This is a genomic window from Halomonas sp. ISL-56 (genome assembly GCF_018612805.1).
Lineage (GTDB): Bacteria > Pseudomonadota > Gammaproteobacteria > Pseudomonadales > Halomonadaceae > Vreelandella.
Window position 1 is genome coordinate 1 of sequence record NZ_JAGGRO010000007.1, and the last position, 57,671, is coordinate 57,671.

Annotated in this window: 55 protein-coding genes, 1 pseudogene and 1 riboswitch (1 of these 57 running past the window's edge); of the genes and pseudogenes, 21 read left to right on the plus strand and 35 right to left on the minus strand. The window is 56.0% G+C overall.

The genetic code is table 11. From position 1 onward, the window contains the following. Positions 1–479: 479 nt before the first annotated feature. From J7J49_RS05640 to J7J49_RS05660, 7 genes and pseudogenes are all read right to left on the minus strand, one after another. The gene (locus tag J7J49_RS05640; RefSeq protein ID WP_215090919.1) at positions 480–1,502 is read right to left on the minus strand and encodes a restriction endonuclease; all 1,023 of its coding nucleotides are present in this window, start codon (positions 1,500–1,502) and stop codon (positions 480–482) included. A 211-nt stretch (positions 1,503–1,713) separates the two neighbouring features. After that, a pseudogene (locus J7J49_RS22450) lies at positions 1,714–2,354 on the minus strand (transposase). Further along, positions 2,347–2,925, minus strand: a complete 579-nt coding sequence (locus J7J49_RS22455; protein WP_251048166.1) for a hypothetical protein — start codon at positions 2,923–2,925, stop codon at positions 2,347–2,349. Before J7J49_RS22455 ends, J7J49_RS22450 begins: the two are co-directional and overlap by 8 nt. Then, positions 2,856–3,359, minus strand: coding sequence for a transposase (locus J7J49_RS22460; RefSeq protein WP_251048167.1), 504 nt, complete (start codon positions 3,357–3,359; stop codon positions 2,856–2,858). Before J7J49_RS22460 ends, J7J49_RS22455 begins: the two co-directional genes overlap by 70 nt. A 524-nt stretch (positions 3,360–3,883) precedes the next feature. Beyond that, positions 3,884–4,669 carry a hypothetical protein gene (locus J7J49_RS05650; protein ID WP_215090921.1) on the minus strand — a complete coding sequence of 262 codons (786 nt, stop codon included), beginning with the start codon at positions 4,667–4,669 and terminating at the stop codon, positions 3,884–3,886. 124 nt (positions 4,670–4,793) lie between these two features. Then, the gene (locus J7J49_RS05655; protein WP_215090923.1) at positions 4,794–5,438 is read right to left on the minus strand and encodes a hypothetical protein; all 645 of its coding nucleotides are present in this window, start codon (positions 5,436–5,438) and stop codon (positions 4,794–4,796) included. An 84-nt stretch (positions 5,439–5,522) separates the two neighbouring features. Beyond that, positions 5,523–6,440, minus strand: a complete 918-nt coding sequence (locus tag J7J49_RS05660) for a hypothetical protein (RefSeq protein WP_215090925.1) — start codon at positions 6,438–6,440, stop codon at positions 5,523–5,525. Between the two features lie 203 nt (positions 6,441–6,643). Here J7J49_RS05660 and J7J49_RS05665 point away from each other — a divergent pair, with 203 nt between their 5' ends. Beyond that, positions 6,644–7,054, plus strand: a complete 411-nt coding sequence (locus J7J49_RS05665) for a helix-turn-helix domain-containing protein (protein WP_215090927.1) — start codon at positions 6,644–6,646, stop codon at positions 7,052–7,054. Between the two features lie 85 nt (positions 7,055–7,139). Here the strand turns inward: J7J49_RS05665 and J7J49_RS22765 are convergent, their stop codons facing one another. The 3 genes from J7J49_RS22765 to J7J49_RS05680 form a co-directional block, all read right to left on the minus strand. Continuing rightward, complete coding sequence (locus J7J49_RS22765; RefSeq protein ID WP_215090929.1) at positions 7,140–7,427, minus strand: type II toxin-antitoxin system RelE/ParE family toxin; 288 nt, start codon at positions 7,425–7,427, stop codon at positions 7,140–7,142. Positions 7,428–7,430: 3 nt separating this feature from the next. Continuing rightward, positions 7,431–7,712 carry a type II toxin-antitoxin system Phd/YefM family antitoxin gene (locus J7J49_RS05675; protein WP_215090931.1) on the minus strand — a complete coding sequence of 94 codons (282 nt, stop codon included), beginning with the start codon at positions 7,710–7,712 and terminating at the stop codon, positions 7,431–7,433. Positions 7,713–7,914: 202 nt separating this feature from the next. Further along, entirely contained in the window at positions 7,915–8,130 is a 216-nt protein-coding gene (locus J7J49_RS05680) for a hypothetical protein (RefSeq protein WP_215090933.1), read from the minus strand. Between the two features lie 274 nt (positions 8,131–8,404). On the opposite strand from J7J49_RS05680, the gene J7J49_RS05685 reads away from it, so the two are divergent. Together J7J49_RS05685 and J7J49_RS22770 are read left to right on the plus strand one after the other, a co-directional pair. Beyond that, positions 8,405–8,788 (plus strand): phage integrase N-terminal SAM-like domain-containing protein, encoded by a 384-nt coding sequence (locus J7J49_RS05685; RefSeq protein ID WP_215090935.1) that lies wholly within the window; start codon positions 8,405–8,407, stop codon positions 8,786–8,788. Positions 8,789–8,915: 127 nt separating this feature from the next. Beyond that, a complete protein-coding gene (locus J7J49_RS22770) occupies positions 8,916–9,179 on the plus strand; it encodes a tyrosine-type recombinase/integrase (protein ID WP_353048345.1) in 264 nt (87 codons plus the stop codon). Here J7J49_RS22770 and J7J49_RS05695 read toward each other — a convergent pair. The 8 genes from J7J49_RS05695 to J7J49_RS05730 form a co-directional block, all read right to left on the minus strand. Further along, positions 9,142–9,741 (minus strand): flavin reductase family protein, encoded by a 600-nt coding sequence (locus J7J49_RS05695; protein WP_215090939.1) that lies wholly within the window; start codon positions 9,739–9,741, stop codon positions 9,142–9,144. The genes J7J49_RS22770 and J7J49_RS05695 overlap by 38 nt on opposite strands. A 59-nt stretch (positions 9,742–9,800) precedes the next feature. Then, the gene (locus J7J49_RS05700; protein ID WP_215090941.1) at positions 9,801–11,414 is read right to left on the minus strand and encodes a gamma-glutamyltransferase family protein; all 1,614 of its coding nucleotides are present in this window, start codon (positions 11,412–11,414) and stop codon (positions 9,801–9,803) included. A 12-nt stretch (positions 11,415–11,426) separates the two neighbouring features. Beyond that, positions 11,427–13,451: an alpha/beta hydrolase domain-containing protein gene (locus tag J7J49_RS05705; protein WP_215090943.1), complete on the minus strand. Its 2,025-nt coding sequence runs from the start codon at positions 13,449–13,451 to the stop codon at positions 11,427–11,429. Between the two features lie 35 nt (positions 13,452–13,486). Then, positions 13,487–14,464, minus strand: coding sequence for an ABC transporter ATP-binding protein (locus tag J7J49_RS05710; protein WP_215090946.1), 978 nt, complete (start codon positions 14,462–14,464; stop codon positions 13,487–13,489). Next, a complete protein-coding gene (locus J7J49_RS05715; RefSeq protein WP_215090948.1) occupies positions 14,461–15,498 on the minus strand; it encodes an ABC transporter ATP-binding protein in 1,038 nt (345 codons plus the stop codon). Before J7J49_RS05715 ends, J7J49_RS05710 begins: the two co-directional genes overlap by 4 nt. Further along, complete coding sequence (locus J7J49_RS05720; RefSeq protein ID WP_251048168.1) at positions 15,495–16,385, minus strand: ABC transporter permease; 891 nt, start codon at positions 16,383–16,385, stop codon at positions 15,495–15,497. The genes J7J49_RS05715 and J7J49_RS05720 overlap by 4 nt, the downstream gene beginning before the upstream one ends. A 37-nt stretch (positions 16,386–16,422) precedes the next feature. Further along, the gene (locus tag J7J49_RS05725) at positions 16,423–17,340 is read right to left on the minus strand and encodes an ABC transporter permease (RefSeq protein ID WP_215090952.1); all 918 of its coding nucleotides are present in this window, start codon (positions 17,338–17,340) and stop codon (positions 16,423–16,425) included. Positions 17,341–17,518: 178 nt separating this feature from the next. Then, a complete protein-coding gene (locus tag J7J49_RS05730; RefSeq protein ID WP_215090954.1) occupies positions 17,519–19,063 on the minus strand; it encodes an ABC transporter substrate-binding protein in 1,545 nt (514 codons plus the stop codon). Between the two features lie 237 nt (positions 19,064–19,300). Here J7J49_RS05730 and J7J49_RS05735 point away from each other — a divergent pair, with 237 nt between their 5' ends. The 5 genes from J7J49_RS05735 (at position 19,301) to J7J49_RS05755 (ending at position 25,448) form a co-directional block, all read left to right on the plus strand. Beyond that, a complete protein-coding gene (locus J7J49_RS05735; RefSeq protein ID WP_215090956.1) occupies positions 19,301–20,218 on the plus strand; it encodes a LysR family transcriptional regulator in 918 nt (305 codons plus the stop codon). Between the two features lie 231 nt (positions 20,219–20,449). Continuing rightward, positions 20,450–20,644, plus strand: coding sequence for a hypothetical protein (locus tag J7J49_RS05740; RefSeq protein ID WP_215090958.1), 195 nt, complete (start codon positions 20,450–20,452; stop codon positions 20,642–20,644). Further along, positions 20,610–20,770, plus strand: a riboswitch (TPP riboswitch). (Overlaps the previous gene by 35 nt.) A 90-nt stretch (positions 20,771–20,860) precedes the next feature. Next, the gene (tenA, locus tag J7J49_RS05745) at positions 20,861–21,544 is read left to right on the plus strand and encodes a thiaminase II (RefSeq protein WP_215090960.1); all 684 of its coding nucleotides are present in this window, start codon (positions 20,861–20,863) and stop codon (positions 21,542–21,544) included. 32 nt (positions 21,545–21,576) lie between these two features. Next, positions 21,577–23,466, plus strand: a complete 1,890-nt coding sequence (gene thiC / locus J7J49_RS05750) for a phosphomethylpyrimidine synthase ThiC (RefSeq protein WP_215090962.1) — start codon at positions 21,577–21,579, stop codon at positions 23,464–23,466. A gap of 272 nt (positions 23,467–23,738) precedes the next feature. Then, entirely contained in the window at positions 23,739–25,448 is a 1,710-nt protein-coding gene (locus tag J7J49_RS05755) for a hypothetical protein (RefSeq protein WP_215090964.1), read from the plus strand. Positions 25,449–25,576: 128 nt separating this feature from the next. On the opposite strand, the gene J7J49_RS05760 is transcribed toward J7J49_RS05755, so the two are convergent. From J7J49_RS05760 to J7J49_RS05780, 5 genes are all read right to left on the minus strand, one after another. Further along, positions 25,577–25,762 (minus strand): CsbD family protein, encoded by a 186-nt coding sequence (locus J7J49_RS05760; protein WP_064234543.1) that lies wholly within the window; start codon positions 25,760–25,762, stop codon positions 25,577–25,579. Between the two features lie 183 nt (positions 25,763–25,945). Further along, positions 25,946–26,989, minus strand: coding sequence for a DUF2955 domain-containing protein (locus J7J49_RS05765; protein WP_215090966.1), 1,044 nt, complete (start codon positions 26,987–26,989; stop codon positions 25,946–25,948). Between the two features lie 106 nt (positions 26,990–27,095). Then, positions 27,096–28,157: an HlyD family secretion protein gene (locus J7J49_RS05770; RefSeq protein ID WP_215090968.1), complete on the minus strand. Its 1,062-nt coding sequence runs from the start codon at positions 28,155–28,157 to the stop codon at positions 27,096–27,098. A 193-nt stretch (positions 28,158–28,350) separates the two neighbouring features. Then, on the minus strand, positions 28,351–28,863 hold the full coding sequence (locus tag J7J49_RS05775; RefSeq protein ID WP_215090971.1) for a porin family protein: 513 nt from the start codon (positions 28,861–28,863) through the stop codon (positions 28,351–28,353). Between the two features lie 123 nt (positions 28,864–28,986). After that, a complete protein-coding gene (locus tag J7J49_RS05780; protein ID WP_064234540.1) occupies positions 28,987–29,907 on the minus strand; it encodes an EamA family transporter in 921 nt (306 codons plus the stop codon). A 188-nt stretch (positions 29,908–30,095) separates the two neighbouring features. On the opposite strand from J7J49_RS05780, the gene J7J49_RS05785 reads away from it, so the two are divergent. After that, on the plus strand, positions 30,096–31,283 hold the full coding sequence (locus tag J7J49_RS05785; protein ID WP_215090973.1) for an acetate/propionate family kinase: 1,188 nt from the start codon (positions 30,096–30,098) through the stop codon (positions 31,281–31,283). After that, positions 31,280–33,463 (plus strand): phosphate acetyltransferase, encoded by a 2,184-nt coding sequence (pta, locus tag J7J49_RS05790; RefSeq protein ID WP_064234538.1) that lies wholly within the window; start codon positions 31,280–31,282, stop codon positions 33,461–33,463. Before J7J49_RS05785 ends, pta begins: the two co-directional genes overlap by 4 nt. Positions 33,464–33,548: 85 nt before the next feature. Here the strand turns inward: pta and cyoE are convergent, their stop codons facing one another. The 6 genes from cyoE to J7J49_RS05820 all read right to left on the minus strand — a co-directional run bounded on the left by cyoE (position 33,549) and on the right by J7J49_RS05820 (position 39,443). After that, positions 33,549–34,472: a heme o synthase gene (gene cyoE / locus J7J49_RS05795; RefSeq protein WP_064234537.1), complete on the minus strand. Its 924-nt coding sequence runs from the start codon at positions 34,470–34,472 to the stop codon at positions 33,549–33,551. After that, positions 34,430–34,750: a cytochrome o ubiquinol oxidase subunit IV gene (gene cyoD, locus J7J49_RS05800; protein ID WP_064234536.1), complete on the minus strand. Its 321-nt coding sequence runs from the start codon at positions 34,748–34,750 to the stop codon at positions 34,430–34,432. The genes cyoE and cyoD overlap by 43 nt, the downstream gene beginning before the upstream one ends. A gap of 1 nt (position 34,751) precedes the next feature. Next, positions 34,752–35,363 carry a cytochrome o ubiquinol oxidase subunit III gene (gene cyoC / locus J7J49_RS05805; RefSeq protein ID WP_064234535.1) on the minus strand — a complete coding sequence of 204 codons (612 nt, stop codon included), beginning with the start codon at positions 35,361–35,363 and terminating at the stop codon, positions 34,752–34,754. Then, the gene (cyoB, locus tag J7J49_RS05810; protein ID WP_064234534.1) at positions 35,363–37,375 is read right to left on the minus strand and encodes a cytochrome o ubiquinol oxidase subunit I; all 2,013 of its coding nucleotides are present in this window, start codon (positions 37,373–37,375) and stop codon (positions 35,363–35,365) included. The genes cyoC and cyoB overlap by 1 nt, the downstream gene beginning before the upstream one ends. Before the next feature lie 3 nt (positions 37,376–37,378). Further along, complete coding sequence (gene cyoA, locus J7J49_RS05815) at positions 37,379–38,404, minus strand: ubiquinol oxidase subunit II (protein WP_215090975.1); 1,026 nt, start codon at positions 38,402–38,404, stop codon at positions 37,379–37,381. Between the two features lie 277 nt (positions 38,405–38,681). Further along, entirely contained in the window at positions 38,682–39,443 is a 762-nt protein-coding gene (locus tag J7J49_RS05820; RefSeq protein WP_064234532.1) for a DeoR/GlpR family DNA-binding transcription regulator, read from the minus strand. Between the two features lie 305 nt (positions 39,444–39,748). Between J7J49_RS05820 and J7J49_RS05825 the strand changes: the two genes are divergently transcribed. From J7J49_RS05825 to cdd, 7 genes are all read left to right on the plus strand, one after another. Beyond that, the gene (locus tag J7J49_RS05825) at positions 39,749–40,612 is read left to right on the plus strand and encodes an outer membrane protein OmpK (RefSeq protein WP_215090977.1); all 864 of its coding nucleotides are present in this window, start codon (positions 39,749–39,751) and stop codon (positions 40,610–40,612) included. A gap of 53 nt (positions 40,613–40,665) precedes the next feature. Beyond that, a complete protein-coding gene (locus tag J7J49_RS05830; protein WP_064234530.1) occupies positions 40,666–41,949 on the plus strand; it encodes a NupC/NupG family nucleoside CNT transporter in 1,284 nt (427 codons plus the stop codon). Between the two features lie 85 nt (positions 41,950–42,034). Next, positions 42,035–42,829: a deoxyribose-phosphate aldolase gene (gene deoC, locus J7J49_RS05835; protein WP_215090979.1), complete on the plus strand. Its 795-nt coding sequence runs from the start codon at positions 42,035–42,037 to the stop codon at positions 42,827–42,829. Further along, on the plus strand, positions 42,829–44,184 hold the full coding sequence (gene deoA, locus J7J49_RS05840; RefSeq protein ID WP_215090981.1) for a thymidine phosphorylase: 1,356 nt from the start codon (positions 42,829–42,831) through the stop codon (positions 44,182–44,184). Before deoC ends, deoA begins: the two co-directional genes overlap by 1 nt. Then, complete coding sequence (locus tag J7J49_RS05845) at positions 44,181–45,425, plus strand: phosphopentomutase (RefSeq protein ID WP_215090983.1); 1,245 nt, start codon at positions 44,181–44,183, stop codon at positions 45,423–45,425. The genes deoA and J7J49_RS05845 overlap by 4 nt, the downstream gene beginning before the upstream one ends. A 158-nt stretch (positions 45,426–45,583) precedes the next feature. Then, positions 45,584–46,309, plus strand: a complete 726-nt coding sequence (deoD, locus tag J7J49_RS05850; RefSeq protein WP_064234526.1) for a purine-nucleoside phosphorylase — start codon at positions 45,584–45,586, stop codon at positions 46,307–46,309. Between the two features lie 11 nt (positions 46,310–46,320). After that, positions 46,321–46,740, plus strand: a complete 420-nt coding sequence (gene cdd / locus J7J49_RS05855; protein WP_215090986.1) for a cytidine deaminase — start codon at positions 46,321–46,323, stop codon at positions 46,738–46,740. On the opposite strand, the gene J7J49_RS05860 is transcribed toward cdd, so the two are convergent. From J7J49_RS05860 to J7J49_RS05870, 3 genes are all read right to left on the minus strand, one after another. Further along, complete coding sequence (locus tag J7J49_RS05860; protein ID WP_215090988.1) at positions 46,737–47,726, minus strand: LacI family DNA-binding transcriptional regulator; 990 nt, start codon at positions 47,724–47,726, stop codon at positions 46,737–46,739. The two genes, cdd and J7J49_RS05860, sit on opposite strands and share 4 nt — an antisense overlap. Positions 47,727–47,799: 73 nt before the next feature. Further along, on the minus strand, positions 47,800–48,849 hold the full coding sequence (locus J7J49_RS05865; protein WP_215090990.1) for a Gfo/Idh/MocA family protein: 1,050 nt from the start codon (positions 48,847–48,849) through the stop codon (positions 47,800–47,802). Further along, positions 48,846–49,625, minus strand: coding sequence for a ThuA domain-containing protein (locus J7J49_RS05870; RefSeq protein ID WP_215090992.1), 780 nt, complete (start codon positions 49,623–49,625; stop codon positions 48,846–48,848). The genes J7J49_RS05865 and J7J49_RS05870 overlap by 4 nt, the downstream gene beginning before the upstream one ends. A 233-nt stretch (positions 49,626–49,858) precedes the next feature. Between J7J49_RS05870 and J7J49_RS05875 the strand changes: the two genes are divergently transcribed. Next, the gene (locus J7J49_RS05875; protein WP_215090995.1) at positions 49,859–50,983 is read left to right on the plus strand and encodes an aminotransferase class V-fold PLP-dependent enzyme; all 1,125 of its coding nucleotides are present in this window, start codon (positions 49,859–49,861) and stop codon (positions 50,981–50,983) included. A gap of 58 nt (positions 50,984–51,041) precedes the next feature. Here J7J49_RS05875 and J7J49_RS05880 read toward each other — a convergent pair whose 3' ends face one another. Both J7J49_RS05880 and J7J49_RS05885 read right to left on the minus strand, forming a co-directional pair. Continuing rightward, positions 51,042–51,731, minus strand: coding sequence for a CBS domain-containing protein (locus tag J7J49_RS05880; protein WP_215090997.1), 690 nt, complete (start codon positions 51,729–51,731; stop codon positions 51,042–51,044). A 160-nt stretch (positions 51,732–51,891) separates the two neighbouring features. Next, positions 51,892–53,337: a hypothetical protein gene (locus J7J49_RS05885; RefSeq protein ID WP_064234519.1), complete on the minus strand. Its 1,446-nt coding sequence runs from the start codon at positions 53,335–53,337 to the stop codon at positions 51,892–51,894. 114 nt (positions 53,338–53,451) lie between these two features. On the opposite strand from J7J49_RS05885, the gene J7J49_RS05890 reads away from it, so the two are divergent. Together J7J49_RS05890 and J7J49_RS05895 are read left to right on the plus strand one after the other, a co-directional pair. Continuing rightward, positions 53,452–54,480, plus strand: a complete 1,029-nt coding sequence (locus J7J49_RS05890; RefSeq protein WP_215090999.1) for a J domain-containing protein — start codon at positions 53,452–53,454, stop codon at positions 54,478–54,480. A gap of 108 nt (positions 54,481–54,588) precedes the next feature. Beyond that, positions 54,589–55,020 (plus strand): hypothetical protein, encoded by a 432-nt coding sequence (locus tag J7J49_RS05895; RefSeq protein ID WP_064234517.1) that lies wholly within the window; start codon positions 54,589–54,591, stop codon positions 55,018–55,020. Here J7J49_RS05895 and J7J49_RS05900 read toward each other — a convergent pair. Then, positions 54,937–57,441: a mechanosensitive ion channel domain-containing protein gene (locus J7J49_RS05900; protein ID WP_215091001.1), complete on the minus strand. Its 2,505-nt coding sequence runs from the start codon at positions 57,439–57,441 to the stop codon at positions 54,937–54,939. The two genes, J7J49_RS05895 and J7J49_RS05900, sit on opposite strands and share 84 nt — an antisense overlap. A 156-nt stretch (positions 57,442–57,597) precedes the next feature. On the opposite strand from J7J49_RS05900, the gene J7J49_RS05905 reads away from it, so the two are divergent. Then, a protein-coding gene (locus tag J7J49_RS05905) for an amidoligase family protein (protein WP_215091003.1) crosses the window boundary here: on the plus strand, positions 57,598–57,671 show its start. Its footprint extends 937 nt past the window's final position; only the first 74 of its 1,011 coding nucleotides appear in the window; it begins with the start codon at positions 57,598–57,600; the stop codon falls past the right edge of the window.

Below are 57,671 nucleotides of genomic sequence, written 5' to 3' on the forward strand. Positions count from 1 at the left end.
ACGAGTTAGTCACGCAGCAGGATGATGATCAACGTCTAACTGGATCATCACGGAGTGTGCTGAAACCGGGTGTCTGCTGACTGATCTTGAGATCTGAAACCCGACTTCTACACCCAACTAGAAGCCCGTCGCTTTGATTATCCATCCTGCTGGCGTGCACCAATACCCTGAGCGAGTGGGCTTACACCGGCGCTGAACCTGAAACTAACTGGGACTATAAAGTAACCCGCTGTTTGAATAGGACAGAGGCTGGTTAACCGATGAATGTCTAGTGCCCCAGACCCACCTGCAAGGAGCAACCCGGTCTGGCAGTGGTAACCCCCCACGTTAAGAGAGCCTCAATAGGTGTTTGCTGTAAGCCACTCACAGCCAACGATGACAGATGAAGTAGGATCACTGGCTCAGGGACTTGTTATTGGCCGCTGACGCGGCCAATAAAAAACACTGCGGCCTATTGACAGAGAGAAGGCTCATAGGTGTTAGGCAATAGACTTAGAAAGCCTATCAAGTGCCTCTATCGCGGCACGGGCAGATTCGTTCCATTGTTGTCTATCAACCTTCGGTTGCGAAAGGTCAAGGTAAACACCATCAATTAGAGATCTCGTCAGCGCATGAAGATCAGAAGATATGTGTCCTGCAACTATAGATCGGGCTTGTTTGCTAATAGCACCAACCCGCTTCATTGCCTCGAGTGCGGCTAACCTAAACTCTTCGAAATCATTTTCACTTGTGAAAGGTCCAAATAATGCCTTTTCACCAAAAACTAATAGTTTGCTCACTTCCTCCAATAAAGAAACGGTCGTTTTTTGTGCCTCACTGCGGGTGCTGGCCACTTCCGCATCGATTTCATTTAAACGTTTTTCAATTTTCTCCAACTTATTGCTTATTTCTGTGACCAACTGCTCAGCGCCTAATGCTTTTTCCCGCCCAAGGTCAATTAAAACTGGGAATTCACCCGATAGAGCTTTCGGTAAAACAATTGTCTTGACCTCGAAGACCTCAGCAAGAATTTCAATTACCTCTTCACGGTCCGCTCCAGGCCATGGGCCAGGACTGTTGTTATCTAAGATTAATATGTCATGGAGCTGATTCTGAAGGTTATGCGCCTTCTTAGCCAAGGCGTTCATTGCCCTGTCCAGCATATCTGGTTTTGCATGCGTCCTGAGTTCTTCAAGATTGGTTAGTGTAATATTAGTGCTTGTTGCCATACGAACCGCACCAGCTTGGAACCCAGACTCCGAAAGCAAAAAGGCACGATCCGCACCAACATCCTGCGCAATCTGGCTCAGAGCAAGAACCTTCTCCTTTGGTACTGCGTTCTTCCAGTATTTGCATTCAATTAACCAATTTGCATCAATACCAAGGACGTTGAATGTCACCCAAACGTCTACACTATGAGTACCTCTGGCGCCATCTACTTTTTTTTCGATCTGTGTATTGCAACCTAAAGAACGGAAGAACTCCGCCACTTCCTCTTGGTATTCTTTCCAGTTTGATGCCATTAAATTGATATTCCTGTTGTGGTGCCTAACGAGGCTGTAGAAAAACCCGATTTCGAGCCATCTCCACCGCCTCTCGTCCTAATTTACTTACTCAGCCAGTCATCTGGCTGAGTAATCTTATTAACGGCATTTAGCCACTAGAGCGCCCAACTAAAGCTTGTTGAAGACGGCCTTGTGCTCTTAAAAAGCAACTTACCCCGTTCTAAGGCCGTCATGACGCGGCTAAGTGGCCATAATTCGCTAACTTCTCAATATTGTGCACCAAGCAGTAGAGCTGCCACTGACCTTGCACCTTTTTCTTACCCCGAAGACTGAAGCGGTTCAGTCTTTTCGTCGTGCCAATGTTGCCGAATCCGGCTCTACGACTGACATACGATGGCTGTAGATTTCCTTGCCCTTCGGGCTATCCACTCGGTGTTTCATCCAGTCGGTGTAATTGGGTAAGCGTTTGTTCTCGATAATAAAAGACACTTGTCGTCCTGCGCCATTGCGATGATCGGCCGAGCTCGGGTTCTGCATGCATCGGTATTTCTTTGGGCAGTGCCGACATTGCAGCAGACGCCCTTCAAAGTGTACCCGGATCTTGCCATTGTCAGTTTCTCGTTGCCCGCGATAGGACAGTTTTTCGCCAGTTGGGCAAATACACGTTAGCTCTACCGGATCAAACTGGAACGCGTTGGCGGGCGTCGTCTCTCGCCAGCCTTTATCTGGTAAGTTCTGGTGGCGCTTGCCGTATTTGTTTTTCTGGTCGGCGAATTTCGGATCTCGGCTGCGGAACTGATTGTCGGGGATGTAGCCGTTGATCTGCTGTTCGTGCAGATACTTCATATTGGGTTTACTCGTCTCATCCATGAGACTCGCCCTTCGGGCCAGCCTGCGGCTGTTCAAATTTATTCCCGATAAATTTGTCGTTGGCGAAGCCGGTATCCGCGGTGACGACGGTGCCTTTCTGGTAGATGTTGTCCGCAATTCCTAGCTTCTTAAAACGGGCTTCGACCGTTTCCAGTACGGGCTGCAAAGTGTGATGTTCCTGGCCTTCGCCAAAGGCCTGGGCATCGATGACGATCTGGTGTTTTTTATCCACCGTGGCTACACCGTTATAGCCTTGAATCGTGCCCTTGCTGGTCGTCATTTTGGCACTTTCGTTATCTGTGAGATTACTCTTCACTTCCTTGATTCGCTTTCCCCGGCCCATCCTTGGGCTGTGCGTCTTTAGGAAACGATCCACTTTATTCATGGCGGCATCTAGCGAGAGAATCGTCTTGGCCCGTCGGATATCCCGATCCAGATCGGCTTCCGTTTCGGCTTCATCACGCGCGTAGTGCTCCAGTAGGTGATGCCGAATCAGACCTCTCAATTTGTCCCGTTTCTCGCCCAATTCTTTGAACGTGCCAGACCACTCTTTGGAGGCGTCGGAGGACATCTTGCAGCCGTCAATGGCAAAGAGCTCGTTACCCAACAAGCCTTGTTCGTGGCACACCAGTAGCACTTGTTCGAATAGCGCTTAATCTCATCAGCATGCCGACTGACGAAGCTGGCCAGTGTGGTGAAGTGGGGAACGGTATCGCAGGAAAGGGCTTTGAAAATGATATTGGTCTCACAGCACCACTGCATTTCACGGCTGGAGGTGATGCCTTTTGAGTAAGCAAACAGGATGATCTTTAACAAGATAGCCGGATCATAGGCCAATCGACCGGTTGCATCGTTACGGTACTTGGGATGGAAAACGGACAAGTCGAGCTTGTGCTCGATCAGGTAGTGTACGGCGTGTTCAAAGGTGCCTGGCTGGAGCTGATCTTGGTAGTTGATCACCACCATGGCGTTCTGATCGTAGTTATAAGCCTTGAAGCGCGGCATGCTGACCACTCCTCATCTGTTTTTTTCGATCCTACCAAAACTTAGCCGTCAGTGGGGTTTTTATACAGCCTCAACGCCGCGCACACGGGCGACAAAAACGCGCCAGCGGGTTTGGCGTCCCAGCGACCAACGGGAGCGAGTGCTGCGCCTTGTTAGCGGCGACAAACACACTACCCAAGCGGCACTGCCGCCATGCGATACCGAACAAAGGCACCCATGTGCAAAATTAAAAACTTAACCAGCCAAGTACGATACAACGAAATGACTGGAACCTTAAAAACCTATTGCAAGCGGAGCCAATGCGCCAAAAGGAACAACGTTACCGAACCATCAGAGATTGCACCTTGCCAACAAACTTGCATACTTTGACTGCTTGGCTTTGCCGCTATAAAAACAAAACGCGAGCAAGGGCCAGATTAGAAAACTTTACCACCCTTAACCACCCCGAAAGCGGCTAACGCCCTTCATCAGCGGTGCAACCGTAGGTTGCATCCGGCGCCGAAGGCGCGAACTGCATGAGATTGTTATGTGCCATTGCCCGGATTACCTTGAGCAGCATTGTTGGTAGCCACTAGCTCCTTGGCTCTTTCTACCATTTTCGAATCAGTAGAAGTAAGCACGAGCTTTTCATCCGCTGGGGTTCGGATGGGCACCTTGTTGCCAAAGAAGTCTCCGAGCAAACTATTCTGCAACTCAACTTGTATGTCATGTAGGAATGCCGCGACATCGTATGCTGCCTCCCCAAATGAGTTTGCCTTCTCTTCTAAGATTGTAACGGCGCCGTCATCCAAAACTAATAGATTCTCTGCTTCTTTGATTCCGTTATCCGAGAGAAGAACATGTGGCAAAACATTTAGTATTGGTAAGTATCGCTCTGACAACTCCTTTAGCTTGATAACGAACACTGCACGAAACACGGTTAAGTGTGGTGAAGCAATCTCGAACTTTTCTAGTGAACTAGCAACAGCCCATAGCCTGCGGTTAATTTCTTTAAAGTCATCATGGAGAGCTTCTACTCGAAATGGGGGCGGAACATAATTCCTATCGGGGCTCACATTTTTTCTCGCTTCGTCCAATGCGCCAACTACCATCCAAAGTGATGTGGCTATACCGGTAGGAGAACTGCCCTCAATTTGGGACGTGATGTTTTTGTAGATAGCTACTTGCAGCTCATTCCGATGATTCTCCTTTTGAAGTTCCCGTTGTTTAGTCAGTTGAAAACTAATCCCCCAAATAGCACCAATGAACCCGAAAAGTTGAATTAAGGTCGCCCAATCGTAAGTTGGGTCAAAAATGAAAAATTCCTTCATAAAGTATCCCTATCTGCACGGACCGCTGATCGCACATAACGCCCGCAGCACGCGCGGCTTAGTAATGGAGGCGCAGCCGCAATGGAAAAGCCGTCGCTGTGACTGCGATTGTTAGGCATTTTTATTATAAGCTCGAAAGCAGTGCTTTTATGCCAGCCCATACGCTGGGTTGCGCAGCCGTTGCTAGCAAACTACCTATGGCGCCTTCTGTAATGTTTTTAATTGTTGCGAACGCGTGCCTCAATATTTCTTTATTCGGCTCGTCAATAAGCTGAGCCTCAATTGTTGCTAGTTGAGCATTTACTTTTCTTTCATCTTGAGCTGACAAATGTAAATCAGCAATATTTTCCCGAAATGAATTTACAAAATCAATCAATTCATCTTTTGGCATTGGTGCATAATTTGCTGTGACATTTTGAGTTGAACCAATGCCTTGAGTTATTGGTGAATTTATAGCTTGGCCAATATTAATATAATTGTGATTGATTGTTTCAGCATTACGCGGCTGTGATGCCGTACTTGAAGGACAAGCATCGAACCCTATTTGAGTTAACCTGAAAGAAACTCCACCTTCCAACACATCCACAAGCCCTGCCTCTGCTGCATACTCCATTCCCGGAACGAAATCCTCCCATTGCAATCCCTTTTTGTGCCAAACGACGATAAAATTATTGATTCTTAGAACGTGGTCTGGTCGACAATTAAAGTGATTCACAAATATATCCAAGATTCTTATAGCTGTTTCTTGAGGGGTCGGAATTTTTGCCATATTCGATGTCCTTTTATTTCCTAACGCTCGCATTTGCGGCAGGTTTGGAGCTCAGCGGAAAACCTGTCCGACAACATGCGCTTGTTACCTGCCGGTTAGTTTAAACCATAGGAATCTGATTGTTCCCATGTTTTTTAGTTTTTCTAACTGCAACTCCAGATTGGACACCAAGCTATCTTTTTCTCTTAAAGACCTGCTCAACTGGTTCAGTCTTCTTGCATGCTCTTCTGAAGAGTTTCTTTCTTTGTCAAGAAGCTCTTCAGAATTACTAAGTCGCTTCTTTAAATTCTCAACCTGCTCAAACAGATCCGCATTTTCTTTTTCTAAATATATCATTGACTTAGGATCTGACAAGACCTTACTCCATAAATAGTGTGATAGGTGCTCTTTTAAAAAACTAACATAATCTTTTTCTAAGTCGGGTGTGGTGTTTTCTTCAGGTATTCTATACGCCAATTTATCGTTGACACTAACTTCAATAACTGGAATACCAAGGGCCTTTAAATCTTTTAATTTTTGCCCTACAACCGGGTTCGTATTATGAACCTCAATACCAAGAACTCCATTCCATTTGAGCTGATACTCAGATGGCGAAGTAAATTTAACGAACACATCAAGATCATAATATCTATCACCAATGCGTACGCGTTTTTCAGTTTGAGCTTCAGTGAATTTAACTTCAACGTCCTTTTTTAAATTATATAACTTAAGAGTGGTATGACTTAATTCGCTTATAGCCATTTTATAGAGGTAGTGAGCCAGTGACTCCCCACCACCTAGCCTTTCTATCTCAGCCTCTTGCCCGCGATTATAAGCAAACGAGAACGTCCCTTTAGTGCTTTTACGAATATGCATTCTAAGACGAACACTTTCAGGAGAATGAGTACTATAATATGTTCGCCTCCTCCACTGACCTGGCTCTTCTTTCTCTTTAGCCAGAGCGGCATACAAACCGATCTTACGCCATTCAGTGCCTTCTTTATAAAAAGCCCATTTTTTCATCTATCGCCCAATTCTCCTAGGCATGTAACGCAGCCAGCACGCGCGGCTTTGTAGTGAAGGCGAAGCCGCAACGAAAAAGACGTCGCCGTGCCTGGCCTTGTTAAGCGCTGATCATAGGACACGACAAAACTATTGGAATATTTGGAATACCATGGCATACTAAAAACCATCATGATATTCCAAATATTCCAAAAGGAACGACAATGACCTACACAACGTACATTCAACAAGAACAGCAGCAAGTAAGCAGAGAAGAGCTCGCCCGCTCACGCCAAGCTATTACTGAAATGGAGCACCATTACAGCAATTACGAAGCTCAAGTCCGCATGATGCAAAACAACATGAAAACCGATGAAGATGCTCTAAAATACGCAAACTTGATGCTCGAACTGAATAGGTGCAGAGACAACCTTCGGCGTCATATCGATTCGTATAATGAACTTGTAAGAATTGCAAATGTACAGTTCCCCACAACTAGGCTTAGCGATCAGGTTAAACGCGAAATCTATCACCTTTACCACTCCAATCGATACACACAAGTGCAGCTCGCTCAACAGTACGGAATAGAGCAGAGCACTGTGAGTAAGATAGTAAATGGTCAACCACCGGCATAGCTTCTGGGTCTCTGCTTAACGCCCGCCATAAACGGCGCGAGGAACGAGTGTCCGGCGACCGCAGGGAGCGAATTTAATGGCTTGGTTATGTTTCTTCATCACCAAGCTCGGACATTCGCAATAATTGACTGCTACGCCTTACTGTCAGAATATCGATCTGGTCTCTGACGCTGTAAATAATTCGATACGTTCCAAATATCACCTCCCTGATGCGACGTCCCCCCACTTCAGGAACGACGCGTCCACTTTCAGGGAAGTCCGCCAGCCGCTCCACAGTGTCAAATATGCCATCAACCCACTCAACCGCAGCGCTGGGCTTATCTTCAGCTATGTATTGGGCGATAGCGTTCCAAGGCAAGCGGAGACCAAACAATCCTCATTTTTCCAGTCTGCCCAAAACTCGTGCTTTTGCCTCCTCATGGGAGATGCCTTCTCCACTAGCTATCTGCTCTTCGGCTTTGTAGACCTCCTCAAGCAGCTCTAGGCGCTCTTGCATCCTCTCGTACTCCTGGACATCTACCAGTACGGCAACTCCACGCCCCCTCTGCGTTAGCACCATAGGGCGTCGGGTTTCATGGATCTGCTTTACAAATGTGGCAACACCCGCCCGAAACTCAGACAGGGGGCGGATATCTTCATCGACGCGAACTCTTAGCATAGGAATCACCTGCGTACACCCAGTCGTACTCTTAAGCGTACGCCCGCTGCGCAGGATTGGCAAGAAAGCGGCGCTATGAAACATAACGCCTGTAGCTGCGGCAAATTTCGAGCGCAGCGAGTAATTTGTCCGACAGCCTACACTTGTTATGTGCATAGCCTTGCGCAATGCTATTTCGCGGAGTGCTCATAAGTACCCTCTACTAATCATCTACATCAGGGTGCTCTAAGGTCAATGTATTGCCAGTTACTGTACAACTTTTGTAATGCTCAAAATTTGCCTCCAGCGCTTCAATGACTTCTTCATTCAGTGCTTCTTCTGGCAATTTATACGTGGTCGTTGTATTGCCTGCCTTATGGTCATAATTGGCTTCAACCTTTATTGAGTCAATAAGGTCTTTAAGTTCATCGCTAGTCATATGAATATCCTCTTCTGTAACTTGTTGTGAATTATTCGCCGCTATGATTTTTTTGCACATAACAGTGATTCTACGCCCCGCTGCAAAACCTCAATAAACGCGACGGCGCATTGATTGAGGCTTTGCAGCCACATAGTTTGACTCTACCCCATTGATTCTTCGGATGGCAAAGCAAATGTCGGCTGTATACCCAAGATTCGTGTGCTTGCGCGATTTGCTATTTTCAATAACACTGTACATACAAACAGTATCAAAAGCCACGTGGGTGCAACCTATGAAACTGATGGAGAGGGTGAAGGCTGCTCTCAGAGTCAAGCGCTATAGCCTTCGCACTGAGAAAACCTATTGCTACTGGATTCGCTTTTTCATTCGCTTCCACAGAATGCGGCATCCTACCACCATGGCAGGCAATGAAGTACGCCAATTTTTGGCGTATCTCGCGATTGAAAGGCGCGTTGCTGCAGGTACACAGAACCAAGCTCTCAATGCCATCGTATTCCTCTATCGCCACGTTTTAGATCAACCACTGGGTGAGATTGGCACGTTTAGTCGAGCTAAACGACCTCAGCGCCTGCCGGTGGTGCTTTCTCACCAAGAGGTTATAAACATTAAGCGCTCATATTCAGTTGACAGAGCAGCAGCTTGCCTCCCGTATTGAAACCAACGCAATTCCTGTATCACTGCCCTACGCGCTGGATCGAAAATATCCAAATGCGGGCATTTCCCTTGCTTGGCAGTGGCTTTTTCCTTCATCCAAGCCGTGTTTCGATGACGACAACCGGATAGTGCTACACCACATTCATACTTCTGCCGTACAAAAAGCCGTTAAATATGCCATGCGATCTTCTTCCCTAACACGACCAGGGTCATGCCATTCTTTACGGCATAGTTTCGCAACGCAGTTGATTAGCCAGGGCACTGACATTCGCACGGTTCGAGGAAAACTGGAGCGTCTAGGCGTTCGGATATTTGCTGGTGCAGTCGGCAATCGGCAAGGATGCAGCGACCCGCTCAGTCTGAAGGTCGCATCAGTTCCCATGCTTCGGTGACAGTCGCATAGTCGCGGTAGCCCATGCGCGCGATGGGCCGCGCTTTAACGGTATCAAAACGTCTATCCCGAATGAACGCGTCATTGATATGCGTGCGAACCACCTCACCCAACACAAGATAGCTGTTGGTCAGACCGCCATGCCGGTCGCGCAACTGCGTGGTCGACAGCGTGACACATTCCAGCGCGGCTGGGCTTTCGGCAACAAAGGGGGCGGTGATCTCGATGCTGTGCCCGCGCGTCAGCCCGGCTGCGGTAAATTCATCCGCCCCGTCGGCCAGCGAGGCCGAGGTCACATTCATCGCCTGCGCCAGAGCTTCGGTCACCAGCGAAAAGGTGAATTCCCCCCGGTCACGCGCATTGACGACCGAGTGTTTGTCCCCCTCAGACGTAAAGCTGATCATATGTGGACTGGTCCCGTGCAGCGTGAAAAAGCTGTAGGGCGCAAGGTTGGAAATACCATCCGCATTAAGCGTGCCGATCCAGCCGATGGGGCGTGGCGCGATGATCGCCTTGAACGGGTCGTGTTTCAACAGGGGGGGCCGGTCGATTCCGTAGTGCATTCATATCTCCTCTCGGCGGCGGGAAATGTTCGGGGTTGCGGGGAGTGGCGGCCCCGCGCTCAGGCGCGGTAGGCCACTCCGTCGCGCCCGGGATCGGCGGCGCCGGTGACCTGGCCATCGCGCACCGCAATTGCATGAACCCAGCCAAAAGTATAGCCATGGGGGTTACGCTGAACCGCATAGCCAAGCGCTTCCAGCGGTGCCAGCACATCGCGCGGGATGCGGTTGCACACATCGATCCGGTCTGAAGTGGCCGAAACCCGGGGCGCAGCTACGGCACGGTCGATATCCATGCCGAAATCGAAATGGTTCACGATCGCCTGTAATACCCCCATCACGATCTGCGTGCCGCCCGGCGCCCCCAGGATCAGGCGCGGCCCGCTGGCGTCATGCACGATCGTCGGGGCGGATGCGGTGAAACGTGACTTGCCCGGCGCCAGCGATCCAGGCTTGCCGGGCCGGGGATCGAACACGCTCATGCAGCCGTTGAGCATAAAGCCCGTGCCTCGAGGCATAACGCCCGAGGGCATCGCCAGCGAATGGGTCAGCGCCACACAGCAGCCGTCTGCATCACGCACCGACAGATGGGTCGTGTCGCGCGGGACGGGGACGTGGGTGTTCAGGCGCGGCACATGGGCCACCTCGCCCCTGCGGATATCATCGGCCATCCGGGCGGCGCGCCCCTTGTCCAGAAGCATTTCCAGCGGCACGTCGCAAAAGTCCGGATCGCCGACGTAGCGGTCCTTGTCCACCGTTGCGCGTTTCATCACCTCGCACAGGATGCGAATATATTCGGGGCTGTTGTGACCCAGCGCGGGCAGATCGAAGTTTTCCAGGATGTTCAGCATCTGCAGCAGCATGATCCCGCCGCCGGGCGGCTGGTTCGTCGCAATCCGCAAGCCATGATAGGTGCCCTCCAGCGGCGACCGGAACTCTGGCCGGACGGCGGCAAGATCCGCGCGGGTGACTAGGCCACCACCCTGTTCCATCGCCTCGACCACCAGATCGCCGATGGGCCCATCATGCAGCGCATCGGCCCCGTCACGGGCGATTAGGCGCAGAACCTCCGCGTAGTCAGGGTTGACGATTAAAGTGCCGACGGACTTCGGGTTGCCATCCGCATCGCACAACAGGCGCCTTCCGTCCTCGGAATACCGCAGCCGGTCGCGTGTCGGCGCGCGGCCATAGCCATCGCCTTCCAAAAAGAACGTGTACATCGCGGGCCGCACGACGTATCCCTCCTGCGCCCAGCGGATCGCGGGGGCGACAACATCGGCCCAGGGCAGCCTGCCGAACCTCTGGTGCGCGACCTCATAGGCGCGCAGGCTGGCGGGCACCGCGACCGCGCCCGCACCAAGGTCGTTGACCCGGCCCCGCAACAGGAAGCCGAAACCGTCCGGCGCCTCGCCCTCGACCAGACCGGCCCACATGTCTTCTGTCACGGCAGCGGGGGCGGGGGCGTGAAAATCCAGATACTCCTGCCTGCCCGTCGCCGAATCATAGATCGCCATGGAGCCGAAGCCCGCGATCCCGCACATCAGCGGGTCAACCACCGTCTGCGCTAATGCGGTCGCGATGGTGGCATCGACGGCATTGCCACCGGCCCGCAAGATCTCGACCCCGCTTTCGGCGGCCTCGGGCTGCGGCGCGACGACCATTCCCTTGTCAGTCATGGTATATCTTCCTTACAGTTTCACATCATGTCGTGGGCGGCCCCAGTCGGCGGCCTCGGCGGTGGCCTGCGCCACGTCTTCTTCCAGCATCAGCCCCGCATCGACGAGCCTGCGCGCCGCCGCGCCGATCGCGCGCGCATAGCCCGCGGCATCGCCATAGCGTTCGGTCACTGATACCCGCGGGTCGCCGGTCTGCGCGCGCTCATCTTCGCGGGTGGGTAGCGGGATATAGCTGCCGGTGATGCCTTCCAGCGCACCCAGCCCGAAGGTGGCATTGCGCAGGCTCCAGCCGGTATAGGTGCCCAGCGGCGCCTGCACCATAGGCACGCGGATACCCGCAATATCGTTGCCGTCAGTATCGGTGGCAGGAACCTGCACGCAGTACTCTCCGCCCGGCAGATCGGGCGGATCTTTCGCGATCAGGCCACAGTCGATGTCGGGGCCGAAATCCATCAGCTCCAACCTGCTGGGACCGCGCGGCAGCGCTACGCCGGGGATCTGCGGAAACCCGGCTTTCCAGTCATCAAAGGAAACCAGCGTACTATCTGACCTGCGCGGCATCCGACTGTCAGGCGGCGCGATGCCCTGCGTCACCCAAGCGTCAAGGTTATCCAGCGTCGCGCGGAACAGCATCGAGCTGGCGGCGACGTTGAAATAGGTCTGGCTCATGCCATGGCCGGGTTGTTCGACCTTTGGCGCGGCGAAATGCTGCGTGCTGGCCCAGTGATAGACCCGCACGCCGTCAGGCAGCGGCAGATCGCGGCCTTCGGTGTCGGTATGCACCAGCGAAGCGCGGCGGTGCCAGTATTCAGCGGCGGTGTCGGTATGGATCACCTTGGGGTCGGTCGCAGGCCGCTTCAGGATGCCATCGACCACGCCGGTCAGATGATCGGTCGATACGGCATAGGCAAAGGGAAAGCGGTCGGCAGGTGAGAAATGGTTCTCGAACTCCTGCCCCGGCAGCAGGACGAGGTTGGCAAAACGGTGGTTCATCCACATCTTGCCCGCTCCCGCCACATGCGGCAGCACGCCGTCGAACACGCGACGGCCTGCGGCATCGGCGTTGAAGCCCAGATACAGCGCATCGCGGATGCAGCGCCCGGTCTGCGACCGGCCCCATGCATAGGCGTAATCCACCCGCCCGCCGTTGTCCTTCAGAGGGTTTGGCGTACCATTGGCATCGGCATCGCCATATTTCAGGAAGGATACCGCATCGCGCACCGCTAGATGGCCCAGCCCCAGCACCTGCGGGTCGCGCGCTTCATAGACAATCTCGTAGATCCAGCCGGTCTCGAATCCTTCGGGCAGATAGACATGGCTATCGGATGGCACGACGGCGTTTTCCGTCCCCTGATTGTCGACACCCGGGCCCCGTTCCACCCGCGCGAAGGACCAGCGGTCGGCGGAAATATCCTCACGCGGGCTCCAGGCATAGCGGCGGCGACTGAGGCGCGCGCGGCCGGTGTCGGTGGAGACAGCGGGGTTTGAGCGCGCCGTTACCAGCGAACTCAGCGGGAATACCGTGACCCCTGGCCCGCCCGCGATCAGTTCGGTCCGCACGGTACCGGTCAGCGGCGCGTCGCCATCGGTGGCGACGGGCACATCGAACAGCATCCGCCCGTCACCCGGCAGCAGATCGCCCTGCCAGCCCATCCAGAGAATGTGATAGCCCCGCCGCATCAGGAAGCCGTTGCCCGCATCCGCCACTGTACGCGGCGCATTGGTCTTTGGCGCGTCGTTGAAGAATTGAAGCGCGCGCTTGTTGCCGCGGTTGCCATAATCATAGAACAGCCGCCCGTTACCGCGCGCGCCATCGACCGGGCGCAGGATCTCGAAATCTGCAGCGCAGTGCACCAACCCGTCCGCGTCGCGCGGTGCCAGCGCGATATCGGTCACTGCCGCCTGCGCGGGTGCCAGCGGATCTACCGCGAAATGCACCCGGCCCCGGATATGTTCATAGGCGCCGGTGTCGCCAAAGCCCGCGCCCTCTGCAAAGGGCGCGCGGTGATGAATGTCGAAGGTGATCTTGTTGGTCATGTGGGACAGTCCATGGGCAATCGGGGAAAGGGAAATCACGTCAGTGCGTCGGCGGTTTCGGGCAACGGGTGGTGGCAGCGGAAACTGCTGATGCCGCTGGCGGTCGCCCCGGGCGCGACGGTCGCGCAGCGCCCGTCATCAGCGCGTGGGCAGCGGGGGTGGAATGCACAGCCGGATGGCGGATTGACGGGATTGGGAAATTCGGCCGCCAGCCCCAGTTCGGGCACCCCCTGCCCCGCCTTCGCGGGCAGCACGGCGCGCAGCAGCGCCTGCGTGTAGGGGTGGCGCGGCGCGCGGAACAACGCGCGGGCATCCCCCTCTTCGACAATCTGGCCCAGATACATCACCGCCACCCGGTCAGCCAGATGGTGGATCACCGACAGGTCATGGCTGATCAGGATCATGGTGATCCCCCATTCCCGTTTCAGCCGGTTTAACAGGTTGAGGATCTGGCTCTGCACCGAGACATCCAGCGCCGAGGTCGGCTCATCGCAGATCAGGATCTCGGGTTCCGCGATCAGCGCGCGGGCGATGGCCACGCGTTGCCGCTGACCGCCCGAAAGCTGGCCGGGATAGGCGTCGATCAGATGCTGGGGCAGGCCGACCGATGCCGCAAGTTCGCGTACCTTTTCGCGGCGCGACCGGGCCGTGCCGGTGCCGCGCACGGTCAGAGGCGCGGCGATGGTGGCCGCAACGGTCATGCGCGGGTTCAGCGATGAATACGGGTCCTGATAGACCGCCTGGATCAGTCGCGCACGGTCCAGCCGGGTGTAGCTGTTCAGCGCCCGTCCGCCGATGCGCACGGTGCCTGAACTGGGCTCTTCGATACCCAGCAACATCCGTGACAGCGTGGACTTGCCGCAACCGCTTTCGCCGACAAGGCCCAGCGTCTTGCCCTTTTCAACCGTCAGGTCGATGCCACGCAACGCCTGAAGCGTGCGACGGCGCGAGAAGATGCCGCCGACGGCATAGCCCTTGGTGACGGCATTCATTTCCAGCACGGTGTCGGTCATGCGATCTCCTCGGTCAGGCGCGTCCACACACCGGGATCGCGCGCGGTGGTGTCCGGCGTTAGTACGCAGCGCATGCTGTGCGGGGCCACGCCCGGGGATGCGACATCGCGCATCGGCACGGCGGCTTGCGTGCAGACGGGCTGCGCATAGGGGCAGCGCCCGGCAAAGCCACAACTGTCCCGCGGTCCGGTCTGACGCGGCACGATCCCGGGGATGAAGCCCAGATCATCGCCGGGCTGCGTTTCGCCCGGATGTGGCAGCGATTGCAGCAACCCCTCGGTATAAGGATGCAGCGGCCCGGCCAGTATCTGGTCGCAGGTGCCGCTTTCCACGATCTCGCCGCCGTACATCACGATGATGCGATCCGCGACGCCCGCGACGACGCCAAGATCATGGGTGATGATGATCAGCCCCAGCCCCATTTCCTCCTGAATGTCCTTCAGAAGCCGCAGGATCTGCGCCTGAATGGTCACATCCAGCGCCGTCGTCGGTTCATCCGCGATGATCAGGTCGGGCTCGCACAGAAGCGACATAGCGATCACGACCCGCTGGCGAAGCCCCCCCGACAACTGGTGCGGGTATTGCCGCAGCCGATCCGCAGGTGACGGGATGCCCACCCGGGTCAGTAGATCCAGCGCCCGCGCCATCGCGCCCTTGTGCGAGATGCGGCGATGCTGACGCAGGATTTCGCACATCTGGTTGCCGATGGTGTAGCAAGGGTCGAGCGCGGTCATCGGGTCCTGAAAGATCATCGACACGCGGTTGCCCCGCAGCCGCCGCCACTGGCGATCCGACGCCTGCGCAAGATCCTTACCATCAAAGACATGTTCCGCGACAGTGGGGCGGGCCGCACGGGGCAGAAGACCCATGACCGCCAGTGCCGTCAGGGACTTGCCGCAACCGGATTCGCCCACGATGGCCAGGGTTTCGCCGCGCGCCACCTCCAGGTCGACACGGCGCACCGGGTGCAGCATACCGTTGGCTAGCGGAATATCGACCTTTAGATCGCGGATCTTCAGCAGTTTTGCGCTCATGCCTTGCCCTCTGGTGTGGTGATATCGCGCAGGGCGTCGCCCAGCAAGTTGATCGCAAGGATCAGGCAGACCAGTGCCACCCCAGGGATCGCGATCATCCATGGCCTGAACAAAAGCTGACTTTTCGCCTCGGCGATCATCAGTCCCCAACTGACCAGCGGCGGCTGAACGCCCAGACCCAGAAACGACAGCGACGCCTCCAGCAAGATCGCATGCGCCAGCTCGATCGAGGCGACGACGATCAGCGGGCCGGTGATATTGGGCAATATCTCACGCAGGATGATCCGCAGGGTTGAACTGCCGATGGTCCGCGCCGATGTCACGAACTCGCGCCCCACCAGCGCCTGGGTGGCGGACCGGGTGACAATGGCGAAACGATCCCACAGCAACAGGCCGATCACCATGACCAGCAGCGTCAGCGAATTGCCCATCACCGCCACGACCACCAGCGCCACCAGAACGACCGGCAGCGTCAAGCGGATATTGATCAGGAAGTTCACCGTCAGATCGACCCAACCGCCGAAATACCCCGCCGCAAGCCCCAGCGAGACGCCGATGAAGCCCGACACCAGCACGGTCAGGAATCCCAGCATCACCGATGTGCGCGCCCCGAATAACAGGCGCGAGAACACGTCGCGCCCCAGGTTGTCAGTGCCCAGCAGATGCGCGGTACTGCCGCCCTCGGCCCACATCGGCGGCACGAAGCGCGCGCCAAGGCTTTGCACCGCAGGGTCGTAGGGCGCAATCAGCGGGGCCAGCAGCGCGGCCAGCACGATCAGCAACAAGATGCCGCCGCCCGCCCAGAAGCCGGTGTGTTTCAATGCGCGGCGCAGCGCGACCTGTCCCGGCGACAGCACCGCAAGGGGTGCTGTGGCAGCGGGATGCATCGCAGATCCGGGGGTATGTGTGTCAGTCATCTGATCCTCACGAGACGCGGATGCGCGGGTCGATTGCCGCGTTCAGCAGGTCGGCGGCAAGGGTCAGCACGGCATAGGCGGCGGCAATCACCAGCAAGATCGCCTGAATCACCTGAATGTCGGCGCGCTGGATCGATTCCCACGCCAGATAGCCGATCCCCTTGAGCGAGAAGACGGATTCGACAATGATCGACCCGCCCAGCATGAAACCCATTTCAACCGCGGCGATGGAAACGATGGGGGCAATGGCATGGCGCAGCGCGTGACGGATCACCACCCGCCAGGGCGACAAGCCATAGGCCCGCGCGGTGCGGACATGATCCGATTGCAGCGCCTCCATCATCCCCGACCGGGTCAGGCGCATGATTGATGGCGTCGCGTAATATCCCAGCGCCACGACCGGCAGGATGAAATGCTGCCACGTGTCCCCGCCCGAGATCGGCAGCACGCGCAGCCAGACGCCGAAGACATACATCAGCCCGATGGCCACCAGAAACGACGGCATTGCCTGCCCCGCCACCGCCAGCCACAGGGCAAAGCGGTCGATGATCGTGTTGGGCCAGAGCGCGGCCGCAACGCCCAGCGTGATCGACAGCACCAGCGCGAAGGCCAGCGCTGAAACGCCCAGTGTCGCGGTCACGGCCAGCCGCTCAGGTAACAGATCCGCCACATCGGTGCGCAGGTAGTAGGATCGCCCGAAATCACCCTGAAACAAGCCGCCCACCCAGTCCAGATACTGGACCGGCAACGGGCGGTCGAAACCGAAAGTGTCACGGATGACGCGGACATCCTCGGGGCTGGCGCCATCGCCCGCCATGGTGGCCGCGGGGTCGCCGGAAAGATGCAGCAGAAGGAATGCCAGAATTGACGTGACGGTCAACACCGCCAGCATCACCCCTAACCGCTTCAGGATATAAAATGCCATACGACCTCGCTGTGCCGGGGCAAAGGTGCCCGGCCCATAGCTTGGGAGATTGGTGAAAGTATGTTGCAGGAACGCGGGAACCGACTTTGGCGTTCCGCACATGCGGTATCAGGATGTCAGAGTGGGGCGCCATTGCGATGGATGCACGCGCCCCGCTCTGCTTGGCCGGATCGGGTGGTTACTTCCAAGATCCCAGGTAGAAATGCGCCAGTTCGTCATCCGTGATCGGATAGTCGAACGCATCGTTGAAACCATAGGTTCGCGCATAAAGGAACAGCGGCACCTTGTAGGCCTCATCCGCGATGCGGTTCAGCGCCCGGGAATAAAGTGCGTTGCGCGCCTCGGGGTCGGTTTCGACATTCGCCTCTTCCAGCCAGCGGGTGACATCCGCATCGCGGGCATAATCCATCTCGCCGCCGTCAAAGTAATACCCGGTCGAGGCAGACACATCGAGCACCCCGTTCGACCCCCATGTCAGGTTGCCTAGTTCAACCTCACCACCCGCCAGCGCAGGCCGCAGCGCGCCCCATTGCACGAAGTTCAGATCGGCATTGATGCCCACCTCGCGCAGGTAGTTCAGAATGACTTCGGCATACTGACGGTCGCGGTAGCTCCAGAACGGCAGGGAAAGCCCGTCGGCATAACCTGCTTCGGCCAGCAGTGCGCGGGCCTTTTCGGGGTCATAATCGTATTGAGTCACATCGGTTTCGCAACCCGATTGCGCTGGCGCGCAAAGTGAGGGCAGCACGCGAGCCCCGTCACCCACCAGGTTTTCGACAATCGCTTCGCGGTCGATGGCATGGGCAATGGCCTGACGTACCCGCACATCGGTCGTGGGGGCGTCTGCGCCGCTGCGGCCCGCGGCATCCAGTTCCAGAAACGACATCCGCAGCGTCGGCGCGGCGACAACCTCGATCCCGTCCATGGTGGCCAGCATGTCGACATTCTCGGTCGGCACACCCCAGATCCAGTCGACACCGCCGGTCACCAGTTCGGCGATCTGGGTTTCGGGATCCTTAATGGTGCGGAAGACGATGGTACCGATCTGCGGCATACCCTTGGGGCTGTCGGCGAAGTAACCTTCGTTCTTTTCCAGCGTCAGGCCGTCGCCTGGCGTGAATTCCGTCATCTGATAGGGGCCGGTGCAGACCGGCGTCACTGCACCGTTGTCACGGCGCTGCGCACCATCGGCACCGGGCACCACGGGGGCGTTGTCGTAATGTCCGTCCGGAAAAATCGGCATAGTGCCGGTCATATATTCCAGCGCCGCCGGGGTGGGTGACTTTGCGTGGATGCGTACTGAATTGGGGCCGGTCACCTCGACATTGTCGATCCAGCTGGTCAGCTGCTGTGTCTGGCTTTCATTCGCGGGGTCGGACACGAAGTTCAGTGTATAGGCCACATCTTCGGGGCCAAAGGCCCGGCCATCATGAAAGGTTACGCCTTCCCGCAGCGTGACATCCATGGTGGTCGCATCCGTCCATTCCCATGATGTTGCCAGCAGCGGCTCATAGGCATCGGTCAGCGGATCGCGGTAGATCAGGCTGTCACACATCGCATAGGTGACAATCAGCGTTTCGCGCAGGTTGGCGAAATAGATATCGGCAGACCCGATCTCATTCGCGGTGGTCCAGGTAAACGTGTCATCAACCTTGCCCGCCATGAGCGGCTCGGTCGAAACGGCGAGAAGAAGGGCACCAGTCAGGCCAATACGTGCAAACATTTTTTGTACCTATTGTTTTGCCCCGACACCCGGTGACATACCCCCCGTCCCCCTGAACCGGCAAGGTTCAGGGCATCGCCAGTTTCGACGATGGGGTAAGAGCGCGGGCGCCTGAGAACTATCAGGCTGCCGCCAGTGTAAGGCTCGTTTATGATAATTTGAGACTAGCAATCCTTGTGGGCCTGGGCAATTTCGTGTTGTGTATCAGTTCATGCATTTCCCGTTAAGGAGGAACCAATGAAACTTCGAGGCCTTGAAGCCCTGCGCGCCTTCATGGAGGGCGGAAGCCTGAATGTGGCGGCAGAACTGATGAACTGCACGCAGCCGCAGGTCAGCCGCCTGCTCACCGCGCTGGAGGAAGAGGTCGGCTTTCCCCTTTTCGACCGCAAGGTGCGGCGGCTGGAACCCACCGACGAGGCGCGGCTAATCTACCAGCAAGTCGAACTGGCGCTGACGGAACTGGATGAGGTGACGGAAACCGCGAACCGCCTGCGCATGGGGCTGAAAACCCATGTACGCGTGCTGGCCGCGCCCTATGCGCTGGACGCGCTGTTTGTGGAGCCGCTGCGGCGGCTTAGAGATGACTATCCGCAAGTCACCGTCGGGATCGACATGCGCACGCGGTTGGAGATCAACCCCTCACTCAGACGCGAACGTTTTGACCTGGGCGTGGCCACCCTGCCGCTGGAATCGGATGCGCTAGACTGCGCGCCGCTGGCACAGGTACCCATGGTCGTGGTGATGAGTGCGGATCATCCGCTGGCGGCGCGGCCCCATGTGACGGTGCATGATATGGTGGGCGAACCACTGGTGTCCAACGCAACGAACACGCTGGTCCGGCACGTGTTGCAGCAGTGCTTCGATGAGATCGGCGCGCGCCCCGACATCCGCTACCAGACGCCGAATGGCCCGGTTACCTGTGAACTGGCGGGGCGGGGATTTGGCCTGGGGCTGGCGGATGGGCTAGTCGCGCGCTCCTGCCTGCGGCCCGGCGCCGTAATGCGCCTGTTCTATCCGGTCAGAACCATTCCCTACGTGCTGTTCTTTCCCCGCTGTCAGACCCGCAGCCAGGCCACCCGGACGCTGGCTGCGTATATTCACGAAGAGGCTGCGCGGCAGATTACGCTATCACCCTTTGACGCGGTCACGGCCTGATATCGCATTGCCCTTAAAAGGGATCATCCTCAATTTGTGTGGTGGAGCGGAAGCATTCGAGCCTTAACCCGCCTAATTCACCGGTCTGAACCAGTTGCTTAAAAAATTATTGGGGGTACATAATTGATAGAAGAAGGAGATTCCCAATGGCCCCAGGCAGTGAGATTGAGTTCGACCTGCGCAAACAGCAAGACACCCTGCAACATCACGGCCTGGATTTTAACGACGCGCTTGTCCTCTATTACTGGTAAAACGCTTTCGATGCTGGAAGATCGCCAGGACTTCGGCGAAGAACGCATCATCACCGTGGGTAGGCTTACGGGAAAAGCTGTCACACGGTCACAACAGTCCCCTTGCATCTCCCCCACCCGCCTCCTACACTCCATCAACGAACAGCTTGACGGGGTGCCGGTGAAATCCGGCTGAGATGGCGCAGGGCGAGCATTTTTGCTGCCGAGCGCTGGTCCCGCTGAACCTGATCCGGCTAATGTGCTGCGGCTTTCATAAGTTCGCAGCGCGGGTACCGGCGTAGGGATCAAGCGATGGCCATGGCTAGCTCTCTCTCACGATCGCACGCCACCTTCCGCGCCATTTCCTCGATCTCTCCCGCCTTACCTCCGGATCATTAACACCGGAGGCATCATGGGCTACCGCTTTACTGATCTCACCACCGCCTGCCAGCAAGATTGGCGCGCCTATATTGAGCACGATTTTGTGCGTCAGTTGGGCAACGCCACGCTGCCTGAAGCGTCGTTTCGTCACTACCTGAAACAGGACTACCTGTTTTTGATTCACTTCGCCCGCGCCTACGCGCTGGCGGCCTATAAAAGCCCCACCCTTGCCGATCTTCGCCAGGCCCATGAAGGCTTAAAAGCCATTGTGGATGTGGAGTTGGGCCTGCATGTGGGCTTTTGTCAGGAGTGGGGGATTTCCGAGCAGGAGCTGGAAGCGTTGCCCGAAGCCAGGGCGACGCTTGCTTACACCCGCTATGTGTTGGATACCGGCAACCGCGGTGACCTGCTTGATCTACACGTGGCGCTGGCCCCCTGCCTGGTGGGCTATGGCGAAATCGCCAACTGGTTGAATGCCCAGCCTTCCACCCTGCGCGGCGCGCAGAACCCTTTTGATGCCTGGATTGCCATGTACGAAGGCGAGGAGTTTCAGGCCGCTATGCAGGCGGAGCTTGAATGGCTCAACACCCGCCTTGCCGATGTGACCCCCGCCCGCTTTGTCGAACTGAGCAAGATCTTCCGCGATGCCACCCGCCTGGAAATCGACTTCTGGCAGATGGGCTTAGCGCTGATAGACGCCGACCTCACTCACTAACCTTGTAGAACAACAATCGTATGGAGACCGTAATGAGCAAAACGAGCCACTTTTTATCCGAAACCGCCCAGGTCGATGCCGCCGCCATTGCGCCGCTGCCCGGCTCGCGTAAGGTGTATATCGAAGGTTCGCGGCCGGATATCCGCGTGCCGTTCCGGGAAATTTCACTGTCGCCCACTAAAACCACTGGCATTGATGAAGAGAATCCGCCGCTGCTGGTGTACGACACCTCAGGCCCCTACACCGACCCAGAGGCTAACAACGATTTACGCAAAGGCTTACCCGCCCTACGCCGTGCCTGGATCGAAGAGCGCGACGACACTGAGTTTCTGGAAGGCCACACCTCTGATTACGGCAAGCGTCGCGCCAACGATCCCACCCTTGCCCAGCTACGCTTTGATTTAACTCGTACTCCACGAAGGGCCAAGCCTGGGAAAAACGTTACTCAGCTTTACTACGCCCGCCAAGGCATCATCACCCCGGAAATGGAGTTTATTGCCATCCGCGAAAACCAGCGCCGCCAGGCGTTAGGTACGGCGGAGGTGGAGCGCATTCTGGGCCACCAACACCCCGGCCAGAGCTTCGGCGCCAGCCTACCGGAAGAGATCACGCCAGAGTTTGTACGCGATGAGGTAGCTCGTGGGCGGGCGATTATTCCCAATAACATCAACCACCCAGAATCTGAGCCGATGATTATTGGCCGTAACTTCCTGGTCAAGATTAACGGCAACCTGGGCAACTCCGCGGTGACGTCTTCTATCGAAGAAGAGGTGGATAAGATGACTTGGGGCATCCGCTGGGGCGCGGATACCATTATGGATCTCTCCACCGGGCAGAATATCCACGAAACCCGCGAGTGGATTCTGCGCAACTCGCCGGTGCCGATTGGCACGGTGCCCATCTATCAGGCGCTGGAAAAGGTTAAAGGCGTGGCCGAAGACCTTACCTGGGAAGTGTTCCGCGATACGCTGATTGAGCAGGCCGAACAGGGTGTGGACTACTTCACCATTCACGCGGGCGTGCTGTTGCGCTATGTGCCGCTGACCGCCAAACGGGTGACCGGCATTGTTAGCCGCGGCGGTTCGATCATGGCCAAGTGGTGCCTGTTCCATCACCAGGAGAGCTTCCTGTACACCCACTTCGAGGAGATCTGCGAGATCTGCAAGCAGTACGATGTGGCGTTCTCCCTCGGCGATGGCCTGCGCCCCGGTTCAGTGGCCGATGCCAACGACGAAGCGCAAATGGCGGAGCTTAAAACCCTTGGAGAGCTGACTCACATTGCTTGGAAGCACGATGTGCAGGTGATGATTGAAGGCCCCGGCCATGTGCCTATGCATCTGGTGAAAGAGAACATGGATAAGCAGTTGGAGTACTGCGACGAGGCGCCGTTCTATACCCTCGGGCCACTAGTGACCGATATCGCCCCTGGCTACGACCACATTACCTCGGGCATTGGGGCAGCGATGATTGGTTGGTTTGGCTGCGCGATGCTCTGCTATGTAACGCCTAAAGAGCATTTGGGGCTGCCCAATAAAGACGACGTTAAAACCGGCATTATTACTTACAAAATTGCCGCTCACGCGGCGGACTTGGCCAAAGGGCATCCGGCGGCTCAACGGCGCGACAATGCGCTTTCTAAGGCGCGTTTTGAGTTCCGCTGGGAAGACCAGTTCAACTTGGGCCTAGACCCGGACACCGCCCGAGAATACCACGATGAAACCCTACCCAAGGACTCTGCTAAGGTAGCCCACTTCTGCTCCATGTGCGGGCCGAAGTTCTGCTCTATGAAGATCAGCCAGGAAGTGCGTGACTATGCTAATGAGCACGGCCTGAACGGTGATCAGGAAGCGGTGATGAAAGGCATGGAAGAGCAAGCGGAGAAGTTTCGGAATAAAGGCAGCGAGCTGTATCAGGAAGTTTAAAATAGCGACCTATTGAACAGTTTCGTTACTAAACATGGCTCTTGAGTATTAGGCAAACTCAAGAGTCACCGCCACTAGCTACTCACTGCTGCTGTCCTGATCTTGCAGTTTATCAATACGATATATAACTAACATTGGTTACACCTGCTTTATAAATATTTACCCGGGCAAGTAGATTAATTATATATTGCTCGTGTATGATTATCATTTACGCAGTGCGTTGCTCATAACGATCAATTTAAAACCTTCAACTTGCAAAGAACTGATTACAGATGAAAACCAAACTGTCTTTGGCGGTATCCCTGGCTCTTCTCAGCGCTGGCTTACTAAGCGGCTGTAGCGATGATAACGAGCCGACAGCCGCAGATGCACAGCAGGAAGCGACGAAAAATCTCGCAGCTCCCATGCTGAAGTACATCCCGGCTAATTCTCCTTACTTTATGGCTTCGCGCGAGTCACTTCCTGAACAAGATGTATTTGATCTTTATCAGCGCACACAGCCCATGGCTGGCCTTGACTCTGACCTGGATGAACTGCGCGACTTGCTGCCCGATATCGATGATGAAGCGCTACGTTCGATGATAACGCTTTTAATCGCCGCGAGTGAAGAAGCACTCGAGGTTGAAACGCTGGAAGACGTCCATGCACTAGGCCTGAAAATAAATCCTCAGGTCGCTATCTACGGGCTGGGTGTGCTGCCTGTTATGCGCATGCAACTGCAGGATGAAGAGGCCTTTCGCGAAACGCTGCAGCGTATCCTGACTAAGGCAGACATCACCCCAAACACGGCCACCACCAACGGCACCGACTACTGGGTGTTGACGCCTGAGGCTCCGGTCAAGGCAATCCTAGCTATCGTCGATCAACAGCTAGTGTTATCGATGGTGCCGCAGGATGCCAGTGACGAGCTGCTCGCACAGGTGCTGGGTAACACCCTGCCCGACAGCAACATCGGAGAAACCGGAGAACTTGAGGAGCTTGAACAGCGCCATGGTTTCACCCCTTACGGTGCCGGGCAGCTCTCCTTTGCACGCCTGCTTAATGAACTGAGCGAACCCTCGCATGCAGGGACTCAGGCACTGCTGGAAGCGACAGATTCCGAGCAGCCGGATCTGTCCAACTGCCAGGCAGATATTGACCGTATAACCAGCCGCTTCCCCGGTGTTGTTATCGGGTCTCGCGAGTACAAACTCGACCGCATGGAAATGAATTTCATCCTGGAAACCGACGAGGAGATTGTCAGCGACCTTCGTGCTCTGACCACTCAGGTGCCAGGCCTTGGCAGCACAGAGGGCATGGCCAGCATTGGCTTGGGCCTGGATCTACCGATGCTGGTTCAGACCGTACAGAAATATGCCCAGCAAGTGCGTGAAAACCCCTTCAGCTGTAATGAAATGCAGGAGCTAAACAGCGCTTGGGACGAAGCCAACCTGGCGATCAACAACCCGATTACCATGATGGTTGGACAGTCTCTCTCTGGCTTCAACGCGCGTATTAACAGCCTGACAATGAAAAACGGCGAACCCTTTGTGACGGGCATCCTCACCCTCGCCTCACAAAACCCGCTAACACTACTGACGACAGCAAGCTCCTTCGCGCCAGAGTTAGGGGCTCTTGGACTTAAACCAGGCGGTGAAGCCAAGCAAATCGAGAGCATGATGCTGCCGCCAGATGCACCGGCGCTCTACGCCGCTATGTCGGAAACGGCCATTGCGCTGGGGGCCGGCATTAGCGATTCGGCGACACTGCAGAAAGAGCTAGAAGCCCCTGCATCAGATCGTGACCTGCTGCTTTATGGCCACATAACAGGTGAGTTTTATAATTCACTGGCCAATGTTATTGAACAGACACCAAGCGATGAAATATCAGCATCTGATATTGAGATGATCAAGCAATTTGGCGAAGCCTACGAGAATATGGAGTACTGGTTCCGAGTCGATGACGCAGGCGTTGAAATGAGCTTCTCGCTGGAATTGAATTAATACCCGATAGTTCTTTCAGTATGAAGAACCCGCTGATATGAACGTTTTATCAATTTTAGCGGGGGTTTGAAAGCCGCATAAACGCCAACAGGGGGCCGAAGCCCCCTGTTGGAATCAATGTAATATTCTTAGCGCTGTTTTTTCTGGCTCTCCTTGGCGTCACCTTTGCCTTTTTGCAGCTCGCCTTTTACCTGCTGGGCCTTACCTTTAGCTTCAGTTTTGGTGCTACCTGTCGCCTTGCCCGCGGCTTCTTTCACTTTGCCTGCAGTTTTGTTGGCCGTTCCTTTTGCTTTATCTTCTTTACCTGTTGCCATGACGAACACCTCTAATCCGTTAGTAGGGAAAACGCCGTGTGTGAAATGTGCCATTAGCACAGCTAATCACACGTCGGCACACTCATCAGAGTAGCCTGTATTAAAAAAGTTGCGCTGATTTATTTATGCCAGCTTTATTGATGGCAACTTTATTGATGGCAGTTCTATTTATGGCAGCTCTATCTATGGAAGACTCCTTTCTGGTAAGCGCGTTGGCGTCCAACGGTTCAACACAACGTGTAGGCAGGCCATAACCAGCAGCGTAAACGCCAGCGCGACACTCATTGAAGAGAACCGGTAGAGGGCGCTGTACACCAGATCCTGCTGCGGGCCCAGCGACTGGCCAAACAGAATTCCCAGGGTGGTCATCCCGCCAAAGCCAATCCCCGAACCGCCGCCTTCATGAATATGCTCGCGAGCAAAAAGCATTAGCCCCAGCCAGTAGAGCAACACCACCAGCAGAAAATGGTGGCTCTGGGTATATAGAAGTAGCTGCATGAGCAGCGCTAAGTTACACCCCAGCAGCGTGCCTACCGCTCGCTTGGCGGCTGATACCCGCGCACCGGCGTACCCCAGCGTAAACAACACCAAAATGGTCGCCATCTGCGCGGAAAGCGAGCCCTGCAAGTCAAAAACTTGAAACACCACAAACGACAGCGTCGCCGTTAGGCCACCGATTAAGGTTTCATGGCGAATCTGGGAGGAAGACTTAGTAACTCTGGGTGGCGGCTTACGCGCTTCCACGTCAGGGAACAGTGTATGCATCAGCATGGCGATAAATACTGCCAATAGGCTGGCAACCAGATTGCAGGCCAGTAGATCGCTCAAGTCTACATTGGGGTAGCTGGCAAAGTGGAGCAGGATGCTGAGCGTTAGCACCCCGTTGGCACCGAATAGAAACAGCGGCCCTTTCGCCATCAGGTTAAAGCGAAACAGAAATATGCCCATCACCACCAGGGTCATGACTACCGGCATATGCTTGAGCAGTCCGACCACTAGGCTCACTTCAAGCACATTGATCGATACGTTGGCCAAAAACTGGCGCACGATATGGCCGTTCAAGATAGGCACCATACCCAGCAAGAACATTGGAAAAACAGTAAAAAACACCCCGTAATTCCAGCCCATCAATTGGCTAACCACAAACCCCAGCATACCGCCCCCGGCTACTCGCAGGCACTGACGCAGGCCATTCCTTGAGAGTTCGGGCTTACGCTTAGTGGCCACTGCGCTAGAAGATTGCGCGCTGGCAGGCCTTTTTTTAATAAATCTGGCAGACCTGTATTTAATAAATCTGGCAGACCTGTATTTAATAAACCTGGCAGACCTCTTTTTAATAAACATAGTGCAACCAACTGATCAGATGTGCCTGTAGCCACACAAAGGGTTTGGTCAAGGCAGCATCGCCGGGTTGAAGCTGCACCGTAGCCCGGGCACCGCTGGGCAATAAATTTGCGACTGGCTGGGTTAGCGCTAGGTGAACGCGCATGCGCTGGGCGTCCCGTACCCAGCGGTCGGTGGTAGGAATATCGGCAAGCTGTCCATCGGCAGCCAACTGGCCTTCACGCACCCCGGCATCTATGGCGAAGACGTTTGCATCAAATACCTGCCCCGGCCAGGCATCAAACACTACTTTCGCTGCATCGCCGGGCGCCACATGGCGCAGGCTCTTTTCACGAAAATCGGCAATAATATCGATTGTATCCGCCACTACCGCTACCGCTGGCTGGCCCGCCTGAACGTAGTCACCTACCTCTAGTTGAAGATTGGAGACGCTCCCATCTTGCGCGGCGCGCACCTGAGTATGGGCCAGATCCAATTGCGCCTGGGAAAGCGCGTTTTCCGCTTGGCGCAAACGCAGGTTCGTCTCACCCGCATCGCCCAACTGCACTTCCAGACTAACAATGTTAGCCCTGGCCGCCGCCACGCTGGCCTGTGCCGTGCGCTCAGCAGCCACCTGCTGTTCGTACTGTTGGCGAGATACGCTCTGCTGCGCCACCAGGGTTTCCGCACGCTGCAGTTCACCGCGCCGCTCCGCCGCCGTGGCTTCAGCGGATGCCAATGCCGCCTGCGCGGAAGCTAGCTCTGCTTCCAGCTGGGCATTCTCCCGCTCGGCTTGCTCACGATTAAGCTGTGCCTGCTCAACGGCTAACTGAAACGGCGCGGGGTCTAACTGAAACAGCACATCGCCTTTGCTAATGTGTTGGTGATCACGCACCCACACCTCGCTCACGGGACCACTGAGTTCGGGCGCGATACGGGTTACCGGCCGCATCACCCGCGCCTCAGGCGTCATGGGCATAAAGCTATCGGCCAGCAGAAAATAAATGAAAAGCAGTACAAAGGCAGCCAGGGCTACCTTCACCCAGCGGGCAAATGTTTGATCGGGAGTCATGCAGAGCTCACTTGTTAGCCACCAGGTAACCACCTGGCCAGCGCCTCTCAACGGGCGCGTGTTGTTTAGGGGATGGCATTAGAGACTTTAGTCTAACAATTAATTAGCGCGCTAACAATATTGTCATTAAAAAACCCCCGTGGCTTTTCACCATGGGGGTTTTAGTTAAGCGATTCTATATCAAGCCATCACATTAAAACCGGTAGCGCAGACCAACGCTGGCCGCATCAAAGGTGTAAGCAGATTTATCCAGGTAGCGCATATAGTCCGCGTTGAGTGACAGGTTTCTGGCGACATCCATCTCAGCGCCTGCACCATAGGAGAAGTCGCTTTCGCTATCGCCGCGGTCAAACTCTACTTCAGTGAAACCAGCCAGTCCGTAGAGACGTACTTCAGGTGCTATGGGAATAATACCTTTCGCGTAAGCACCCGCAACATAATCTAATTCGGCACCACCGTCGGAACCGCCCGTGCCTAAATGTCCCTCAATGGCAAAGTAGTCATTGAACTGTGCACCACCACGCAGGCGTAAGCCTACGTCATCACGGGATGAGCCTCTGTCTGGGTCAAGACTCCAGAACATGGCATCAGCGCCCAAGTAAGCTTGCGGGGAGCCGAAAGACTGTTGAGCTTGGGCAGACGTTGCAAAAGCGCCTACACCCACCAGGAGTACTGCTGATGTAAGTGACAATAAAGACATTTTCATAGCTTGCACCTCAGTTAAAAAACAGTGTTTCCTTACACCTTTGTATTGTGATCCATCGCTATGAAGAACGCAAATATTTACCTCCCCCTAGTTTAACGCCCCCTTAGTTTGCCACCACTTAGCTTACCGCCCTTTAGATAAGCTCAGCACGATAATGCCGCCGACTACTACGGCGCCGCCAACTAGCTGCCCTGGACTAAGCATTTGCCCCAGCACGAAATAACCCAACACCAGGGAGGCCACCGGCTCAATATTCATCACCGGTGCGTTGCGCGCCATATCAAGTCGCGGCACAAAAATAAACAGCGTCGAAAACGCTGAACCATATAGCAGCCCGAGCAGCGTCAGACCCAACCAGCCAGTACTGTTGTCCGGTAGGCTCATCCCCCCTGGCACCACACCCGCGATGCCACCGATGATCATGACGATAAACACCGTTTGCATGGTCAAAAGGCTGCGCAGCGTGCTGCCCACACCGGCTAGGCGGTGCTCGGTAACCCACAGCGCACAGGCAAATACGAAAGCCGCCATTAAGCCAAAACCAATCCCCGCGATCCAGCCTGGCCCCATACCATCAGCACTGGCAATCCATGAAGGGATGTCCAGCACTACCAGCAAGCCGATCAGAATAGTGCCCATAATCAAACAGCTACGCAGCGTCGGCCGTGGGCCGCCCAGCGCCCAACTGAGCAGCGCCAGTTGAATCGGGAAGGTATTGACCAATAGCAGCGCAATCACCACCGGTAACCTTGCCACTGCCGAGTAGAGGCTAACGCTTTGGATCGCGATCAGTAGCCCTACGGTGAGTTGCCACGGCCAGGAACCCGCGGGCAGCCACAGCCGCTTGCGTTGAACGATGACGAGCGCCAGCAGAATCAGGCAGGCAACCCCGGAGCGGGTTAATACCGCCAGCAATAACCCGGTACCGTTATCAAACGCCAGTCGTGCGGAGACGTGATTGGCGGCGAACATGGTGGCCACGGTCATCATTAACACAATGGCTAAATGGCGCGGCAGTAGTTTTGGCAGAGAAGGCGCTGACATAAGAACGAAACGGCTCGTTGTAGTGATGAAGGTGTAAGATGGGTGGCGGTTGTGCAGGTCGCAATAGCCCAGCATGCCTAGCTTTTACATAGAAGGCTAACGAAATTCAGGCACTGCTTTTCCGCAATGCAGCATGTTATACTAAAGTCTATCCCTTTGCTCACTAACCTCCTAGCGAAAAGGTTTTTATGAACGCTCCGGTGCTGGTAATTAACTGCGGTTCCTCCTCTATTAAATACGCGTTGATTGACTCAGATCCTCAGGCACCGCGACTTGAAGGCATCGCTGAACGCCTGAGTAGCGATGAAGCACGTCTAAAGGGTAAAAACAGCGCCGGTGAACGTTTTACTCAGCCACTACCGGGAGCCGACCATACCCAGGCACTTAACGCCATTCTTGAGTGCATGGAAGGCCGGTTACCGGCGGCGGTAGGCCATCGCATCGTGCACGGTGGAGAGCACTTTACCCAAGCCGCGTTAATCGACGATAGCGTTATCGCAGCGATCGAAACCACCGCAGCGCTCGCCCCCCTCCACAACCCAGCGAATTTAGCGGGTATCGCAGCGACCCAAAACGTCTTCCCGGAGCTCCCGCAAGTGGCTGTTTTTGATACAGCTTTCCATCAAACCATGCCACCGCGTGCTTATCGTTACGCGCTGCCTGAAACCCTCTACGCCGAACACGGTATTCGTCGCTATGGCTTTCATGGCACCAGCCACGCTTACGTTAGCCAGCGGGCGGGCGAACTAAGTAGCCGTGGTGGCACAGGTGGTTGGCTAACCGCTCACTTGGGCAATGGCTGCTCGACCAGCGCGGTGTGGAACAATCAAAGTCAGGATACCAGCATGGGCCTGACCCCGTTGGAAGGCTTGGTGATGGGTACCCGCAGTGGCGATGTTGACCCAGGCCTGCACGCCCACCTGCACCGCCAACTGGGCTGGTCGTTAGACAAAATCGACGACGTACTCAATAAACAGAGTGGCCTGCTGGGGCTTTCAGGCTTAACCAACGACATGCGCGAAATTGAAGAGGCAGCCGAACAAGGGCACGCTACCGCACAGTTAGCCATGGAGGTGTTCTGTTACCGTATCGCCAAGTCGTTAGCAGCGCTCTCTTGCGCTCTCCCCCAGTTAGACGGGGTTATTTTCACCGGTGGGATCGGCGAAAACTCGCCTATCGTGCGCCGCAATGTGTTGTCACTGATGCCCCACTTCGGCTTTGCGTTGGATAACGATGCTAACGAAGCCACCATTCGCGGCAAAGAGGGCAAGCTGGATAGCGCTGACCATCAAGGCCCTCAGGTGTGGGTGATCCCTACCGACGAAGAGGGCCGCATTGCCATGGAAACCCGCCACTGCTTAGAGGCCCGTGTATGACACCCCACCCCGACCAGCCACAAGCCATTCTATTAGTGCCTACCAGCCAGGGCGCCGGGCTCACCTCCGCCTGCCTGGGGTTAATTCAAGCGCTGGATACCATCGGCCTGAAAGCCGGCTTTTTAAAGCCGTTTATGCAGAACGAACTCAACGGCCCAGGTCTGGACCGCTCCACCGCGTTGGTTTCGCGGGCGCTTAACCAGCGCCCGCCTTCGCCAATTTCCCAGGCGCGCATGGAACGCTTGCTGCGCGACGACCAAACCGATGAGCTGATGGAAAACGCCGTTGAGCTCTATGAGCAGGTTGTCCAACAGGCCCACCGCGATGGCAGCACCCTCGACCTTGTCGTGGTAGAAGGCGTGGTGCCCACCCAGCACACCACCTACGCGACCCAAACCAACGCCCAACTTGCTAATGCGCTGAATGCGCGGATTATTCTGGTCGGCACCGGTGATTTAAACGAGCCCCAGGCCTTAGCCGAGCAGTTGGATATGCATGCCCGTAGTTTTGGGGGAGTTAGCTCCAGCCGCACCCTGGGCGGCATTTTGATGCGCATGAAGAACCTGCCCTACGCTCAGGAAGATGATCTTTCTGCCGCACCGGGCACCTTCAAACCGCAGCTGGAAGAGTCGGTGCTCACTGAGCTACGCCAATACTCCCCAGCCCTGGCGACCGATAAGTTTCACCTGATCGGCGTGGTGCCTTACAGTAAAACACTCAGTGCGCCGCGCACCCTGGATGTGGCGCGGGCGCTCAATGCCAAGCTGCTGAACGAAGGCGAAGCGTCCAGCCGCCGAGTGCTTTCCACCAGCCTTTGCGCCCGCAGCGCTGCCAACGCGCTGCATATTTTCACCCCAGGCAGCCTGGTAGTGGCTTCCGGCGACCGCGACGATGTAGTGCTGGCCTCGGCATTGGCCACCATGAACGGCATTCAATTAGCGGGCGTACTGCTGACCAACGGCTTTATGCCCAACGACAATATGATTGAGATGTGTCGCCCCGCGCTCAAAACCGGCCTGCCTGTTTTGGCGGTAGAGACTGACAGCCTGACCACCGCCCAGCACCTCAGCCAGTTAAGCAGCGAAATCCCCATGGACGACTTCGAGCGCGCCGAACAGGTGGCGCGTTACGTGGCGGCCCATATGGACCTTGAATGGCTGAAAGCCCACCTAAGCAGCGGTTATACCCGCCGCCTGTCGCCTTCGGCGTTTCGCCACCAGTTGGTTAAACTCGCCCAATTGGCTAAAAAACGCGTGGTGCTGCCGGAAGGCGATGAGCCGCGCACCGTTGAAGCGGCGATTATCTGCCAGCGCCGTGGCATAGCCGACTGCGTACTGTTGGGTAAACGCGATGATATCGAAAACGTAGCGCGAAACCGCGGGCTGACGCTGCCTAAAGCGCTGACGATTATCGATCCCGAAAGCAGCCGCGCACGCTATATTGGCCCCATGGTCGAGCGTCGCCGTGGCAAGCTCAACGAACTCACCGCCGAAGCCCAGCTACAAGATAACGTGGTGCTCGGCACCATGATGCTGCAACTGGATGAAGTCGACGGACTTGTCTCCGGGGCGGTACACACCACCGCCAACACCGTGCGGCCCGCGTTCCAGCTGATCAAGACCGCACCGGAATACAGCCAGGTATCGTCAATCTTCTTTATGCTGTTGCCCGAACAAGTGGTGGTCTACGGTGACTGCGCGGTGAATCCCGACCCAGACGCCGAAACACTGGCCGAAATCGCCCTGCAAAGCGCCCGCTCCGCGGAAGCCTTTGGCATTGAGCCGCGGGTCGCCATGATCAGCTACTCCACTGGCGACTCCGGCACCGGTGCCGATGTGGATAAAGTCCGCGAAGCCACCCGGATTGCTAAACAGCGCGCCCCGCACTTAGCCATTGACGGCCCGCTCCAATACGATGCTGCCGCCATTGAGAGCGTAGGCATGCAGAAAGCGCCCGATTCTCCGGTTGCCGGGAAGGCGACAGTGTTTATTTTTCCCGACCTCAACACCGGCAATACCACCTACAAAGCGGTGCAGCGCAGCGCCCGCGTGGTCAGCGTCGGCCCGATGTTGCAGGGGTTGAACAAGCCGGTGAACGACCTCTCACGTGGCGCGCTGGTAGACGACATCGTCTACACCATCGCCCTCACCGCCATCCAGGCTAGCCAGCGGGAAGAGTAAACAATCGGTTTCACGACCCAAATAAACGCCCCGAGCAGTTACCTGCTCGGGGCGTTTTGTTTGACTGCTTAACAGCGTGAGGGGGCTAAACCCACATCGGCACCATTGATTCCAACACCATGACTAAGCTCATCGCAGTGATGGTCAGAATGGAAACGCCAAACACTTTCTTGGCCCAGCGCACATCGTCCTCTAAACGGTAGCCGCGCAGCGCCAAGTAGAGCCAGTAACCTCCCATGGTCAGCGCCACGCAGAGGTACCCGGCGCCCGCCTGGCTGGCCAATCCCAGCGCCAGCGAAGCGGGAATAAACGCCACGATGTAGCCAAGAATATGGTGCTTGGCCATTTTCACCCCGCGCACTACCGGCAGCACCGGAATCGACGCGCGACGGTAATCGGCATAGCGGAAGATCGCAATCGCGTAGGAGTGCGGCATCTGCCACAGGCAGAAAATCACCAGCAGCATAATCGCACCGCTGTCGAACTGCCCGGTCACTGCACAGTAGCCCACCACCGGCGGCATGGCCCCGGAGAGGCTGCCTACCAAGGTGCCGTACTCCGAGCGGCGCTTCATATAAAGGCTATAGAGCCCCACATACACGCCCCAGCCAATCACCGCCAAGGCAACGGTTAGCCCATTGGTGCCCAGCGCCAAGCACACCACCCCCGACACACCCAGCAGCGCCGAAACGCCCAGTGCCTGAGTAATAGAGATGCTGCCTCTTACCAGAGGGCGATGGCGCGTACGCGCCATCAATGCATCAATATCGCGGTCGATGACGTTGTTACACGCACAGCCTGACGCGATGATTAACGCAATCCCCACCATGACCGAGACAAAGCTGAGCCACTCGAACTGGCCCTGGGCGGCGAGAAAGTAGCCGCCCAGGGTGGCAATCAAGTTGCCGCCGATTATGCCCGGCTTGGTCAGCTCAAGCAGATCCCGCCAGCGGCTGGGCGCTGAGATTAGCCGATCATCATGTTGAGATGCAGATGCTGCATGATCCACAGCGAGCCTCCTACCACTAAGACGAGAACCGTCAGTGTGAAGACGAAGGACATCAGATTCCAGCCTTCGTCGGCTTTGGTACTCATATGCATAAACATGACCAGTTGCACCAATATCTGCAACACTGCGGTCACGGCTATCACAATCACGCTAGCCAGTACGCTAAAAGCGCCACTCATTACTACCGCAAAAGGGATAATGGTCAGTATCAGCGACAATACCAGTCCTGTCACATACGACTTAACGCTGCCATGGGCATTGGTTGAACTTGCACTCATCTCACAACACTCCCATCAGATAGACGAATGAGAAGACACAGATCCAGACAATATCGAGGAAGTGCCAGAACAGGCTTAGGCACAAAATCCTCGGCCGGGTCATATCGTTCAACCCTTTGGTCGACAGCTGTACCAGCATCACCAAAATCCAGATCATGCCGAACGTAACGTGCAACCCGTGAGTACCTACCAGGGTAAAGAAGGCCGACAAAAAGCCGCTACGATCCGGGCCAAACCCTTCATGGATCAGATGCTGGAACTCATAGATTTCCATCCCCAGGAAGCACAAGCCCAGCAGAAAGGTAATGATCAGCCATACTTTCACCTGGCCAACACGGTTGGCATGCATTGCCAAAACGCCCATGCCGAAGGTAAAGCTACTGATCAGCAGTGCAAAGGTACCGAAAAGAATCAACGGTAATTCAAAAATATCAGCGCCGGTCGGCCCACCTGCCGTGCCTCTCATCAGCACGGCGTAAGTGGCGAACAGTGATCCGAAGATCACCAAATCGCTCATTAAGTAGACCCAAAAACCAAACAGCTTCGTGCCCGAGGCATCATGATGCTCGTGGGGCTCAGCCGTTGCGCCGTGTTGTAACGTATCGGTTGCCATTACGCTTGCGCCTCCACGCCTAGTTGTTGTTCACGTTCGAGTTGTTGCTCACGTTTAAGTTGATGCTCACGTTCGATGCGCTCAACTTCAGCAGCGGGAACGTAGTAGTCGATGTCGTCGTTAAACACCCGTGCCATAAAGCTCACAAAAACACCCACGGCGCCGACGCCGGCTAACCACCAGATATGCCATACCAGCGCAAAGCCGATAACCAGCGCAAAGAAGCTGATAACGGGCCCGGCCACGGTATTACGCGGCATATGAATATCGGTATAGGGAGCTGCTTCAAGCTGCTCTTCGCTACGCTGCTTTTGCGACCAGAAGCTGTCGATATCGCCCACTTCCGGCAAACGTGCAAAGTTGTAGAACGGTGCAGGAGAAGAGGTCGACCACTCCAGGGTACGGCCATGCCAAGGGTCACCGGTGACATCGGCGTTCTGTTTGCGATCGCGAATACTCACCCAGAACTGAATGATGGTGCAGACAATGCCCAACATAATGATCACTGCGCCTACCCAGGCCAGAATCATCCACGGCTGCCATTCAGTGTTGGCGTAAGACTGCATGCGGCGTACGGCACCAAAGAAGGCCAGCACGTAGAGCGGCATAAAGGCGACGTAGAAGCCGATAAACCAGCACCAGAAGGAGCGCTTGCCCCACTTCTCGTCCAGCGTGAAGCCAAACGCTTTGGGGAACCAGTAGGTGAGACCCGCCATCATGCCGAACACTACACCGCCGATAATGACGTTGTGGAAGTGAGCAATAACGAACAGGCTGTTATGCAGCACAAAGTTGGCCGCGGGCACCGCCAGCATAACGCCGGTCATACCGCCTAAAGTAAAGGTGATAATAAAGCCCAGCGTCCACAGCACCGGTGACGTCAGTTCCAGGCTGCCGCGGTACATCGTAAACAGCCAGTTGAACACTTTTACCCCGGTAGGAATGGCGATGATCATCGTCATAATGCCGAAGAAAGCGTTAACGTTGGCGCCCGCCCCCATGGTGAAAAAGTGGTGCAACCAAACGACAAACGAGAGCAAGGTGATCGAAATCGTCGCCCACACCATGGTGGCGTAGCCAAATAGCCGCTTACGGGCAAAGGTCGCAATCACTTCAGAGAATACGCCGAAGGCAGGCAGAATCAGGATATAAACTTCCGGGTGGCCCCAGGCCCAGATGAGATTGACGTACATCATCATGTTGCCGCCAAAATCATTGGTAAAGAAGTGCATACCCAAATAGCGATCCAGCGTTAGCAGTGCGATGGTCGCGGTCAAAATCGGGAAGGAAGCGATGATCAGCACGTTGGCGCACAGCGAGGTCCAGGTGAAGATCGGCATGCGGAACATCGTCATGCCTTTGGTGCGCATTTTAATGATGGTCACGAAGAAGTTAATACCGGTGAGCGTGGTGCCTATACCGGATATCTGCAACGCCCATATCCAGTAATCGACCCCCACCCCGGGACTAAACTCTATCCCCGATAACGGCGCGTAAGCGAGCCACCCGGTAGCTGCGAATTCGCCCACTACCAGCGAAATATTGACCAGTATCGCGGAGACCGCAAACAGCCAAAAACTTAAGTTATTCAGGAAAGGGAAGGCAACGTCGCGGGCACCAATTTGCAGCGGCACCACCAGATTCATAAGACCGATGACCATGGGCATGGCGACAAAGAAGATCATGATCACGCCGTGGGCGGTAAAGATCTGATCGTAGTGGTGAGGCGGCAAATAGCCCGCTGCATCCCCGGCGGCCATCGCCAACTGGGTACGCATCATAATCGCATCTGAGAAGCCACGCAGCAGCATGACCAGGGCGACAATGAAGTACATGATACCGAGCTTTTTATGGTCGACGGAGGTAAACCACTCGTTCCATAGCCAGCCCCATTTGCGGTAATAGGTAATCAAACCAAACAGCGCGATCCCACCAATGGCCATAAAGGCCGCGACGACCATGATGATCGGCTCGTGGTAGGGAATTGACTCTAACGTGAGTTTTCCAAACACGGCTTAACCTCCCACTTCTACGCTAGAGGAATGGCTGCGCATGGCATTATCCTGACTAGCATGGTTGTTAGTGACATGACCTGATTCGGCCGCGTGATCGGCAGCGTTTTCATTTTCGCCATCGTGGGAGTCAGCATGATCGCCGCTCATCTGATGTTCGCCGCCCATACCGTGCTCACCGCCGGTATGGAAGCTTTTCAGGATGCTTTCATATAGCGATGGCGAGATGGCTGAGAAGTACTCCACCGGATTCGATTCGCTGGGTTCTGCCAACGCCTCATACCCTTCGGGGTAAGTCAGCGTTTGCGGGGCACCGCGTACCGTTTCAACCCAGGCGTCAAAATCGGCGTCGTTGGTCACCTTGGCCTCAAACGTCATGCCAGAGAAGCCCGCGCCACTGTAGTTAGTGGAACGACCCGGGTAGCTGCCAATTTCATCGGCAATGAGATGGACATCGTTATCCATACCCGCCATGGCATAAATCTGACTGCCAAGATGGGGGATAAAGAAGGCGTTCATCACGGAGCCGGAACTGACCCGAAAGCGCACTGGCGTATCTACTGGGAAGGCCACTTCGTTAACGCTGGCAATGCCCTGCTCGGGGTAGATGAACAGCCACTTCCAATCCAGCGCCACCGCCTGTATTTCAATTGGTGCCACATCGCTTTCCAGCGGCTTGTGCGGGTCAAGGCTATGGGAGGTCTTCCAGGTCAACAGGGCGAGCACGGCGATAATCGCACAAGGCACGATCCACACCACTGCTTCAATCACGTTGGAGTGCGCCCAATCAGGCGTGTATTTAGCCAAGCTATTACTACGCCGATAACGCCAGCCAAACAGCAGCGTCATGACAATCACAGGAATAACTACAATCAACATTAGGCCAAAGGCGGTCAGAATCAGCGTGCGCTGCTCAGCGCCAATCTGCCCTTTTGGGTCTAGCAGCGCTGAACTACAGCCCGCTAGAAACAGACACAGCGCAAGTAGCACTAGCGTGCCTCGCCTGCGCCAAAGTGAGCGTCGTTGCATGGTGTGATCTCGTCAGAGGTTGTTTAAAACACTAGCTAGCCATGCTGTCCAGCTACATAGCAGGCTAACTACCACCCCATACTCTTCCCAAAACATGCTCTGAAGGACGCTCTCGAAAACGCTCTAAAACGTATTCAAGGTCAGTGCACACGTGGCGCCAGGCGCCATTGCTCCGGGAAAAATATGCGCCGCCGAGTGGGAGTTGGCGACGAGCCTCGCTGGCTGAAGCACTAAAGACTTAAGCAGCTAAGACTAAAGTATTTTCTATTGATCGAGATCATGAAAGAAGTGGCGCATTGCCGCACCCAAGGTATTGACTGCTATGAGCACCCTCTCCATCGGTGACCACCACATCAAAATCATCCAGGGCGGCGAAATAGGCCGGGCGAACTACGCCGAACTTACTGGCATCTACTACTAACAGGCGCTGCATAGCGGTGGCAATGGCCGCTTGTTTTGGCGCCACTTCGTGAAAGTGGAAACAGCTAACGCCCCGCTCTAAATCCACCCCTGCAGCGGAGATCAGCGCTTTGTTAATGCCTAACCGCTCAATGGAGGCAGCCATATTATCGCTTCCAAACGACTGCGAGGCGGCATAAAACAGCCCGCCGAGTAGCACTAAGCGCACGTTGGGGAGTGCGGCGACGGCATTGGCGACGTTAAGCGCATAGGTCACGACCGTCAGCTCATTAAAATGGCTTAATTGGCTCAATAGCGGCATCAACGTTGAGCCGCAGTCAATAAACAGCGTGTCCCCTTCTTCAATAAAAGCGAGTGCCCGCTGGCACAGCCGATACTTGGCCTGGTAATGGCTAGCCTGCTGCTCAGTTAAGTCATAAATAGGCGTAACGCCGGGGTAATTCGCCATCACTAGACGCCCTCCCAGCAGGCTAATGGCGCTGACCTGCGTGGTAAGATCGCGGCGGATGGTCATTTCGGAAACATCGCACAGCTCTGCGGCATCGCGCAGATGAAGAGTACCGCCACTGGCAAGCGCTTCCTGAAGTTTGGCAAGGCGCTGAGCGCTACGGCCATTCATGGTGGGCATCTCCTGGCAAACCCCTCTTGTTGTGATTTTCGCAGCGGGAGTATCGGTGTTGCGTCACTTTCTATGCTGAGCGAGCTGCGGCGTAATTTCCACTGCTACGGCGGCTCTTGACGCTATTAAGTGCCACAGTGAGAGCCATATGACATTTAAATAGCGTTGATGTGACAGTACTTGCAAATCAACGTTAGAAAAATAACACTAAATGTTATAATTTTAACATTAACGCCAGCCCGCACAATTACAACCCACGGATAGCCACACCCAAATGGCTCCGCGATAACCTTGTTGAGGCTCCTATGACAGTTCGTACACACGCTCTCTCTTCTTCTTGCTCCTCGTCTGTTGTCGCGCTTGGCGCTGGCGTAGTGGGTGTAATAGCGGCAACGATCGCTACGCCGCTAATGGCAGATGAGGCAGCTCAGCCGCATGCCCTTGATCGGCTGTGGTCATTCGCTAACGTCTCGGTTAATTACCTGGACTGGTCGAACGGCACCGAAGCGCGCACCGCATCTAACGCCGCTAAAGGCGATTTTACGTTTGTTGAAATCGAAGGCGGCGCTGGCTTTAGCTGGGGCGAGTTTTATGGCTTCTTTGATTTCGAGAACCCGACCAACGACCAGTTTGATGAATCAAGCGGCGGCAAGGACAACTTCCGCACCGCAGGTAAAGTGACCTCGCACATTTACCTGGGTGATAGCCCGCTATCGATTTACGCCCACCTGTATGACTTCCGCGATTATGGTTATAACAGCCGCGAGCAGGATCAGATTCTGGGCCTGGGCTACCGCACGACGTTCGATAACGGCCTGTGGTTTAAACCGTTTATTGGTGCGGCGCGGGTGCAAAGTAACAGCTATACCGGCATGAACGGCTATATGGCTGGCTGGGTCGCGGGTTATGATTTCACTGCGCTCAACCAGAACTTCAGCGTCACCAACTGGCACGAGCAAACCTTTGGCCGTGACGATGAGTATCTGGAACAGAACTACGTGGGCGATACAGCGGGCAGTGTAGGCACCAACGGTGCACTGAGCCTGTGGTGGCACCCCAGCGACTTGATCACCACCGGCATTCAGTATCGCTACTCTGAGAATAAGTTGGGCACTCCCAACGACTATCAGAATGCGATGATCTACTCCGTCAAGCTCAACTTACTCTAATCGCGAGCTAACGATAAAAACGTTACTTACGCGCTGACGCGAAGGATCTCCCTATGACACTCCTTATGAGCTTGGTGGGTATGGTCACTCTGGTGGCCATTGCCCTGATCTTCTCCTACGACCGTAAGTCGATTCGGCTACGCACCGTTCTGGGTGCCTTTGCTATCCAAGCGGGCATTGGTGCTTTTGTACTTTATGTGCCGTTTGGTCAAGCGGTGCTGCAGGCCATCTCCTCCGGCGTTAGCCAAATATTGGTGTATGCCAACGACGGAATCGGCTTTCTGTTCGGCGGCTTAGCCGATGTGGATAACGTCGGCTTTGTATTCGCCATCAAAGTACTGCCGGTCATTATCTTCTTCTCCTCGCTCATCGCCGTGCTCTACTACATCGGCATTATGCAGTGGGTTATTCGCATCCTGGGTGGTGCCCTGCAGAAAGCCCTGGGTACCTCGCGGACTGAATCACTCTCTGCCACGGCGAATATTTTCGTCGGCCAAACCGAAGCGCCGCTGGTGGTGCGTCCGTTTATTGCCCGCATGACGCCTTCGCAGCTGTTTGCCGTTATGTGTGGTGGTTTGGCCTCGGTCGCTGGTTCGGTATTGGCAGGTTACGCTGCACTGGGCATTCCCATGGAGTACCTGGTAGCGGCCTCCTTTATGGCAGCTCCCGGCGGCTTGCTATTTGCCAAACTGATCATGCCGGAAACCCAAGACGTTACCGACAGCGACAGCGTTTCCAAAGTGGAAGAAGAGATTGAAGCCCAGGAAGACAAGCCTGCCAACGTGCTCGACGCGGCGGCATCCGGCGCCACCTCCGGCTTAATGCTCGCCGCCAACGTGGGCGCCATGCTGCTGGCATTCATCGCCCTAATCGCACTGGTAAACGGCATTTTAGGCGGCATTGGCGGCTGGGTGGGCTTTGACTCGCTGAGCCTGGAGCTGATCCTGGGCTGGCTGTTTGCCCCGCTGGCCTTCCTATTAGGTGTACCCTGGGAAGAAGCCACGCTAGCAGGCTCCTTTATTGGCCAAAAATTAGTGGTCAACGAATTTGTCGCCTACATCAACCTAGCGCCTTACATTGATGGGGAACAGGTGGTGGCTGCCACGGGTCAAATGATGACACCGCACACCATGGCGATTCTCTCTTTTGCGCTGTGTGGCTTTGCCAACCTCTCCTCCATTGCAATTCTGCTTGGCGGCTTGGGCAGCATCGCCCCAACTCGTCGCAAAGAGATTGCCCGTTTTGGCGTCAAAGCCGTGTTGGCCGGTACACTGTCCAACTTGATGTCGGCCTCGATTGCTGGCTTCTTCATCGCCTTAAGTAACGCCACTGCTTAACGCAGCGGGTTTTACTGAAGGCGGCGGGCGCTGCGGTTTTATCCGCAGTGCCCGTTTTTATCTTTTACTGATTTGTGAGAATTCCATGACTGCGACTGCTTCCCCCCATATCGTCCAAGCCGCCCGCCAAGCGCTTACCCTCATGGATCTGACGAGCCTGAACGACAGCGATACAGACAGCACCATTGAAGCGCTCTGCCAGCAGGTAAAAACGCCTTTCGGCAATCCAGCCGCCGTCTGCGTCTATCCGCAGTTTATTGTTACAGCACAACGCGCGCTAACCGCCCATAAACTCGATAACCAAGTTAAAATTGCCACGGTCACCAACTTCCCCAACGGCGGCGATGACATTATGGCCGCCGCCCGGGAAACCCGCGACGCCGTTGCCTCCGGCGCTCATGAAGTCGACGTAGTGTTCCCCTATCGCGCGCTGATGGCGGGCGATGAAGAGACTGGCCTTGAGCTAGTCGAAATGTGCAAAGCCGCCTGCGCGGGCCAAGCGCTGCTCAAAGTGATCATTGAGTCCGGCGAGCTGAAAGAGCCTGCGTTAATCAAACGCGCCAGCGAACTCGCCATTGAAGGCGGCGCCGATTTTATTAAAACGTCGACCGGTAAAGTGGCCGTCAACGCCACCCTGGAAGCCGCCGAGATCATGCTCAAGGCGATTAAAGCCAGTGGCCAGGATGTTGGTTTTAAAGCAGCAGGTGGCGTTAAAACCGCCGAAGACGCGGCCGAGTATCTAGCCCTTGCCAACGATATTATGGGCCCAGGCTGGGCGACCCCTGCGCACTTCCGCTTTGGGGCCTCTAGCCTGTTGGGTAATCTGCTGGATACGTTGACTGGCAGCACCAGCGCTGCCGCCACAGACGGAGGTTACTAATGTCTGCCAACGCAACGAAACACACCCTGCTCCCCCAGGAGCTGATTCGCCTTAAGCGTGATAACCAGCCGCTGCCCGCGGAAGAGATCAAGGCGTTTGTGCAGGGCATTGCCGATGACCGCATTAGCGACGCCCAGATTGGCGCCTTCACCATGGCGGTGTTTCTTAATGGCATGAGCCGTGAAGAAGTCGTCGCCCTGACCACCGCGACCCGTGATTCAGGCCACGTGATGCAGTGGAGCGATCTGAACCTACCCGGCCCGATCGTCGATAAACACTCCACCGGCGGTGTAGGAGATTTGGTCTCGCTGGTGCTCGGCCCTTGGGTCGCCGCCTGCGGTGCCTTTGTACCGATGATTTCCGGTCGCGGCTTAGGTCACACTGGTGGCACCCTGGATAAGCTCGAATCTATCCCTGGCTACGATCCATATCCTGCCCCGGAGCGTTTCCGCAACGTCGTGAAATCCACCGGCGTGGCAATTATCGGCCAGACCGGCGACTTGGCTCCTGCCGACAAGCGCATCTACGGCGTGCGTGACGTGACCGCCACGGTAGAGTCTATTCCGCTGATTACCGCCTCTATCCTGGGTAAAAAGCTGGCCTCTGGCCTGGATGCGCTGGTAATGGATGTAAAAGTCGGCAGCGGCGCCTTTATGCCCACCCCGGAAAAATCCCGCGAGCTGGCTAAAAGCATCGCCAACGTGGCCACCCAAGCGGGCACGCCCACGACTGCCCTGCTCACCGATATGAGCCAGCCGCTGGCCCCCTGCGCCGGTAACGCCGTGGAAATCGTCGAGACCCTGGCCCTGCTACGCGGTGACCGCCCCAACAGCCGCGTGATGCAAGTCGCCCGCGAACTGGCCGTGGAGATGCTCATCGCTGGCAAGCTCGCAGGCTCTCGCGAAGAAGCGCTAACGAAACTTGAAAAGGCGTTGACCTCTGGCGCAGCGGCTGAAGTATTCGCCCGCATGGTGCGCGAACTGGGTGGCCCCAGCGACTTTATGGAGCGCTCCGAGCACTACCTGGCCAAGGCTGAGGTGATCAAGCCAGTATATGCCGAGCAAGCTGGTGTGGTTCAACGAATCGATACTCGCGCCGTGGGCATGAGCGTGGTCGAACTGGGCGGTGGCCGCCTACGCAACGACGCCAGCGTCGATCACAGCGTCGGCTTTACCGAGATTATTGAAATCGGCGAAAGCGTCGATAGCCAGCATCCCATCGCCATGGTTCACGCCCGCAGTGACGCCGCCGCCGACCGTGCCGCGGAACAGCTCCGTGCAGCGTTCACCATTGGTGAAGCGGCGGCCAGCGCCGACACCCTGCTGCAAGACACCTTCCGTGGAGAAGCCTTATGAGCCGCGCGATTGTATTAGTACTCGATTCATTTGGCATTGGCGCCGCACCGGATGCTGCGACCTTCGGCGATGAAGGCGCCGATACCCTGGGCCATATCGCCGCCGCCTGCGCCCGTGGCGAAGCGGATACCGCCCACCGTTCAGGCCCGCTCAAGCTACCCAACATGGCCAAGCTGGGGCTGTTTCACGCCCACCGTGATGCCACCGGCAGCGTGGCCGAAGGCGTTACGCTACCGGAAAGCCTGGAGGGCGCCTACGCCCACGGCAAAGAGATCTCCAGCGGCAAAGACACCCCCTCCGGCCACTGGGAAATCGCCGGTGTGCCGGTGCGCTTTGACTGGGGCTACTTTCTGGATAAAACCGACAGTTTCCCCCTTGAGTTGCTCGATGCCATCGTTGATGAAGCCGACCTAACCGGCGTGATTGGCAACTGCCACGCTTCGGGCACCGAGATCATCGCCCGCCTGGGTGAAGAGCATATCGCCACCGACAAGCCGATTGTTTACACCTCAGCAGATTCAGTGTTTCAGATCGCCGCTCACGAAGAGTATTTCGGACTTGAACGGCTCTATAAGCTGTGCGAAACCGTCCGCGAACTGCTGGAGCCTTACAACATCGGCCGCGTCATCGCTCGTCCGTTTATCGGCGAGGACAGCAAAACCTTCGCCCGCACCGGCAATCGCCGCGACTACAGCGTTGAGCCGCCGGCACCAACCGTGCTGCAAAAGCTTGCCGATGCTGATGGTGAAGTGGTCTCGATTGGCAAAATTGCCGATATCTACGCCCACTGCGGCATTACCCACAAGGTCAAAGCCAGCGGCCACGATGCGCTGATGGACGCCACGCTAAATGAGATTGAGCGTACCGCTAAGCGCGACGTCGGCGAACGCGTGATGATCATGACCAATTTTGTCGATTTTGACTCGGTTTATGGTCACCGCCGCGACGTACCGGGCTATGCCGCCGCACTGGAAGATTTCGACGCCAAATTGCCAGCACTAATGGAGCGGCTAAGCGAAGATGACCTGCTGATACTCACCGCCGATCACGGCTGCGACCCCAGCTGGCACGGCACCGAGCACACCCGCGAGTACATCCCCATTCTGGTACACGGCCCCGGTTTTACTCCCGGCTCGCTAGGTGAGCGTGGCACCTTTGCCGATATTGGCCAAACCCTGGCCGACTTTTTCCTGCTTCCGGCCATGGCCGATGGCAAAAGCTTTCTACCCGACGCTGCTTAAAGGCAAATAACCAACCTCTAGCACAAGATCGTGCAAGGTCTGAATCAACCCGTAGCGGGGGTCTTTCGCCATGGATGGCGAAAGTAGCACCCAGGGAAGGGTTCACAGCGCCCCCGCGCAGGGTTGATTCAGACCGTTAAATTATATGGGAGCGTGACATGGCTACACCGCATATTAATGCTGATATGGGCGATTTCGCCGATACTGTACTGATGCCCGGCGACCCGCTGCGTGCCAAATATATTGCTGATACCTATCTGGAGAACGTTCGCCAGGTCAACGACGTGCGCAATATGTTCGGCTACACCGGCACCTATAAAGGCCGCGAGATTTCCGTGATGGGCCACGGCATGGGCATCCCCTCGGTCTCCATCTATGCTAAAGAGCTGATCACCGACTACGGCGTTAAATCGCTGATTCGCGTGGGTTCCTGCGGTGCAGTGCGCGATGACGTTAACGTCCGCGATGTAGTCATCGGCATGGGTGCCAGCACCGACTCCAAAGTTAACCGTATGCGCTTTAACGACCATGACTTCGCCGCGATTGCGGATTTTGAACTGACCCAGCACGCCGTGGCCGCCGCCAAGGCCAAAGGCGTGCCGGTAAAGGTCGGCAATATCTTCTCAGCGGACTTGTTCTACAACCCGCAAACCGAGATGGCCGAAATGCTCAAGCGCTACGGCATTGTTGGTGTAGAAATGGAAGCTGCTGGTCTATACGGCGTCGCCGCCGAGTTTGGTGCCCGCGCCATGACCATCTGCACCGTGTCGGATCACATTCTAAAAGGCGACTCGCTCTCCAGCGCCGACCGTCAAACGACCTTTGACGACATGATGCTCATCGCGCTAGACACTGTATTGCGTGACGATGCAGCCCGCGCTTAAGAGGAAGTGTGATGAGTCAACAAACGGATGAAGTATCAGCAGAGATCGTTGAAAAGTTATTCAGCGCGCGGGCTAACGCCTATGTGCCCTACTCTGCGCACCCAGTGGCATCAGTAATGGTGACGCCGGATGGCCAGCAGTTCGCGGGCACTAACGTAGAAGTCGCGCACTACAAAGGCCTATGCGCCGAAGCCTCGGCCATCTCCGCGATGATCACCGCTGGGCAGCGCCAGCTGGCCACCGTCTACGTCATGGGCCCTGGCGATCACCTGTGCACACCTTGCGGCGACTGCCGCCAGCGCATCCGCGAGTTCGCCACGCCCGAGACGCAGATCAAGGTGCTCTCCGGCAGCGGTAAGTTGATGAAAACCTACTCCATGGAAGCCCTGCTGCCCGATGGTTTTGGGCCTGAACAACTGCCGCCGCGTTAACTCGTTTCCCGTACTACCAGCGCCACCGGCAGCGATACGTGCCGGGGCGCTTCTCCCGCCCGCGCTTCTGCCAGTAATGCCATGCTCGTTGCAGCAATCTCAGCGATATCCTGTCGTACCGTGGTTAGCCCAGTGGCTAGGGTGGGCAGATCATCAAAACCGGTGACTGCCACTTGGCCCGGCACCTCAATCCCGCGATCTTCCAGTGCGGCCACACAGCCCAGCGCTAGCTCGTCGGTGGCACATACCAGCGCATCAAACGGCAGTGTTTGAGCGCCCATCTTGTCCAAGTAACTATTCAAATAGCGATAGCTGTTTAAGGAATCCGATGCAAAGCGGTGCGGCAAGCTGATCAACTGCTCATTGAGTCCCGCCTCAGCCAACGCCTGACGATAGCCCTCCAAACGGCTATGGGGGCGCGGAACCTCTAGCTCACCGCCCATAAAGGCTAGCCGCTGGCGCCCATGACCAATCAGATAAGCGGTGATTTCATACAGCCCCTGTCGATCGTCAGGAGCAACGGAAAAACCCTCCCCAGCGTCGCCAATGCGCACAAAGGGAATCGCCGCAGCCTTTAGCAGTGCGGGGCGTTCATCATCCGGCGCTTCACCGAGTAAAATAGCTGCCCCCGCGCGTTCAGGTAACTCACCCGTTTGCTGGTGATTAAAAAACACTGGCACCATCCCCTGCTGATGAAGCGCCACCGTAAGGTGCTGGTAGAGCAAGATATAGTAAGGTCGCAGCTCAATATCCTGACGACCCAGGGAGATACCCACCACCGCCGATTTGCCACTGATTAACTGGCGAGCAGCGGCGCTGGGTTGGTAGGCCACCTCGCGGCTAATCGCCAAAATCTTTTCACGTAGGGCGTCGCTTAGCCCAGGCTTGCTATTCAACGCCCGGCTGACCGAGGCAATCGACACCTCGGCCCGCCGGGCTATTTCGCGGATGGTGGCCGTTTGGGCGTTTTGTTTGCTCTCTCTCACCGACTATTTCTCGCCCTATTTTCACCTGGAAGGCTGTCAGTGTGCCGAAAAACCCGCGACGTTGCGACGCTGATTAACCAGCAATAGCCAAGCTGCGATCCTCCTGGCTGGAGACAACGCAGGCATCGAGAACGGCCTGAATCGCGGCACCGCGGGCGAAATCCGGTTGGTCGTTTTGGCCACTGCGGATGCTTTCCACAAAGCGCTGATAGATACTCGCCGTAGGAGGTGCCTTCACTGTGCTCCACCGTGCAGGATGAACGTCCTCATCCAGGCATACCTGCACCTCGTCTCTTGAGGTATCTAAATCGACCCGAATAGCGCCTTTATCGCCGTGTACACTCAGGGTTAACGAGTTGTGATGCCCGGTCGCCCAGCGGGTAGCCTGAAGAGTGCCCTTGGCTCCATTGGCAAAGGTCACCCGCATTAGGGCGGTATCGTTGGCGTCCAGCTGATAATCACCGATGCGGTTATCCGGCGCTTTCTCAAAGCAGGTCAGCTCGCAGTTTACGCGGGTAATATCGCCTACCGGGAAGCTGGCAAAATCGACAATATGCACGCCCACATCGCCCAGCACGCCTTTGCTGCCATGGGCTTCTGAGAGCCGCCAAAGCCACTGGCTATCCTGATCCCAACGCCCCCAGGCATGGCTGACCAGCCAACTCTGTCGGTAGCTGGCGTCTACGTGACGAACCTGCCCAATGGCCCCGGCGGTAATGAGTGCACGGGCGTGCTGTATGGCTGGCGCATCGCGATAGCTAAAGTTGACCATGTTGATGACGTTGGCCGCCTGGGCCGCTTGGGCCATCTCACGAGCATCTTGCGCATTAGTGGCCAGCGGTTTTTCACACAGGATATGCTTACCTGCAGCAATCGCGGCCAGAGAGGTTAGTTTATGAACGCCATCCGGCGTAACGTTGCTAACGGCCTGAATATCCTCCCGCGCTAACATGGCTTCCAGGTCATCATACACATCGGCAATGCCATAGCGGCCAGCAAAATCGCGCGCCTTGGCCAAATCCATATCACACACCGCGATGACTTCCACTCCCTCAATGCGGCCAAAGTGCTTGGCGTGCTCGCCCGCCATGCTGCCAGCGCCGATAATCGCTAAATGGATCATTTGAAGCCCCCTTCGCCGGGTTTATGCAGCCCTTCGCCTTTTATCTCCACCGGATTGGGCGCCTGATCAGCAGGGATATTGGGGCAGCTATCGATCCACCGTGAGCCTTCCGGGCGTGCCCAATGCACTGCGTTTTTCAGTACCGTTTTAACCTGTTCGTTGTAGTAGATTGGGTAGGTTTCGTGGCCAGGGCGGAAGTAGAAAATTTTGCCGTTGCCGCGCTTGTAAGTCAGCCCTGAACGGAAGACCTCACCGCCTTCAAAGGCGCTAATAAAGATCACCTCGTCAGGGTTGGGCACCGCAAACGGCTCGCCGTACATTTCGGTATGCGGTAGTTCGATATAGTCGCCCAGCCCCTGCACAATCGGATGCCCGGGGTTCACCACCCATAGCCGCTCGCGCTCCCCCGCTTCCCGCCACTTGAGAGAGCAGGTGGTGCCCATCAAGCGTTTGAAGATTTTTGCGTAGTGCCCGGAGTGCAGCACAATCAACCCCATGCCCTGCAGCACGCGTTTCTGGACGCGATCAACCGTTTCCTCCAGCACGTCACCGTGGGCAGCATGGCCCCACCACAGCAGGACATCGGTATTGTCGAGGAGCTCTTCGCTTAGCCCTTGCTCGTGGTCTTGCAAGGTGACGGCGGTGGCATTGAGCTCTTCCGCTTCATTGAGGCCTTCGGCGATGCAGTGGTGCATGCCGTCTGGGTAGATTCGCGCCACAACTTCATTGGTTTGTTCGTGGACGTTTTCCCCCCACACCGTGACATTAATGGTCATCTTCTCTCCTCAGCTAGACTGGTAGTAGCGCCCAAAAAGCGTCTTTGAAGCGCTTAGCCGCTAAAGTAAACGTTTACTATCAAAACGTAAACGTTTACTCGAATACACCTTTAGTCGCGATTACGCCGTCCAACGCTGCCTCAAACGCTATTGGCATCGCTACTGAGTTATCCGTATTCTTACTCATGATCTCGCGCCTAAACGCAGCGCATACCCAATAACAGGAGAACGCCATGGCTGGCTTACTGCCCAACATCGATCCCGACGGCTTGCTTGAGTACTCAGTGGTCTATACAGACCGCTCGTTGAATCACATGTCACAGCAGTTTCAAGGCGTGATGCGCGACATTTCTGCCACGCTGAAAGAGGTGTACAACGCCCAAGCGGCCGTTATCGTGCCCGGTAGCGGCACCTTTGGCATGGAAGCCGTCGCGCGCCAGTTTGCCGTCGATCAGAACACCCTGGTCATTCGGAACGGCTGGTTCAGCTACCGCTGGACACAAATTATTGAGATGGGCCGTTTAACCGATCAGCACAGTGTGCTGAAAGCACGGCGTCTGAATGCCGATGACCCGCGCTCGCCCTTTCAGCCGGTTCCCATTGATGAGGCCGTCGCGCAGATTCGTAGCGAAAAACCTGGCGTAGTGTTCGCCCCGCAAGTCGAAACCTCTGCTGGCTTGCTACTTCCTGATGACTATATTCAAGCGCTCGCCGAGGCCACTCACGAGGTAGGCGGTCTGTTTGTGTTAGACGCCATTGCCGCTGGCACTCTGTGGGTGGATATGCAGGCACTCGGGATTGACGTGGTAGTAAGCGCACCGCAAAAAGGCTGGAGCGGCTCGCCCTGCTGCGCCATGGTCATGCTCTCAGAACGTGCTACCCAGCGCTTAAGTGAGACTCAGAGCAATAGCTTTGCCTGCGATTTGGGCAAGTGGCACAGCATTATGCAAGCCTACGAAAATGGCGGGCACGCTTATCACGCCACCATGCCTACCGATGCACTGCGGCGGTTACGGGATATTATGCAGGAGACCCGTGCTTACGGCTTTGCCAAGGTAAAAGAGGAGCAGCAAACGATTGGTCGGGAAGTCCGTGCCATGCTTAAACGCCATGGTTTTGTCAGCGTTGCGGCGGAAGGCTTTGAAGCCCCCGGCGTGGTGGTGTGCTATAGCGACGATAGCGGCTTGGTGGGCAAACTTGCCCAGGCGGGCATTCAGGTGGCGGGCGGCGTACCGCTGATGTGTGATGAAGGCGACAACTTCCAAACCTTCCGCATAGGCCTATTTGGCCTCGATAAACTGCATCACACAGAGCGCAGCGTAAACAGCCTGGAGCAGGCGATTAAAGCAGTGGTTTAAGAGCGTGTTTAAGAGAGCAAGGAAGGAACAGCCCGCTATTAACATAGCGGGCTTGATGTCACATGTACCCCACGCCACGCGGCATCATACCCAGGTGGTTTTCGACCTTAGTGACCCCAGGTACGTTTTCTGCGGCCACTGCTACTGCCTGCTTCTGCTCAAGGGATTCGACCAGCCCCCAGACTTCTACCGCACCGCCATCCACAATCACACTAATGCCTTCGACCTGTACACCGGTATTATTCTCCACCTCTTTGAGAATAGCCTCGCGAATCTGCCTGTCATCCGTGGGTGACTGGGTCGGCGCCACCTCCGCATTGGCGATACCTTGTAGCAGGTTAGCGCGGCTGACAATGCCCACCAGCTTGCCGTCACGCAGCACAGGCACCCGCTTGATATGGTGTTTTTCCAACATTCGCGCAATGGTATGCAGCGGTGTGTTCTCTTCCACGGTCATTGGATTCGGGGTCATGACCTCATGCGCTTTACGACCATGTGACTTAACGTAGTCGCCAGCATCCTTACCGCCGGTAAACAGCGTTAACCACCAAGCGTCACGATGGTCACCGTCATTTTTTACCCGGCGCATTAAATCGCCTTCGCTGACAATGCCTATTACCCTGTGCTCGTCATCCACCACAGGAACGGCACTGATACGATGATTGAGCAGCAGTTGGGCAATGTCGCGTACTTCCGCGTCAGGGCCCACACTGACCACTTTGGGGGTCATAATATCGATAGCTTGCATGGTTCTCCTCCTTGCGCCAATCCTTAAGACACACCTAAAGACTGAACCACAAATGCAGGTTGCCCTGCTTGTTCTTTGAGCCTAGTTCGCTGCCGGCAGTTTGCCTATGCCGGTTGGTTATCTCAAAGAGCGCATTGAGGCTGCGTTGATCTAGCGCAGTTTATTTGCCCTTTTCTGATGGCTGCTTATCCACCAGACTGCTCTCTTCCACTTTCTCAACATCGACAATGCCAGAACGGCTAACGACGACCTTCCAGCGAGCAAGATAGGGCGTATCTTCACTGCCCGTCTCACGAATAACCAAGTTAAACAGATGGCGGCGCTCGACCCCCTCGCGCACCGCTTGGCCATCTTTGAGACGGTAGATGTGATGCTTGCCCTTACTCATTAGCCGTGTGAGCATGGAAATATCCAGATTGAGCGTTTCTCGGGTATGCTCGTAGCCGCTTAAAAAACGCGTGGGCGACATACGTGAGCTTGAACGGTAATGCAGCACCACCTCTTCCCGCTGAGCCACCTTGCGACGGCGCATCTGCTGAATATCCTCGCCCAGCGCGGCAAACCGCTTGTAGTCAAACCACTCCAGTTGACGCCCTACCAAGGCGTTATGCGTGGGATCACGATACTGTCGGCGCCACTTGGGGCGGCCTTTGCGCAGCCAGCGCCACAAGGTATTGCGCAAATCATCCTTAAACACTTCGCGCATGGCGTAGAGCAGCGCCATCGCTAATACGAACAGGGCGGTGATCCCCCCCAGCACGCTGCGCAGTTGCAGTACACCCAAGGTGACAAATGTCATCACCACGGCAGTCGCCAAAGCCTTGACCGCTTTCTGCTCACCGCCACCCAGCTCTAACGCTTCTTGTTTCAGGGTGATCGGATGTTCGATCAAGCGCCGCAGCAGGCGCATTTTATTCGACATGCGGGTAGGGTCGGCCATCACCCGCTCAGCGTTGTACTGCTGCTCGCGTCGGTAGTCATCCTCACGATGGCAGACGCTGATAAAACGGCGACGAATATCGGTAAACTCTCCTCCTCGGGGCATATGGGCTACCAACGCCAGCAACTGCTGTTCGGTAAACCAGGAGAGGTAATTATCAATATTGGCAAAGTACTTATTGAAGCTTTCATCATCAGGCTGATGGCGTCGCAGCCGCTTGAGAATACCGTCACTTAGGTCGATCATTTCGTGCAGTTGATCGTGTAAGGCGACGGCACTCTGCTGTACCTCACGGTTCTCCTCCCGCTCCTCCTGGCGGGCGTGGCGCAACTTATTGGCACTCACCAGCATCGCTCGCGTCGTGCGCTCCATCGCTTCCACGTACTGGTAGGCGTAGAGGCTCAGACTCAAACGATACGAATCGCTGCCGAGGCGGTTACGGCTAGCCAATCGGCTATGCACCAAGGGTAAGAGATACTCGTCACTGTAGTAGGTGCGCGAAACATTGATGGCAGAATGATAAAAGGCTTCTTCTGAGATAAGCTGGGTGCTTAAGCCAAGCTCGCCAGGCACAAAAAGATAGACGTCGAGATTATGCGATGTCTCTTCCTTGAGCCGCCGGGTAAGACGCAGCTGGAAGCTGTTTTTACGCTCAACGTTGATCAACTCATCAATCTCCTACTCCTTTACCTAACGTGATGATATACCATGGCTAAAATAAACATGGTGCTGCACAAAGCCACCGCCCTTTGTTTACCTCTTCGTCTGTGGAGCTAGGAAATGTCCATTGCCCGTTTTTCACCCTTTGAGCTGCTGCTATTAAAGAGCCGCAGCCAAGTGGATACGGCAACCCTGCTGCTGTTGGCCTGGGTGCTGGTGCACCGCCAACACGTCTCAGAGGGGCAGCGGCGCCGCCGCCTGGCTCAGGTAACCGCACAGTTTCGCCATGGGCATGAGCTGGGCCCGGTGATGAGTATTGCCCATAGCCAAGACCTGCAAGCGATCCAATTAGCGGCCGAGGTGGTGCGCAAAGAGTGCGGCACAGAACGCTGCCTCAGCGTTATTCATCAAGCGATTACCGTTGCCACCGATGACGGCGAGCTGTCGCTGGCCAATCATTATATTTTGCGCTTTTTGGCTGATTTGCTAAGCGTTGCCCCGATGACTTTAAACACTCTGTTTAAGGAACTCACCGGCATCCCGCTTACCACCCCCGAAGACCCTAGCCGTGATGTCTACTGGCAAACTCACGACCCAGATTACCATGCCCGAAAAGCGCGCGAGGCCGAGGCGGCTGAACGACAGCACCAACAGGCCAATGCCCGGGCCGAACAACAGCAGCGAAAAAAACAGCAGCGCCACCAACAGAAGCAGCAAAAACAGCAGGAGAAGCAGCAGCGCCAGGAGCAGGCTCGCCAAGCCCGCGAACACGAACAGCAGCGCCAGCGGGAACAGACGCGCCAACAGGAACAACAGAGGCAGCAACAACAGCGCGAACGGGCCGAACGGGAACAGCAACGCCGCTCTCGTCAGCAAGACTCGTATCATCAAGACTCTTCTCATCAAGAACGACGTAATCGCCAGCAGCGCGCGTCACCGCCGCCGCCCGACCGCACCACGCGGGCGCTTTCGGTGCTGGGACTTACCCCAGGCGCCACCCGTATAGAAGTTCGCCACGCCTACCGGCGAATGGCCCAGCTCCACCACCCAGACCGCTTCTATTCGGAAAGCGAGCACCAGGTAGCCTTGGCGTCAGCGCGGTTTCAGCGTATCAAAAACGCCTATGATTATTTGATGCAAACTTACTAAGACCATGTAACGCTATACCCTTCGAACTATGCACTGCGCTACGAGAAACAAGACCTAACAGAAACGTGGCCTAAGAGAAATGTGGTCTAAGAGAAACAATAGCTCCCTATGCGTGATTTGTACCAGCGCCTCGCGGTTTCCCCCGAGGCCAACGACCAGGAAATCAGCCAAGCCGTGACTAGCTGCCAGCATAGCGCACTACGTCAGGATGCCGAGGCGGTGTTCGCGGTTGCCGAACGCCGCGAAACCTACGATACGCTGCACGATACCCTCAGCGATATCGGCAGGCTACGCGCACGCCTGGGACTCAGCCACGGCGCCCACTGGCAGGGCGATGTCGCCAACGACTTTTCACTGCCACCCGACCATGCCATTTCGCGTCACGACGAACTGGTTGACCGCGTTAGCCACGCGGTCTCTCTGTATAACCGCTGGCGCCGCTTACGTGGGCCGTGGCTACTGATCGCCGTTTTCGCCGCCGGAGCTGGCATAGGTATCGCTTTGGGTCTCGCCCTGTGCCTGGGGCTTTTGCCGATGTGAAGCCACGCGATTAGCCGTGTTATCGTGTTTACGTTCCTGTTCATCCTTGCGAATCTCGGCTTTAGTGGGGCGCGGCGCGGGCTTCGGCGGCGCCGGTTTCTTATGATGCTCGTCGTTTGATCCACTTGCTTGCGTCGTTTCTCCCTTACCCTGCTCACTCTCAGACGAGCCATTTTCCAAAGAGAACGACGTCCCCGCGGCAGCCTCCATACGGTCTTCGGAGCGCGCTTCCATACTGAGACTGAGACGCGGCACACCCAAGTCAATCTCTTGGGCTTCCATACGCTGTTTAAGCAGCAGGTTAAAAGCCCGTGAAACATCCCACTGCATCTCGGGCGCGGTGCGAAAGCGCATACGTAAAATGGGGCAACCCTCTTCAAAGCCCTGAACACCCTGCATCTCCAACGGCGACCAAATGTAGTGGCGCATCATCGGATCGCGGCGCAGCTCCTGGGCGGTCTCCTGCATCAACGTAATCGCATCGTCGATCTTCATATCAAACGGTATACGGATACGCATTAGAGCGATGCCAAACTGGCGCGACATATTATGAATCGATTCAATGCGGCTGAAGGTAATGATATGCACAATCCCATCCAAATCGCGCAGCCGCACGGTGCGCAGTGTCAGCCCCTCAACCGTGCCCATATGGTTATTGATCTGCACGAAGTCATCGACCGCTAACGAATCCTCGATCAAAATAAAGATGCCGGTAATCAAATCCTGCACTAACGTCTGAGCACCAAAACCAATCGCCAGACCGATTACACCGGCACCGGCTAGCAGCGGCGTGACATTGACACCCAAATTAGCCAGACCAGCGATGAAGGCAATAATCAAGATAGTGACGAAGATGACATTGCGAATCATCGGCGTGATGGTTTGTGCTCGGGCCTGATTGACCCGCCGCCCCCGGGAGCGCGCCGACGATGTCAGCGCCCGCTGAATGGCGGTATCGGCAAAGATCCACACTAGCCATGCCAGCAACACGGTAGAGCCCAGGCTCACTAGCGCTTGACCGATCCGTGCGCTGGCCACGGCCTGCTGACCCAGGCCAAAGAACGAACTGCCCCAAACCTGCATCGAGAGTTCAGCAAACACCATCCACGAACAGATATGCGCCAACACAAAGCCGAAGCGCTCTAAACGCTTGCGATACTGGCTCTGGCGATGTCGGTGTCGACGCTTGCCCATCCGTTCAGCCTGGCGGCGCAGCAACCCAGTGACCACCAGCGTTAACACCAGCAGGCTGGCTGAAATAATCGAGCGTGCCAGGGCGGTACCCACATCGCCGACAGTGATAAAAATCGCCAGCAAGGAGCCCATTACCATCAGCAGCGCCGGTATATGCCACAGCCCCCCCAGAGAGCGAACCATCTCGACGGCGGCATTGGCATCCCGACGCTGTTTGTAGGGGCGGTTGCAAATCAAATGGCGCACGGGACGTTTAAATTTAAGAATAAACCGCGCCGCGAGCAGCGCCGCCAGCATATTGGAAAGCACCGACACCAGGCTCGATAGCTCGCTACCCAGCATTTCGACCAGGCGAGAGGAGTTAACCGCATCGCCAAGCGCAATCAAGGCACCGATCACAAACAGGCCGCGCAAAGCGCGTTGTTGAAGTAGTTGTACCGCCGTAAACCGATGGCCGCGGCTAAAGAACGCGATCACCGTTTCAAATACCACCGAGAGTGCTCGGCCACACAGGCAGATATAGGCCACTACCAGCACTAATGTCCGCCCAGGGCTATCGGGCAGCACTTGACCAACACCCAGCGTAATAGCAAACGCCAACGCCCAGGGCAACATACGGCGCAAGAAGTGCACCGCCATCAACCAGCCTTTTGGATCCCAGGGTAGGTCGAGCGGCCACTCCCGCCGGGTGGCCACCATCCGTCCAAAAGCAATCATGACGACCAGCAGCACGCCCCAAATCAGCGCGAGCACGGCCCCCTCAGCCACCGCCCGAATTGCCTCACCCTGGTCGGCATCATCATTAAGAGCGCGCAAATCTTCAACACCTTGCGCCAATTGACGAGCCCACTCATCAATGGGAGAGCCACCCGCTTCGGCTTGGTCGCCAAGGTCACTTAAGGTGTCGGCGAGAGCCCCTAGCAGCCCCTGGCGCACTACGCCCTCATCCTCACTGGCAGCGTCGGCGGTGACCTGCAACTCACGTAGTGATTTAAGCAGCTCAGTGCGCTGCTGCTCGTTTTCGAGCATGGTGATGACGTCATTCAAGGACGCCTGGAACTCTTCACCACTAACCTCGGCCGCTTGCTCTTCGGATCCGCTGCTAAGGCCTGGCAGCGACACCACTTGCGCCTGGGCCTCGGTTATTGCCATGCTCGTCACTGCTAGGCTTGCTAACACAAATAAGACAACGCCTATTAGCGAGTTGATTAACCAGTGCTGTCGCACGCCTTACTCCTGAAAATTAGCCTTGATGGCGCCCTGCTTATCGTTTGCCACCGCTTCAGTTTACTGAACTTAGTCATAAGCTCAGGCCACAAGCTCAGTCTCAACGCGTGACTATGATAGGCTGGAGACTTAAACGTTCACCTCAAGGATGCCGAGATGACGCTACAAGCTCCGCCTAACCGCTTAAATAGCCACGGGAAAATCCGGCAAGTTGGGGTCGAAATTGAATT

Coding starts and splice junctions, on each gene's coding strand:
- J7J49_RS05770 (WP_215090968.1), bottom strand. CDS start 28,157: ATGACTCCCGATCAAACATTTGCCCGCTGGGTGAAGGTAGCCCTGGCT.
- J7J49_RS05865 (WP_215090990.1), bottom strand. CDS start 48,849: ATGATCCATTTAGCGATTATCGGCGCTGGCAGCATGGCGGGCGAGCAC.
- cdd (WP_215090986.1), top strand. CDS start 46,321: ATGAGTCAACAAACGGATGAAGTATCAGCAGAGATCGTTGAAAAGTTA.
- J7J49_RS05820 (WP_064234532.1), bottom strand. CDS start 39,443: ATGAATGGCCGTAGCGCTCAGCGCCTTGCCAAACTTCAGGAAGCGCTT.
- cyoC (WP_064234535.1), bottom strand. CDS start 35,363: ATGGCAACCGATACGTTACAACACGGCGCAACGGCTGAGCCCCACGAG.
- J7J49_RS22460 (WP_251048167.1), bottom strand. CDS start 3,359: ATGCCGCGCTTCAAGGCTTATAACTACGATCAGAACGCCATGGTGGTG.
- J7J49_RS05720 (WP_251048168.1), bottom strand. CDS start 16,385: ATGCATCCCGCTGCCACAGCACCCCTTGCGGTGCTGTCGCCGGGACAG.
- J7J49_RS05655 (WP_215090923.1), bottom strand. CDS start 5,438: ATGGCAAAAATTCCGACCCCTCAAGAAACAGCTATAAGAATCTTGGAT.
- J7J49_RS05680 (WP_215090933.1), bottom strand. CDS start 8,130: ATGACTAGCGATGAACTTAAAGACCTTATTGACTCAATAAAGGTTGAA.
- J7J49_RS05705 (WP_215090943.1), bottom strand. CDS start 13,451: ATGACCAACAAGATCACCTTCGACATTCATCACCGCGCGCCCTTTGCA.
- cyoA (WP_215090975.1), bottom strand. CDS start 38,404: ATGCAACGACGCTCACTTTGGCGCAGGCGAGGCACGCTAGTGCTACTT.
- J7J49_RS05760 (WP_064234543.1), bottom strand. CDS start 25,762: ATGGCAACAGGTAAAGAAGATAAAGCAAAAGGAACGGCCAACAAAACT.
- J7J49_RS05660 (WP_215090925.1), bottom strand. CDS start 6,440: ATGAAAAAATGGGCTTTTTATAAAGAAGGCACTGAATGGCGTAAGATC.
- J7J49_RS05890 (WP_215090999.1), top strand. CDS start 53,452: ATGTCCATTGCCCGTTTTTCACCCTTTGAGCTGCTGCTATTAAAGAGC.
- J7J49_RS05825 (WP_215090977.1), top strand. CDS start 39,749: ATGACAGTTCGTACACACGCTCTCTCTTCTTCTTGCTCCTCGTCTGTT.
- J7J49_RS05780 (WP_064234540.1), bottom strand. CDS start 29,907: ATGTCAGCGCCTTCTCTGCCAAAACTACTGCCGCGCCATTTAGCCATT.
- J7J49_RS05895 (WP_064234517.1), top strand. CDS start 54,589: ATGCGTGATTTGTACCAGCGCCTCGCGGTTTCCCCCGAGGCCAACGAC.
- J7J49_RS05715 (WP_215090948.1), bottom strand. CDS start 15,498: ATGAGCGCAAAACTGCTGAAGATCCGCGATCTAAAGGTCGATATTCCG.
- J7J49_RS05700 (WP_215090941.1), bottom strand. CDS start 11,414: ATGACTGACAAGGGAATGGTCGTCGCGCCGCAGCCCGAGGCCGCCGAA.
- J7J49_RS05870 (WP_215090992.1), bottom strand. CDS start 49,625: ATGACCATTAATGTCACGGTGTGGGGGGAAAACGTCCACGAACAAACC.
- deoC (WP_215090979.1), top strand. CDS start 42,035: ATGACTGCGACTGCTTCCCCCCATATCGTCCAAGCCGCCCGCCAAGCG.
- J7J49_RS05735 (WP_215090956.1), top strand. CDS start 19,301: ATGAAACTTCGAGGCCTTGAAGCCCTGCGCGCCTTCATGGAGGGCGGA.
- J7J49_RS22455 (WP_251048166.1), bottom strand. CDS start 2,925: ATGTCCTCCGACGCCTCCAAAGAGTGGTCTGGCACGTTCAAAGAATTG.
- J7J49_RS05650 (WP_215090921.1), bottom strand. CDS start 4,669: ATGAAGGAATTTTTCATTTTTGACCCAACTTACGATTGGGCGACCTTA.
- pta (WP_064234538.1), top strand. CDS start 31,280: ATGACACCCCACCCCGACCAGCCACAAGCCATTCTATTAGTGCCTACC.
- J7J49_RS05685 (WP_215090935.1), top strand. CDS start 8,405: ATGAAACTGATGGAGAGGGTGAAGGCTGCTCTCAGAGTCAAGCGCTAT.
- J7J49_RS05755 (WP_215090964.1), top strand. CDS start 23,739: ATGAAAACCAAACTGTCTTTGGCGGTATCCCTGGCTCTTCTCAGCGCT.
- J7J49_RS05675 (WP_215090931.1), bottom strand. CDS start 7,712: ATGCTAAGAGTTCGCGTCGATGAAGATATCCGCCCCCTGTCTGAGTTT.
- J7J49_RS05730 (WP_215090954.1), bottom strand. CDS start 19,063: ATGTTTGCACGTATTGGCCTGACTGGTGCCCTTCTTCTCGCCGTTTCG.
- J7J49_RS05695 (WP_215090939.1), bottom strand. CDS start 9,741: ATGCACTACGGAATCGACCGGCCCCCCCTGTTGAAACACGACCCGTTC.
- deoD (WP_064234526.1), top strand. CDS start 45,584: ATGGCTACACCGCATATTAATGCTGATATGGGCGATTTCGCCGATACT.
- J7J49_RS05875 (WP_215090995.1), top strand. CDS start 49,859: ATGGCTGGCTTACTGCCCAACATCGATCCCGACGGCTTGCTTGAGTAC.
- J7J49_RS05830 (WP_064234530.1), top strand. CDS start 40,666: ATGACACTCCTTATGAGCTTGGTGGGTATGGTCACTCTGGTGGCCATT.
- deoA (WP_215090981.1), top strand. CDS start 42,829: ATGTCTGCCAACGCAACGAAACACACCCTGCTCCCCCAGGAGCTGATT.
- J7J49_RS05880 (WP_215090997.1), bottom strand. CDS start 51,731: ATGCAAGCTATCGATATTATGACCCCCAAAGTGGTCAGTGTGGGCCCT.
- thiC (WP_215090962.1), top strand. CDS start 21,577: ATGAGCAAAACGAGCCACTTTTTATCCGAAACCGCCCAGGTCGATGCC.
- J7J49_RS05640 (WP_215090919.1), bottom strand. CDS start 1,502: ATGGCATCAAACTGGAAAGAATACCAAGAGGAAGTGGCGGAGTTCTTC.
- cyoD (WP_064234536.1), bottom strand. CDS start 34,750: ATGAGTGCAAGTTCAACCAATGCCCATGGCAGCGTTAAGTCGTATGTG.
- tenA (WP_215090960.1), top strand. CDS start 20,861: ATGGGCTACCGCTTTACTGATCTCACCACCGCCTGCCAGCAAGATTGG.
- J7J49_RS05845 (WP_215090983.1), top strand. CDS start 44,181: ATGAGCCGCGCGATTGTATTAGTACTCGATTCATTTGGCATTGGCGCC.
- J7J49_RS05665 (WP_215090927.1), top strand. CDS start 6,644: ATGACCTACACAACGTACATTCAACAAGAACAGCAGCAAGTAAGCAGA.
- J7J49_RS05710 (WP_215090946.1), bottom strand. CDS start 14,464: ATGACCGACACCGTGCTGGAAATGAATGCCGTCACCAAGGGCTATGCC.
- J7J49_RS05775 (WP_215090971.1), bottom strand. CDS start 28,863: ATGAAAATGTCTTTATTGTCACTTACATCAGCAGTACTCCTGGTGGGT.
- J7J49_RS05785 (WP_215090973.1), top strand. CDS start 30,096: ATGAACGCTCCGGTGCTGGTAATTAACTGCGGTTCCTCCTCTATTAAA.
- J7J49_RS05725 (WP_215090952.1), bottom strand. CDS start 17,340: ATGGCATTTTATATCCTGAAGCGGTTAGGGGTGATGCTGGCGGTGTTG.